The organism is Curtobacterium sp. S6, from assembly GCF_000710345.2.
Lineage (GTDB): Bacteria > Actinomycetota > Actinomycetes > Actinomycetales > Micrococcaceae > Rothia.
In genome coordinates this window covers 1-57,671 of record NZ_JHEL01000015.1, presented here as the reverse complement: position 1 = coordinate 57,671, position 57,671 = coordinate 1, and the positions used below count along the sequence as shown (strand labels likewise).

Below are 57,671 nucleotides of genomic sequence, written 5' to 3'. Positions count from 1 at the left end.
ATCGACCTCATCCGCACCGCCGCCGGCTACGGCGCCCTCGCCGCCAGCCGCACCCAGGTGACCGGCCTGATCAAGTCCGAGACCGGCCGCGTCATCGGCGCCAAGATCACGGATCTGCGAACACAGGAAGTCCGCGAGGTGCGCGCCAAGCACGTCATCAACGCGACCGGCGTGTGGACCGAGGAGACCGAGTCCCTGGCCGGCGAGGAGCGGGGCCTGGAGGTGCTCGCGTCCAAGGGCGTGCACATCGTCGTTCCCCGCGAACGCATCAATGCCCAGACCGGTATCTTCCTGCGGACCGAGAAGTCCGTTCTCTTCATCATCCCGTGGCAGCGTTACTGGGTCATCGGCACCACGGACACCCCGTACGACCAGGACGTCGCGCGTCCCGTCGCCACGGCCAAGGACATCGACTACATCCTCGATCACGCCAACGCGATCCTGGACAAGCCCCTGACCAGGGACGACATCATCTCCACCTACGCGGGCCTGCGGCCGTTGTTGCAGCCCGGCGTCAAGGGTGACGATTCGACGCAGTCGACCAAGGTCTCCCGTGAACACACCGTCGCCGAGGTCGTCCCCGGCATGTCCGCGATCGCGGGCGGCAAGCTGACGACCTACCGGATCATGGCCCGGGACGCCGTGGACTTCGCCCTCGGGTCGGTCGCCGGTGCGCGCCCGTCCGTGACCGAGGACATCCCATTGGTCGGGGCCCAGGGATACCACGCGGCCGTGGCACGCGCGGGCCAGATCGCCGAAGAATTCGGCTGGACCGCCGCACGCGTGGACAGCCTGCTGGATCGTTACGGTTCGGAGATCGACGACGTCATCGACCTCATTCGTGAGGACCCCGAGCTCGGCAAGCCGCTGACCCACGCGCCCATGTTCCTGCGAGCCGAGGTTCTGCTCGCGGTGCGCCACGAAGGCGCTCTTCACCTGGAAGACGTCCTGATGCGTCGCGTTCGCCTGGATTTGGAGCAGCGCGATCGTGGCCTCTCCAGCGCCGACGAGATCCTCGAGATCATGGCCGCCGAGCTGGGGTGGACCGCCGAGGACCGGAAACGGGAACTCGACAACTATGCCCAACGCGTCGAGAACATCGCCCGCGCCGAGGAACAGAATGACGATCGCGGCGCCTCCGAAACCGTGACCGCCGACCCCGAGATCATGCCCCGCAAGGTCTTGGGCGGAGAATAACCCCTCCGGGCGCCGGAGCGAGACGCCAACTGGTCTCGCTCCGGCGCTCAGCACCACCAATCACCACCCGCCGGGAAACTCCCGGTGATGAGATAGAGACAGGCACGATGACGTGCCGGAAAGTAGCAGCATGGCCGCTTCAGTTCTTGCCGCAGATCCCACGGGAATTCTCGGTATCGCACCCGATCTCATGAAGGACGGTGTGCCGACGACCCTGGGGATGTTCACCTCGGAGTTCGCCGGGACCCTGATCCTGGTCCTCCTTGGTTGCGGCGTCGTCGCCGGGCAGGTCCTCCCCCGCACCAAGAACCACGCCGGTGGGTGGCTCATGGTCGCCTTCGGCTGGGGCCTCGGCGTCTACGCCGGCGTCTACGCTGCCTACGCCACGGGCGGGCATCTCAACCCCGTGGTGACGCTGTCCTTCTGGGCCGCCCATAAGGACCTCGCGGAGGGCATCCCCGCGACCGCCGGTAACGTCTTCATCTACATACTGGCCCAGCTCATTGGCGCGATCCTCGGTGCGATCCTGGTCTTCCTGACGCACAAGAAGCACTTCGATCTCGAGGCGCCCGCGGCCGATAAGCTCGGAGTCTTTTCGACCGGTCCCGAGATCCGTTCCTACGGTTGGAACTTCCTGACCGAGATCTTCGCGACCTTCGTCCTCATCGCCTTCGTCCTGTTTTCCGACAAGACGCCCAGCGAAGTCGGCCCGCTCCCCGTGGCCCTCGTGGTTCTCGCCATCGGCATCTCGCTCGGCGGACCCACGGGCTACGCGATCAACCCGGCCCGCGACCTCGGCCCCCGCATCGCACACGCGATCCTCCCGATCCGCGGCAAGGGCTCGTCCGACTGGTCCTACGCCTGGGTTCCGGTCTTCGGCCCGATCGTCGGCGGCCTTCTCGCCGCACTCGTCGTCCCCCTCCTCGTGTCCCTCTAATGTCCCCGGCCGCAAAGATGCGACCATTCAGGAAAGGCACAAACCATGAACTCCACTAAGGATGAGACCAGGAACAACGCCCTGTTTTCCAAGACTATGAATACTGAAAAGAAATACATCCTCGCCATCGACCAGGGAACCACGAGCTCCCGGGCCATCCTCTTCGACAAGAAGGGCCAGATCAAGACGATCGGCCAGCACGAGCATCAGCAGATCTTCCCCAAGGCGGGCTGGGTCGAACACGACCCGGAAGAGATCTGGCGCAACGTGCGCAAGTCCGTCGCGGACGCATTCTCCGACGTGGAGGTCAACCACCACGACGTCGCCGCGGTCGGCATCACCAATCAGCGTGAAACCGCCGTGGTGTGGGATAAGAACACCGGCAAGCCGATCTACAACGCGATCGTTTGGCAGGATACCCGCACCCAGGCCATCTGTGACGAGCTCGCCGGCGACGAAGGGTACGACAAGTACCACGATCGCGTCGGCCTGTCCCTGAACACCTATTTTGCCGGCCCCAAGGTGAAGTGGATCCTCGACAACGTCGAGGGAGCCCGGGAGAAGGCGGACAACGGCGATCTCCTCTTCGGGACCACGGACTCGTGGGTCCTGTGGAACCTGACCGGCGGAACCGACGGCGGCGTCCACGTCACGGACGTCACCAACGCCTCGCGCACGATGTTGATGAACCTGCGGACCCTCCAGTGGGAAGAAGATATCGCCAAGGACTTCGGCATTCCGATGTCGATGCTCCCGGAGATCAAGTCTTCCGCCGAGGTGTACGGGTACGGGCGAGCACGGGGATTCCTCCGAGGCACCCCGATCGCCGGAATCCTGGGCGACCAGCAGGCGGCCACCTTCGGCCAGGCCTGCTTCGAGTCCGGGCAGTCGAAGAACACCTACGGCACCGGCAACTTCATGCTCATGAACACGGGCAAGGAACCCGTCTTTTCCGACAACGGCCTGTTGACCACTGTCGCGTACAAGATCGGCGAGGACGACACGGTCTACGCCCTCGAGGGCTCGATCGCCGTCTCGGGATCCCTGGTTCAGTGGCTACGGGACAACCTCGAGCTCATCCAGGACGCCTCCGAGACGGAAGCCTTGGCGACCTCGGTCGAAGACTCCGGCGGGACCTACTTTGTCCCCGCGTTCTCGGGCCTGTTCGCGCCGTACTGGCGCCCGGACGCCCGCGGCGTCTTGGTCGGCATGACGCGCTACGTCAAGAAGGCCCATATCGTCCGTGCCGCGCTCGAGGCGACCGCCTTCCAGACGCGCGAGGTGATCGACGCGATGAACGCCGATTCCGACGTCGATTTGACGGAGCTGCGGGTTGACGGGGGCATGACCGCCAACGAATTCCTCATGCAGTTCCAGGCCGACCTGTTGCAAGTTCCGGTGATCCGCCCCAAGGTCGTCGAGACGACCGCTCTCGGCGCCGCCTACGCCGCGGGCATCGCGGTCGGGTTCTGGGACGGCGAACAGGACGTCGTCGAGAACTGGCAAGAGGATAAGCGCTGGACCCCGAAGATGGAGGTCAAGGAGGTCGAACGCCAGTATCGCCTCTGGAAGAAGGCCGTCCAACGCACCCTCGATTGGGTCGACGAGGACACCCAGAGCTAAACCGCGTATCGATCGGTGGTGACGCGCCCGCCGGCCCCAGCCTCCCGCTCCCCGCCGGAGGCCGGGGCCGGCGGGCGTTTTTCATTGGACCGGTTGGCTCCTGGTTAGATGAGGGGCACCCCCGAAACATCGATCCCATCAGAGAAAGCAGGCCGACGATGAGCGACCCTCCCGCTGGGCTCTTCTCGGACGACGTCTTGTCCAGGGGCCCACAAGAGATCGTGCCGGGAGTCGTACACATCCCCGCCTGGCTCAGTGGTGAGCAGCAACGGTGGCTCGTGAAGCAGTGGAGTCAATGGGGCCGCGGGCCCATCCCTCCGCATTCTCCCCTCATCCACGGACATCCGATGTCGGTGCGCATGACCTCGTTGGGATGGCACTGGGACGACACGGGTCTGAAGAAGCAGGCGCGCGAATTTGGTGGCGCCTCTCCCCTCCCGGTCCCCGAGTGGGTCGTCCGCATGGGACGACGAGCGCTGAGCGACGGCCTGCGCCGGTCCATCGCTCCGGGGTGGCCGGGGTTCGAGGACCGAGAGCTTTTCCGGTGGGCCGAGACGTATACACCCGACGTCGCCCTCATCAACTACTACGACCCGGACGCCTCGATGGGAATGCATCAGGATAAGGACGAAGACTCCGCCGAACCGGTCGTGAGTCTCAGCGTCGGGGATACGGCGCTATTTCGCGTCGGCAATCCACAAACCAGGAACAAACCCTACCGAGACGTGCGCCTCGCGTCCGGCGACCTGATAATTTTCGGAGGACCCAGCCGGTACATGTTCCACGGTGTACCGAAGATTTTCCCGGGGACCGCCCCCGAGCATTCCCCCGTGGCTCGTGGACGGTTCAACATGACCTTGAGAATGACAGGACGACACTCATGAACGACGCTTCGGCACCGCGGGAAACCGCGAAACCTCCGGTCAGGACCCCTTGGGGGAACGGCAGCGCGATGATGCGCGATTACTATGACCACGAGTGGGGGCTGCCGGTCACGACCGAGGCCGGGCTGTACGAGCGTGTGTGCCTGGAGGGTTTCCAGGCGGGACTCTCGTGGGCGACCATCTTGTCCCGACGCGAGGCTTTTCGACAGGCGTTTGAGGGCTTCGACCCCGAGATCGTCGCCGGCTTCACCGACGAGGACGTCGAGAGGCTGGCCACCAACGCCGCGATCATCCGCAGCCGTGCCAAAATTCGCGCGGCCGTCGGGAATGCCCGGGCCACCCTCGCCCTGAGGGATCTCGACGATCCCCGGCTCGCCGGATGGTGCCTGCCCCTCACGGACGGAACGGTCCTGGAGATCGACCCCGGCCTTCCGTCCCTCATCTGGTCCTACGCTCCGTCCACGACTCCCGAGCCGGGTTCGATGGCCGACGTGCCGACCCAGTCGCCCGAGTCGCGGGCCCTGTGCAAGGAACTCAAGAGTCTCGGTTTCTCCTACGTTGGCCCGACGACCACCTATGCGCTCATGGAGGCGATCGGCATGGTCGATACGCACTGGGTCGAGAGCCACCAACGCGGCGCCTCCCGGATCTTTTCTCCGGAAGCGCGCCGCGCCGAGTTGATACCGCGATCCGGCAGCGCGAATCGCCTGACCGATGATTAGTCGGTGCCGAGGGTGATGTCTTCGGCTTCCTCGATCGCCGATTCCTGAGGCTTCTTCGCGACCAGGTGATGCCCGGCGCAGGCCAGGACCACGATCGCGATGACCAGGGTGCACACGGCCATCCAGTACGGAGCTCCGACGCCCACGGCGTCGGCTACGGGACCGGCCACGGCCGGGGCGATCGCGCCGCCGATGAACCGAACGCCCGAATACGTCGAGGACGCAATCGACCGGGGAAGGCTCGTGGCTTCCATGACGGTTTCCGTCAGTGCCGTATTCATCACGCCCTGGAACAGGCCAGCGATGACGATGAAGACGATCAGGGCGACAAGCGATGTATGGAAAGTTGCCGCCAAGACCATCGTGACCGCGAGCAGGCCGAGCATCGCGAAGAGCACGGGGCGCAGACCGAAGCTTCTGGTGAGCAGCGGGGCCAGGAAGACCGAAGCCACGGCCAGTGCCAGCCCCCAACCGAAGAACACGAAGCCCAGCTCATGCGCACCAAACTCCATGCCGCTCTTGGCCGCGGTGGCCTCGAGTGGGTACGGCGAGTAGGCCAAGAGCACGAAGAACGCGAAATTGTAGAACAGAGCGGTGAAGGCCAGGGCACGCAGGGCCGGGTCCTTGAGGGCAACGAATCCGGCCGTGAAGTTGTGCTTCTCGACCGGTTGTCCGGAGCCCTTCTGGGGTGAGCGAAGCAACGTGACGATCGCGATGAAGCCGACGGCCATGAGGGCCGCCGTGCCGAAGAACGGGCCGCGCCACGAGATCGATCCCAGGAGGCCCCCCACGAGCGGACCAACGGCCATGCCGATACCGAGCGCCGCTTCGTAGAGCATGATGGCCTGGGAGCTTCCGCCCGCGGCCGCACCCACGATGGCCGACAGGGCGGTCGAGATAAACAGCGCGTTGCCGAGCCCCCAACCCGCACGGAATCCGATGATCTCACCGACGGAGCCGGACGCGCCGGCCATCGTCGCGAAGACGATGATCAGGACCAACCCGATGAGCAGGGTTGTCTTGATGCCGATTCGACTCGAGACCCAACCCGTGAAGAACATCGCGATGCCGGTGATGAAGAGGTAGCTGGTGAACAGCAACATCGTCTGCCCGGCGGTGGCGTCGAGCTCCTGGCTGATGGCCGGAAGAATCGGATCCACGAGGCCGATACCCATGAACGAGACCATGCACGCGAAGGCGATGGCCCACACGGCAATGGGCTGTTTGAACATCGAGGGTTTGTCGGGCTGCGGCGGTTTTCCTGCCGATCCGGCCCGGGCGTCGACGACCGGGTGCGTTCCTGTGGGGGTACTGGTGGTCATGCGAGTCATTGCCTCCTGGCGAAGCCCGCAGCGAATGCCCGCGGCGCTTCATATTGCATAGCTATATTTTTGGAGAAAAAAATACCGTCGGAGCGAGGCCGCCCGGTGGGCAGCGCATGCGCGGGGATTGTCATGTCAAGCCCCGCGCACTCACCCCTACGGCTTCGAGTTGTCGAGCTCATTCGCGACGGAGTCGAAAATCGCGGCTGCTCGCCACAGGATTTCCCGCTCTTCATCCGTCAAGTGCGCAATGGCCGGCTGAATCTTCTGCGTGGCCTTCCGGCGGAAGTCGTTGAGAACTTTCTTACCCAAGACCGTCACCTCCATGAGCTGCGCCCGCCCGTCATAGGGATCGGGCTGGCGGCTCACGAGACCTTCCACCTCGAGCCTTTTCAGCACACCCGTCATCGTCGGTTGCGTGATGTGTTCCGCCGAGGCGAGGTCCCCGATTCGCATGGGACCGCTCATCGTCAGGTTGGACAGCACGCGCAAGACGATGGTCGATCGCTCCCGGCCGCTGTGACGGGACGCGGCGCGCACAAACCGGCTCGCCGAAACGATGAGGCCCGTTGCCCTCCGCGACTCACTCTGAGTGAGCTTCTCGGAAGCGGACGACGGACGCGGCAGGTGCGAAGCTGACATGCTCATCATGATACCCCAATTTATATAGCATTGCTAATTATTCCCAGGGGGAACCATCGGCCGCGGCCAGGTGAGGCCGAATGATCGTGTCCCAAATCCTCGCATTCGAGCCACGAAAAGCCCCCATGTGGCCGACCGAGGAAACCCCCAACTCACGTGGTGCGTACCGAAAATGTCTCCGGTCGGATCCGCGGTAGAACCCCAGCAGAGTTTTCAGCGCGGCCTTCGACATGACGATGTCATCCTCGAAGGAAATGGATGTGATGGGTACCGTGATAGCGGAATATCTCGGCGCCAACCACGGCCGTTCGCCCAATATATAACGCGGGTATGCGACCCAGCGGGTCCACTGGCTCATCACTCCAGGCGGCAGATTCCCGAAGAACCGCAATTTTCGCCCCGGATAATAGCCGCACACTCTTTGCGCCACCGGTCCGACCAGGAAAAACATCGCCGCACCGGGCACGGCGGTTTGCCACGGGGATTTCCACCCGGACCCCACACCCGTGGCGACAAAAATACTCTTTGTTACGCCGTGGTCTCCGGCAAGGCCCAAAAGCTGGCCGCCGAGACTATGCCCGATCCAGGTGACGGGCAGCCCGGGAAGCGCGTCGAGAATCCAGTCGATAACGACACGGCAATCCCGACCCCAGTCCATGATGTCCACGGGCGAATCTTTCAGCGCGCCGTCGTACGAATCCCCGTAGCCCGAATAGTCGAAGGTCACCGCCACGAATCCCCGGTCGACGAGCCATCGGGCAAAGGAGTTGTAATGCCTAGACCTCGTCGCGATGGCCGGAACCACCAGGGCCACGCCGCGGGCCGCCTCCGGCGACCCCCACACGCTGACCGCGAGGGGTAGGTCGTGCGATCCCCGCAACCACACCCTGCGAGGCTCGATCTTGGGCTCGCCGCGCTCTTCCCGGGGAGGCTCGACCATGTGACATGCTCCTTAGACGGCGACCGGCACGCCCGCGGGCGCGTCCATTCTGAGACCCACGTCTCAGCCTGATGGTTCACGATACCGGCAGTATCGAAAACATTCCACAGGCGAGGTCCCCGCCCGTCCCCGAGCAGAAGAGGTTTCTTGTGACCCGCACGTTCCGCCAAGTCGACGTCTTTGCCCCGGGCCCCCTGCCGGGCAATCCGGTGGCCGTCGTCCACGACGCCGAAGGGATGAGCGATTCCGATATGCTCTCCTTGGCCCGCTGGACGAACCTGTCCGAGACGACCTTTCTGCTCGGGCCCCGGTCCCCCGAGGCCGACTACAGGCTCCGCATCTTCACCCCGGCCGGAGAACTACCGTTTGCGGGGCACCCCACCCTGGGATCGGCCCATGCCTGGCTCGAGGAGGGCGGCGAGCCGCGGGACGCCGGGGCCCTCGTCCAAGAATGTGAGGCCGGCTTGATCACGCTCAGGCCGACGGGCGGGCGCCTGGCCTTCGCCGCTCCACCGCTGACCCGCTACGAAGACGCCGTCCCCGAGATCCGCCAGGCGGCCGTGAGGTGCCTGCGGATTTCTCCCGAGCGGGTGCGTAGCATCCGCTGGATCGACAATGGGCCCGGCTGGCTGGGCGTGCTGCTGCGCTCGGCACAGGATGTCCTGGACCTGGAACCCGATATGGCCGCGATCGATGAAAAAGGCTTAAAACTGGGCGTCGCAGGCTTCTTCGACGCCGAGGCGGCTCCGGCCGATATCGAGGTTCGGGCGTTCGTGGGATCCGGCGATGGTCCGGCCGAAGATCCGGTCACGGGAAGCCTCAATGCGGGCCTCGCGCAATGGCTCATGGAGCAGGGGCTGGCGCCGGATCGATACGTTGCGCGCCAAGGAACGCGCCTGGGACGAGGCGGTTTTGTCCACGTCGTCCGCGAGGCGGGCGAGACGTGGATCTCCGGGGCCACGCGAACCGTCGTCTCCGGGCACATTGATTGGTAGCCCGCCCGGAGGCGTGACGGGCCGATAGCCGGGCCGCCCACCCGCGTCAAGCACGGTGGGCGGCCCGGCTATGCGTCGCGTCGGCCCCGAGCCACACGACGCGCTTGCTTTACTTGCCCTCGGGGTCGATCCGCACGATCATCTTCCCCTTGTTGGCGCCTTCCATCATCGAGATGAATGCGTCAACGGCGTTGTCGAGCCCGTCGATGACGGTTTCGTCGTACTGGATACGGCCTTCGGCAAACCAGCCGCTCATGGCCTCGCGGAATTCGCCGGCGTATTGCATGTAGTCACCCACGATGAACCCCTTGAGCATCAGCGACTGCTTGACCATATTCGCCATGTTGTCCGGGCCGACCGGCTTGTCGGTGACGTTGTACTGGCTGATGGCCCCGCACAGGGCCGCCCGGCCGTGACGGTTCAGCACGTCCATCGCGGCCTCCAGGTGGTCACCGCCGACGTTGTCGAAGTAGACGTCCACACCGTTGGGTGCGGCGTCGGCCAGTTGCTCGCGGATCGGTGCCTTCTTGTAGTTGAGGGCGACGTCGTAACCGTACTTCTCCGTGAGCAGGGCGGTCTTCTCGTCGCTCCCGGCGGACCCGATGACCTGCGAGGCCCCGAGGAGCTTGGCGATCTGGCCCACCGCGGTACCGACGGCACCGGCGGCACCGGAGACGAACACGACGTCGCCTTCGGTCAGCCCGGCGACCTTGGTCAGGCCCATATACGCGGTCATGCCGGTCAGCCCGAGCATGCCGAGATATACCGAGAGCGGAGCTCCGGTGATCTCGGGGACCTCGCGGAACTCGTCCGCCTGGCCCTGGGCAAGATCCCGCCAACCCTGCTGGTGGAGGACGAACGCCCCTTCCTGCAGGTCGGGGCTCTTGGACTCGACGACCCGCCCGACAGCGCCGCCGGTCATGGTCTCGCCGACCTCGAACGGGGCGACGTAGCTCTTCGCCGCGGACATCCGCCCGCGCATGTAGGGGTCGACGGACATGAACAGGTTGCGCACCCGAACTTCGCCATCGGCGAGCTCGGGAAGATCGACCGTGACGGTCGAGAAATTCTCGTTCGTGGGCCAGCCGGTGGGCCTCGAAGCGAGCTGAATTTGCGTGCTGACATTGGTGGACATGATGCGGTTTCCTCTCGACGGATTTTCTCGAGCGACTATACTTCTTGACACCCCTATCCCCTACCCGAATACGCTCTCGATGAATCACACTCTGCAGGACCTCAGGGCCTCGTTACACCAGCTGGACGGTAATGGATACGGCGCCTATAAGCGCCTGAAGGGGACGTACGACGCCGGGTCCTTCGACCTGGTGATCGATCATGTCCAATCGGACCCGTATGCGCCGCCGTCGGCTCTTCGGGTGATCCTTCCGCTGCCGAAGACCTCGGTCCCCGCCGAGGCGGTGGACGGCCGGAGGCGATGCATCGCCGTCGCGGACTTTCTCGCCCGCGACATCACGGGGCTGCTGTGCGGATGTTCTTATCGGGGGCTCGGCATGACCAAGCCCGGCCAGGAAATTCTGGAGCGGACGAGCGTCGTCGTGACCCCTCGAACCATCGAGGTGCGGATGAGCGCGTCGCTTCCCGCGGCCGGCCGACGCATCAAGGGTCGGGCCGCCGCCCACGTCCTCACGGATGACCTTCCGGAGCTGGTTCAGCGCTCCGCGATGTTGGACGGGATGGATGTCCCGGCCCTCGAGGACCACGTGAACCAATACTTGGACCAGCGCGCCCTCCAAGATCAGCTCACCGAACGTGGGTTGGTCTCGTTCGTCGGGGACGGTTCCGTATTACCGCGCTCCTCCGGGGATTCCGATCTACCGCTGCGATCGGGCGTGCCGTTCCGGTCGCCGGAGGCCTTCCGAGAGACTTTCGACCTTCCCTCGGGTCGGCAGGTCACGGGCATGGGCGTCCGACAAGGAATTACGGTGATCGTCGGCGGCGGATATCACGGCAAATCGACCCTGCTTCGCGCGATGGAGCGCGGCGTATACCCCCACGTGGGTGGAGACGGACGGGAATGGGTGTTGACCGCGCCCGATGCCGTGTCCATCCGGGCCGAAGACGGCAGGTCGGTGGTGGGGGCCAACATTTCCCCGTTCATCTCGAACCTCCCCTCGGGGACCGACACCTCCCGATTCACCACGACCAACGCCTCGGGCTCGACCTCGCAGGCCGCCAACCTGGCCGAGGCCCTCGAGGTCGGCACCACGTTATTGCTCATCGACGAGGACACCTCGGCGACCAATTTCATGATCCGAGACCCCGCGATGCGAGCGCTCGTGCCGGCCGGCGCCGAGCCGATCACGCCCTTCGTCGAACGGGTCCGGCCCCTGGCCGAGGAAAAGAACATCTCCACCGTGCTGGTCGCGGGCGGCACGGGCGCGTTCTTCCGCGTCGCCGATCACGTCATCGCGATGGACACCTATGTCCCCTCGGACGTCACGGACCGCGCCCACGAGATCGCCGCGACATTCTCCACCGAATCCGAGACGACGCCGACCGCGGCAATTTTTGGCGAGGAGCATCGCCGGGTCCCCCATCACGACGCGCTATCTCCTTCGGACAAGAAGAAGCCGGCCCGCGGCCGGGGGCGCGAGTCGATTCAGCTCGGCCGTCAGGACATCGACCTCGCCTACCTCGCCCAGCTCGTGGATTCCTCCCAAACCCAGGCGATTGCGCTCTGCCTGGAGGCCATGGCCCGCAACCTCGATGGATCGCGCGACCTGGTCGAGGCCGCCGCCCAGGTCACGTCGCTGATCGACCGGGAGGGCCTCGACGCGTTGACCGGCAGGGGCAGTCCCCGCGGGGACCTGGCGCAACCCAGGATCCAGGAGGTCCACGCCGCCGTGAGCCGCTACCGGAAGCTCAAGCTTCGGTGACCGGCTCGAAAAGGTAGGGTCAGCTCCACTGTGGGAGGCCTGCCCGATCCGTACCGTGGGAGACATGGCACTCAAAAGATCACGTCACCAGAAAGTCATCGCCGGAGTCTGTGGAGGGATAGCCCAGGCTTTGGATTGGCCGCCCAACCGGGTCCGGCTGCTCTTCATCCTGTCGTTTTTGATTCCCGGCCCGCAGGCGATTTTCTACCTGCTCGCCTGGATCATCATCCCCAAGGAGGACCGCTTCTGAGCGACCCCGCTTCCACCCGCGACCTGACGGGCTCTCCGTGCGTGCCTACTAAACCTCGGCACGCACGCCGCCGGCTCGCACCACGGATCGGCGGGGACCCGATCCGGTGAGCCATCCGTCCGCGATCGAACGTCGCCAGGTCTGGGTATACCTGGCGGCCGCGGGGCTCGGTCTGGGGCTGGGCCGTCTGGCTCCCCCGGTCTCACCGGCGGCATCCGGCCTGGTGTGGCCGGCACTGGCCCTGCTCATGTACGCGACCTTCACGCAGATTTCCCCGACCTCTATTCGCGACGCGTGGACCGACCGGCGGTTCCACATCGCGGCATTGCTGGCCAATTTCGTGGTGGTTCCCGCGTTCGTCGCCCTTCTCCTGCGGTGGGCACCGGACGATCCCGCCGTCAGGCTGGGCATTCTCATCACGCTCGTGGCCCCGTGCACCGACTGGTTCATCACGTTCACCCACCTCGGACGCGGAAATGCGTCTCATGCCGCCTCCCTAGCGCCGCTGTCGATGATCGTCCAATTGCCCTTGATCCCTCTCTACGCCCGCCTCCTCGGGCCCGAAGGCACAACCCTGCGTCTTGGCCCCCGCGAAATCCTTCCGGCCGCCGGGGTGATCGTCCTGCCCCTCCTCGGTGCGTGGCTCATGCAGGCGAGGTTGCGCTCGAGGTCTTCGCGCGCCGTCGGCCCCTGGTCGGGCCCGGATATCGAGAGCCGCTGGAGAACGCGCTGGGCCTGGGTTCCGGTTCCCGCACTGGCGCTGGTGATCCTCCTGGTCATGACCGCGCACGTCAACGACGTCGCGCACGCCGCGGGCGTGATCCCCAGGGTCGGCGGCGTCTACGTTGCCTACCTGGCAGGGGCGCTCTTCATAGCGAAGGGGCTGAGCCTGATGTTCAGGCTCAGCCCCTCGGGCTCCCGGACCCTCGCGTTCAGCGTGGGAACCAGAAATTCATTTGTCGTGTTGCCGCTCGCCCTGTCCCTGCCCCAGGGGTGGGAGCTGACGGCGGTGGTCGTCGTGCTTCAGTCGCTGATCGAGCTGCTCGGTATGATCGCGTATCTCTGGATCGTCCCGCGGCTCGTCTTTCGCGACCGTCCGCCGAAGACCGCCTAGGCCTTGGCGCTCTGCACAGGCTCGAAGGTCGGCAATTGGCCGGTCTCTGGAACCTGAGTGCCTCGCAGCGAGGCCCCCTTGGTTTCCTTCATGAACAGCACCGCGATGAAGCCGACGAGGCACGCGCCCATCATGTAGAAGGCCGGGACCAGGTCGTTGCCCGTCGCCCCGATCAGGGCCTCGTTGACCATCGGCGAGGTCCCGCCAAAGATCATCGTCGAGACGTTGTACGCGATGGCGAATCCGGCGTACCGAACCGGCGCCGGGAACATCGCGGGGAACGTGGCCGAGATGGTGCTCAGCTGCGGAATGTACAGCAGGCCGAGGACCGCGAAGCCGAGGAGGGCAAACCAGAAGCCCTGCGCCATGAGCATGTACATCGGCACGGACAGGACGAAGAGCGCGATCAGCGAGACAAACCACATGGGTTTACGTCCGACCTTGTCCGAGAGGGCACCGCCGAAGGGCATGACCAGCATCATCGCGAACTGGGCGATGAACATGACCGTCAGCGTCGTAGAACTTTCCATGCCCACGGAACTCTCCAGGTAGGTCGGCATGTAGGTCAACAGCGTGTAGTTGACGACGTTGACCGCGACGACCAGTCCAAAGACGATGGCCATCTGTCCCTTGTGGTTCGCGAAGAGGTCCTTGAGACCGCCGCCCATCGAGCTTTCTTTCTGGTTGTCCTCGAGCTCCTCGAAGATCGGCGATTCCGACAGCTTCGAGCGCAGATACCAACCGATCAGGCCGAGGGGGCCGGCGACGAGGAACGGCAACCGCCATCCCCAGGCCATCATGGCCTCGTTGCCGAGGGTGAGCTCGCCGACGAGAACGATCAACGAGCCGAAGGCAAAGCCGGCGAGCGTTCCGAACTCCAAGAAGCTACCGTAAAATCCGCGTCGCTTATCGGGCGCGTATTCGGCCATGAAGGTCGCGGCGCCGCCGTACTCACCGCCGGAGGAAAATCCTTGAATCACTCGCAAGACCGCAAGGAGGATCGGCGCGAGCACACCCACCGTGTTGACGTCCGGCAGGACACCGATCAGGAACGTCGCGCCGGCCATGAGAACGATGGTCAGCGCGAGCACGCCCTTACGCCCCATCCTGTCGCCGATCGGACCCCAGACCATGCCTCCGATGGGACGCATGATGAACGACAGGGCCAGCAGGGACAGGGTCCAGAGCTGACCGTTCTCGCCGGGAAAGAAGTGCTGGGTGAGGTAGGCCGTGGACACCGCGTACAGACCGTAGTCGAACCACTCGGTGGCATTGCCGATGGCCGAGGCGCCGACCGCCTTCCGCACGGTCTTCAGGTCAGGCTCGATGGGTGCCGGCCCCGTGCCCGGCTCGGTCACGTTGGTGTGGCTTGCGTCGATGCGTCGTGGCGATTGATGTGCCATTCATTTTTCCGATGCTGTGGTTTCGCGGAAATCCGCTGTCGATAGGTCATTTCGACGGTAGATTGACGGTCTGTGACAGTCAACACGGATCCCGGCCCCTCGGCCCGGAACGCCGCGGCATAGACGGGAAGTAGGCTGATGAAAATTTTTTTGAAACGTGACCTCACATTCGGGATCCGCCCCGCGACTACCTCGTGATGAACACCAAGATTCCTTTTGAGCTGATCGTGCAGAGGCACGGCCCCACCGTGTGGCGGGTCTGTCGGGCCCTGCTCCGTTCCCCTCAGGACGCCGAGGACGCTTGGGCCGAGACCTTCGCGGCCGGCTTCAAGGCATGGCCCAACCTTCCGGGATCGACCAATGCGGAGGCCTGGCTCGTCACGGTCGCCCGTCGCAAGGCCATTGATGTGGCCCGCGGAAATACCCGTCGGGCCATTCCCGCGGAGGAACTCCCCGAGGCCGGAGAGCGCCTGAGCGCTTCCTCCCCCGAGGACCCGGAGGACGCCGCGGTGCGCCGCGACGACGTCGATCGCCTCTGGGACGCGGTGCACCGGTTGCCCGAGGGCCAGCGCCTCGCGGTGACCCATCACCATCTCGGTGGGTTCACCTACCGGGAGGTCGCGGAAATCATCGGTGGAAACGAAACCTCCGTGCGTCGAGCCGCGGCGGACGGAATGAAGAATTTGAGAAAAAATTCCCGGGAGATCACGGAGGGCGAATATCATGAATGACACGCATCAATTTCCGGAGGAGCTCTTCCCGATCAGGCCGGAGGAAATGCGTCAATTGCACGGACTATTGGAGAAAAAATTGGGCACCGACGAGATCGACATTTCCTACCGAACCGTGGATTCGCCGCTGGGCCCGCTGATGCTGGCCGCGAGCGCCGAGGGCGTGATCCGCCTGGCCTTTGACCGGGAGGGGTTCGATCGGGTCCTCGAGTCCTTGGCCGAGACCGTGAGCCCGAGGATCCTGGAGTCCGCGCGCCGGCTCGAGCAGCCGGCCCGTCAACTAGAGGAATACTTCGCCGGGGCGCGGCGTGAATTCACCCTTCGGCTCGACCGACGCCTGTCTCACGGCTTCCGGGGCACGGTGCAGCAGTATTTGCCGTCCATCGAGTTCGGGGCGACCCTCAGCTATAAGGAACTCGCCGAGCGCGTCGGAAACCCCCAGGCCGTGCGAGCCGTGGGTTCCGCGTGCGCGACGAATCCGCTTCCGATCGTGGTTCCTTGCCACCGGGTCCTCAGATCCGATGGCTCCCTGGGCGGATACCTCGGTGGCCTCGAGGCGAAGCGAGAGCTCTTGCGCCTGGAAGGTGCTCCCGTCCGCTGAAGACTCGAGGGAGCCCGCTGCGGCCCGCGGCCGGATGACGACGCCGGTTCACCGGCCGGCGACCACATCGAGAACGGCTTGTCCGTAACGCTCGCGCTTCTTCGCTCCGATGCCGCTAATGCCGGCGAGGTCGCCGTCCGTCACGGGGTGCTGCCGCGCAAGCTCGATGAGCGTCGCGTCGGGAAAGACCACGTAGGCCGGCACCTGCTGTTCCTTGGCCTCCGAGGTTCGCCAGGCTCGCAGGGCCTCGAACACGGCCTGCTGGGCCTCGTCGAGTTCGGCAGCGGCGACGCTCGTCGCCTTTTTGCCGCGCCGGCCCGTGGACCGTACCCTCCCGCGGTCCGGCATCGTGCGCAACATGACCTTCTCCTCTCCGCGGAGGATCGGGCCGGAAGCGGGGGCCAAAATCAGGGTGCCGTAGTCACCCACCGATTCCACGATGTTCCTGGCCAAGAGCTGGCGGGCCACGGCTCGCCACTCGGCCTCGCTGAGATCGTCGCCGATCCCCCACACGCTCAGATCCTGATGCCGCGCCTGATCGGATCGTTCATTGGCTTTGCCCCGGAGAATGGCGATGATCTGTCCGGCACCGAAACGCTGATCGCGTTCCCGGTCCAGCCTCACGATGGTGGACAACAATTTCTGCACCGGAACCGTCGCATCCCACGACGCGGGCGGGTTCAGGCAGGTGTCGCAGTTTCCGCACGGGGCGGACTCTTGCCCGAAGTAGCGCAGAATCTGAACGCGCCGGCAGTCCGTGGTCTCGCAGAGGGCGAGCATCGCATCGAGGTGGCCGCGTTGCGCCCGTTGATGCTCTTCGCTGCCCTCGGAATCCCCGATCATTCGGCGCAGTTGCACCACGTCCTGGAGCCCGTAGGCCAGCCACGCCGTCGCGGGCAGGCCGTCACGTCCGGCGCGCCCGGTTTCTTGGTAGTAGCCCTCCACGGATTTGGGGATGTCCAGGTGGGCGACGAAACGCACGTCCGGCTTGTCGATGCCCATCCCGAAGGCGATGGTCGCGACCACCACCACCGAGTCTTCCCGCAGAAATCGGCGTTGCCCCTCGGAGCGTTCGGCTTCGCTCAGACCGGCGTGATAGGCGACGGCGTCGACGCCTTGGTCTCGTAGCCACCGTGCCGTCTGATCGACCCGCTTCCGGGAAAGGCAGTAGACGATTCCGGCGTCGGAGTCGTGCTCGGTGCGGATCAGGTCGAGGAGCTGCTCACGCGCGTTGTTCTTTTCCGTGATGCGATATTGAATATTCGGTCGGTCGAAGCTCGACACAAAGTGGCGGGCGCCCTCCATGCGCAGGTTCTGGGTGAGCTCGCGATGGGTCGCCTCGGTCGCCGTGGCGGTGAGCGCGATGCGCGGCACGTCCGGGAAGCGCTCTGCGAGGACGCTGAGCCCGAGGTAGTCCTGGCGAAAGTCGTGGCCCCACTGAGAGACGCAATGGGCCTCGTCGATCGCGAAGAGGCCCACCTGGACCTCCTCGAGCAACCGTAGGGTCCGATTCTGGATCAGCCGCTCGGGTGCCATGTAGAGCAAATCGTAGTCCCCTGCCCGCAGCCCGGCCTCGATCTCGCGGGCCTCGTCCGGGGCCAACGTGGAGTTCAGGTACGCGGCCCTGATGCCGACGGCCGCGAGCGCTTCGACCTGATCCTGCATCAGGGCGATGAGGGGCGAGACGACGATCCCGGTTCCCGGGCGAACCACCGCGGGAATTTGATAGCACAGGGACTTGCCGCCGCCGGTGGGCATGAGCACCACGGCGTCGCCGCCTCCGACGACATGATCGATGATTTCTGCTTGGGAGCCTCGGAACTCGTCGTATCCGAAAGTGGTCCGAAGAACGTCGAGCGGCGAGGGTGAGGTTTCTGCTGTGGTGGTCACTCCCCCACGCTAGCGGTTTTTGGTCTCCTGCACCGCCACTGTGGATACCGCGGTTGGTGACCTGCCGGCCTCGGGTGAGCCGCGCTCAGGGTCCGTCTGGCGCGGCGAGCCCGAGCAGACCGCGAAGGGTCGCGGATTCCGGATACTCATGGCGGAAGGCCCCGAGGCGACGCAGTTCGGGGACGACCTCTTCGACGAAACGCCGGAACTGCGCCACATCGCTGACCTGCAGAATAAAACCGTCCACCGCGTTCTCCCGATGCCACGTGAGCATGGTCCGCGCTATCGATGCGGCCGATCCCGCCACGACCAACTGGGTCTGAGCCAGGAGGCCGTCGATCAGGGATTCGACGCTCGCGCCGCGACTCGCGCCCGCTGCGAGCGGTTCGGCGAGCCACGTTCCCTCGTGGGCCATGGCCCGCTCGATGTCTTCGTCCCGGATCGGCCCGCCGTCGGCGACGGGGCGGCCGATGGCGGCGGCCACGCGCTCGGCCATCCGATCCCAGGTCCCGTGCCGTTGCCAATAGGCCTTCAGCGCGGCGTCTTCGGCGCCGTCGTCCGTGACCAGGACGATCAAGCGCGCGAAGAGCCGAGGGTCCGGGCGGTTGGCGTCGGTCTGAGAACCGGCCTCGCGCAGGCGCGACCGGTAGTCAATCGATGCCGTGATGCTGGTCGGCATCGCGAAGACGGCATCGGCGGTCGCGGCGGCGAGCCGCAGGCCCTGGGGGGATTGACCGGCCTGGAAGATCACGGGCTCGCCCTGGGGAGAAGACTCGATATTGAGCGGCCCGGCCACATCGAAAAATTCTCCCCGGTGATCGAGCGCCCGGACGGTTGCGGCGTCCATGTATCGGCCCGTGCTCCGATCGCGCGGGAAGGAATCGGGTCGATGGGTGTGCCACAGCCCCCGGACCACCTCGATGGCTTCCTCCGCCCTGGCATAGCGCGTGTGGTGGTCGATCTGACCCGCCAAACCAAAATTCCTGGCCGCCTGGTCACTCAGCGAGGTCACGACGTTCCAGCCCGCCCGGCCCCGGCTGAGGTGGTCCAGGGAAAGCATCATCCGCGCGATGTTGTAGGGATGCTGGTACGTCGAGGAGACGGTTCCGACCAGCCCGATCTTCGACGTCAACGCCGCCAGATAGGACAAGAGGGTGAAGGGCTCGAAACGCGAGAGGTAGTGGGGCGGCCCCTTCGGGTCCGCGAATACCGCATCCGCGACGAAGAGAAGGTCGAAGGCGCCTTCCTCCGCGAGGCCGGCAATCTGCCGGTACCACTCGGGGTTGATTGAGGCGTCGACGGGTTCGTCCGGATTCATCCACGCGCGTTCGTCGTCCGGCGCGCCGGACGCGGTCGGCATGACCCCGAGGCGCAAGCGGCGTGAGGACAGAGCGGTTGCGTCGGCTTCGACGTCAGACATGACATTCCCCTGGTATTTAGAAACTCAACGGGCTGCCACCTCATCATGGCGGCAACCGCTTGCAAAAGCCATTCGGTAAGGCCGCGGGCCGGACCGGCCTTCGGCGCCGAACGGGCTACACCCGGGTTTTCTGGCTTTCCACGCGATCGAGGAACGTCATCAGATTATTCTCATCAAAGGTGATTCCGTCGGCGTAGTACGTGGGAACGGCGGTCAGTCCGTTGGATTTGGTTTCGTCGGAGACCGTATTGACCATGGGCCAGTACTTTTGGGAATCGAGATCCGCCTCGATGGACGCCCCGTGCTTGGCGGCGATCTCGGCGAGCTCGGAGTTGGACAGCCCTCCCTTGCCCTGGTGGGTAAAGATCTCGGCCTGCCAATCCAGGAATTCCGCGGGTGAAACCTGCTCCGCGACGGAATAGGCCGCCATCGCCGCCCGGGAGGAGTACTCGGTGCGGGTCTCCGGATCCATGAAGTTGACCGGACGAATCTCGAGAGTGACCTTGCCGTCCAGGACCTGCTGCTTGAGTCCGTTGCCGTAGGCCTGGGTGAGTCGCGCACAGTACAAACAGTTCAGGTCCTCCACGAGCGTGACCCGCACGGGCTTCCCGTTGCAGGAAGCCTCATGGGGGCACTCGACCCCGATCGGCAGGGTCGTGTCACGACCCCGTGATCGCGAGTTGGGGGACGTCGACGCCGTGGATGCCAGAAGGTTCTTCTGGTCACGGGTCGTCACACTGGACGAATTCAACTGGATGGAGTCCTTCGACAGCACGATTCCGCCGAATTCGTTGGCGCTTTTCGGCACCGGACCGGAGCTGGGAACATCTTTGGTTCCAAGGGAATTGACGACGTAGGCGACGCACCCGATCACCGCAACAACGAACAGGATGATGGCAATTTGCCAGCCTCGTCGACGAGCGGGGCTGACCGCTTGCTCCGCGACGAGCCGTTGGGCGTTCTTTCGGGCGGCGTTGTGATGCCGGTGTTGCTGGGTCATCGGAAAGCTCAATTCGTGGTTCTGAGAAGCGACCGGATGACATGACCGACGGGGAGTCTGACCGCATCCTGGGCCCGGCGAAGGAACAGGGGCCGACACCGAGTCATATTTATATCAAATATGAATCACCAAAAATCGGAGGTAGATCACATTTGAATGAATATTGGATCAAGGTCACATACTCGCCGGTATGGAGGACGCCCCCCTCCCCCTCTGGCCCCTCAAAACCTGCGGGAGATGAACCCTGGCACTCGCGCCACCACGGTCGGTAGCGTCTCCGGGAAACCACACCAGATCCTTCGGTCATAAAATACTCTCCGGGTTACCGGGTAGTATCGAATGGCTATGAAATCACGCCGGGGCGACCCTCCGGCCTGGTCCGCATTTGAGGATGCCCTCCTACCCCGTGAGGACGTATGGAATCTCAGAACAAGCCCACGACGCGCACCGTCTCGAGGCGCACCCTGGCCCGAGGAGCGGCCTGGAGCCTGCCCATCGTGGCCTCCGCCGCCGCGGTGCCCGCCTACGCCCTATCTCCCGGGTGCTTCCTACAGACGTGGGCCGCCACGATCTCGGGGGCGCCTGGGTCGCGGACCATGACCACCACGGTCACGAAAACCATCGGAACCACCGAAACCCTGACCGTTACCGTCAGCCAAAGTCGGAGGGCCGGCGTCGGGTCATATTACGACCCGGTCAATAACTTGACCCTTAAGGAGACGGCGCCGCAAGCGAAGAGCACCACTGATTTTGTGGGGGCGACCGCGGGCCAGCAGGTGGCTGCCACCTCCCTCGGCGCCGCACCCAAGGCCAGCCAGGACAACGCGTATACGATTCCGGGAGGTTCGACCAGCTCCGTTCTGACCCTCAATCAGGGCACCGACCAGGCAACCACGCCGGCCGTCGAGACCCTGACCTGGACCTTCACCGACTCAACGGGTAAGGCCGTCACACCGAAGAACGTGAGCTTCAATGTGTACGACGTGACACAAGTTTCCGGGGCCTCGCCCGAGAGCCAGAACTACACCGACCAGGTCACGTTCTCGGGCGCCACAATGACGGTCACCAGCCAAACCGGCCCCACCAAGGCGACCGTCGGTGCCAACAGCCTCACCGGCACGGTTCCATCAGCCTCCAGCGGGAGTTATGCGACGGTATCCCTCACCGGGTTCACGAATAATGGCTTTAGCTTGACCTACCGCAATTCGGGGACCCCCAGCCAGACCAGCGCCTCCGCCCCGGTTCCCCGGAATTCTCAGTACATAGGCCTCAGCGACCTGACGATCTGCTTCTAGCCCTTGAGCACAAAAAATCCCCGGGTTTCCACGATAAGCGTGAAAACCCGGGGATGTCCGTCGGGTTGACAGGATTTGAACCTGCGACCCCTTGACCCCCAGTCAAGTGCGCTACCAAGCTGCGCCACAACCCGAATTTTATGCCCGGTTCATCGCCGGGCACTCGAATCATCATACAGGATCGAACTCCCGAACGCACATCCGGCCCCGCCCCCTTGGGGCCGGTCCCGCCGGCCGGTCCGCAACGCGCCGTCGCCAGCGCGTCGCGGACCGGAGCGGCTCAGCGTCGTCGGCCGCCCTTGCCGTCCCGAGTCAGCGAGCGGCGTTCGCGCACGCGCATCGAGATTTCCAACGGGGTCCCCTCGAAGTCGAAGGTCTCGCGCAGGCGCCGAATGATGAACCGGCGGTATCCGGGGTCGAGGAATCCCGTGGTGAACAACACTAATTTCGGCGGTCGCGAGGAAACCTGCGTGCCGAAGAGAATTCGCGGCTGCTTGCCTCCGCGCACGGGGTGCGGGTGGGCGGCCACGATTTCGCCGAGGAACGCGTTGAGACGCCCGGTCGGGATCCGGGAATCCCAGGCCTCCAGGGAGTGGAGCAATGCCGGGACCATCTTGTCCTTGTGCCAGCCCGTCTTGGCCGAGATGTTGACCCTCGGTGCCCATGCCACGTGGGCCAAGTCCCGGTCGATCTCGCGCTCCAGCTCATCGCGACGATCCTCGTCCAGGGTGTCCCACTTGTTAAAGACCAGAACCATCGCACGGCCGGAGTCGATAGCCAGTTGGAGGATACGCACGTCCTGCTCGGACAGCGGCTCGGAGACGTCGAGCATCACCAAGGCGACCTCTGAACGTTCCAGGGCGGTCTGAGTCCGCAGGGACGCATAGAATTCGGCGCCCTTGGCCATGTGCTGGCGTCGGCGGATGCCGGCCGTATCCACGAACCGGAACGGATGCCCGCCCAACTCGATCAGCTCGTCCACGGGATCACGAGTGGTCCCGGCGATGTCGTTGACGACGGCCCGATCCTCGCCCGCGAGCTTATTCAGCAGGGATGACTTGCCGACGTTGGGTCGCCCGATGATGGCGACTCGCCTCGGGCCCTCGAACTGATCCGGCTCGGCATACTGCGAGTGCTCCGGCATGGCCTTAAGCAGTTCATCCAGCAGATCCGCGATACCGCGACCGTGGACGCCGGAGACCGGGTGGGGCTCCCCCATGCCCAAGGACCACAGGGCGGCGGCTTCGGGCTCCTGGTAGGAGTCGTCGATCTTGTTGGCGGCCAAAAGCAAAGGTTTATTGACCCGACGCAGCATCTGGACAATGGCCTCGTCCATATTCGTGATACCCACCAGGGCGTCGACGACCAGGATCACGACGTCCGCGTGGGCCACCGCGATCTCCGCCTGGGCGGCGACCTGCGCGTCGATCCCCTTCGCGTCGGACTCCCACCCGCCGGTGTCGACCAGCGTGAAGTTTTTGCCGTTCCATTCGGCCTTGTACGCCACGCGATCGCGGGTCACGCCGGGGGTGTCTTCGACCACGGCCTCGCGACGGCCGAGGATCCGGTTGATGATCGTGGACTTGCCGACATTCGGCCGTCCCACGATGGCGACCACCGGGTCGGGCTCGCCGGAAGACTCCTCCCCAATCTCGAAGCCCCAGTCGACCAGCAGAGCGCGGTCTTCCTCTTCCAGGTCGTACTCGTCGAGTCCGGCACGCAGAGCCTGGGCCCGCTGCTCGGCCTCGTCGTCGTCAAGGTTCGCGAGGTACTCGTCGACGTGGTCGTCGTCGCTCGCCCCGCCGAGGTACTTTTCCTCGTATTCGTTCATCTCAGTCATCGTGTGCGCTCTTGTCGTTCTCGTCGTCGTGGTGCGCCGCCGCGGTCTGACGAATCACGTCGATCACGGTGCGCACGGTCTGGTCGAAGTCCATGTCGGTCGAGTCCACCAGGGTGACTCCGTCCGCGGCTTCGGTGAAATTGGTGACCTTGGAATCCGCCGCGTCTCGTTGCGCGACCTCCAGGGTGAGGCGGTCTTCGGTCGCTTCGCCGCCGATCTGCCGGCCTCGCCTCTCCATGCGGGCCTTTTCGCTGGCCGTCAGGAGAATCCGCACCGAGGCGTCGGGGGCCACGACGGTCGTGATGTCGCGACCCTCCGCGACGATCCGCCGACCGTTGGCCACGATTTCCATGCGTTGCCGAGCGATCAGGGCATCTCGGGCCTTCTGGTTTTTGGCCACGGCGGAGACGTTCTCGGTGACGCGGGATTCGCGAATGGCGTCCTTGATGTCGATGCCGCCGACCATGACGGTCTCGACGATCGGGTCGGTGCCGATCTGGAGCTGGAAGGACGCGGCGGCGTCGGCCACCGCGGATTCGTCCGCCAGGTCCACCCCGGCCTCGAGGCACCACCACGCGAGCGCGCGGTACATCGCCCCGGTATCGAGGTAGGCCAGAGCGAGCCGGCTCGCGACCTCACGAGAGACGGAGGATTTGCCCGAACCGGACGGGCCGTCGATGGCCACCACCAGTTCTGACTTCCACGCCTCCGTCTGATCGCTGTCCTGAAACTGCGACGCCGCTGGTTCGGCCGGTACGGCCGCCTCTTCCAGGCGGTCCTCATTGTCTTGACTCACGGTGTCCTCCATCGGTTGTCATCGGTGCGCCGGTCGGCACAGTCATCGTCATTCGGCGATCTTCCAGCCGCGGTCGGTCAGCTCGTCCACGAGTCCCTCGCGCGCCGTGGGAATCACGGATATCTCGACCATACCCACCGGTTGCCCCTGAGAGTGTTCCATCCGCACATCCTCGAGGTTCACGCCGATCTCTTCGATCTCGGTCAGAAGTTTCGCGACCTGCCCCGGGGTGTCGTCGACGAGGACGGTCAGGGTCGCAAAGGCCTTCGGCGAGCCACCGTGCTTGCCCGGGATTCGCGCCACGCCGTCGTTGCCCTGAGTCATCAATTCGGCGATGTCGAGGCGGGCGCCGTCGGCGGTCGGATTCTCGAGCGTCGCGATGAGCCGGTTGATGTCGCGGCGCACGTCGTACAGGGTCTCGACGACGGGTCGCGCGTTCGCGGACAGGATCTGGACCCACAGGCCGGCGTCCGAGGCCGCGATGCGGGTCGTATCGCGCAAACCCTGACCCGCAAGGCTCAGGGACTCCAAGGGGGTGTCCCGCAGCCGCGAGGCCAGCAGCGACGACATGACCTGCGGAATGTGAGAGACCAGCGCAACGGTTTCGTCGTGCTCCTCCGCGTCCAGGTAGGTGACGTTGGCCCCCAAATCGCTCGCCAAGCCCCGGGCGATGCGCACGGTTTCCCGGGCGACGTCGTCGTGCTCGCAGATGACCCACGGACGCGAGGTGAAAAGCTCACCGCGCGCCGCGACCGGCCCGGATTTCTCCCGGCCCGACATGGGGTGCGTGCCGACGTATCGGCTCAGGTCCGCGCCGGTGGCCCGGACCGCCTCGAGGATCGGCTGTTTAACGGAGGCGATGTCCACCACGACGGCGCGCGGGTAGTCGGCGAGGGCCGTGACGATGGTGCGCGCCGCGACATCCGGAGGGGTCGCGACCACCACGAGTTGCGGGTCGATCTCCTCGCGGGCCGCATGCTCCCCTACCTCGTCGGCCAGGCGCGCGACCGAGCGACCGGCACCGATGTCCTCCGAGACGGCCTCGGTGGTCGGGGAAATATCCGAGACCCAGGTCTCCACGCCCTGAGCCGCCAGGCCCAGCCCGATGGAGGACCCCAGGAGCCCCGCCCCGATCACCAAGACCGGTCCGGAGACCGTGGCGCTGGAATGTTCCGCCACGGCTACATCCCCACCGAGGCGAGCAACGCACCGATCTCGACCTTGGACAGGTTCCGGACCGTGCCTTGCTTCTGCGAGCCGACGCGGACGGGACCCATCTCGATGCGGACGAGCTTCTCCACGGGGTGTCCGACCGCGTCAAAGAGGCGACGAACGATGCGGTTCTTGCCGGAGTGGATGGTGACCTCGACCAGCAGGTGGCCGGGGGTCGAATCCACGAGCCGGAAGTCGTCCACGCGAGCGACGCCGTCTTCCAGACGGATGCCCTTCTTCATCTCGTGCCCGACGCCGTGTTCCATCGGCCCGCGAACCTGGACGAGGTACTTCTTGGGAACCTCGTAGGAGGGGTGCGTCAGCCGATTGGCGAGTTCGCCGTCGTTGGTCAGCAGGAGCAGGCCTTCCGTGGCGACGTCGAGGCGACCGACGTGGAAGATCCGTTCCTTTTTCTGGGGGTTAAGGAAGTCCGAGATGCAGGGGCGCCCTTCGGGGTCCTCCATGGTCGCGATGACGCCTTCGGGCTTGTTGAACGCGTAGTAGACCTTGGAGTCATCGGTCTGGATGGTCACGCCATCGACCTGGATGTGGGACGTGCGCGGGTCCACCCGGACGCCGAGCTCGGTGATGATTTCGTCGTCGACCACGACGCGGCCTTCGCGGATCATCATTTCGCACACGCGCCGCGATGCCACTCCGGCCTGGGCCATGAGCTTCTGCAACCGCACGCCTTCGCGGTCGTAGACATCCAGATGATCCACCGGGGCGGCTCGGGGCCGGCGCGGACGGTGGGGGCCGCGGTACTCGTGCTCGGGACGGTACTCGCCGCGTTCCCGCGCGAAGATCTTCCCGGCCTGGCCCTTCTTCGGCTTGAACTTCTTGGCGTCGGACTTGTTGGCGCCCGACTTCACCGTGGGCTTTTTGCCGCGGCTATCGGCCCCGGGACGCCCCGGGCCCTTGGCTTTGGGATTCTTGAAATCTTTGGACGCACCACCGCGCGCAGAGGGTTTCCCCTGCGATCCTCGCGCGTTTCCGCGCGAAGAGCTGTTGCCGGTGTTCTGACGTCCCGTCGATCGATTGGCCATGTTCCTGTACTTTCGGTGGTGGTTATGCGGTTGTGCAAGGCCTCCTGCCCCGCGGGGTCCGGAAGGCCGTCGGCCCTAGAGCCTCTGCTCGTACTCCCCGATGTCTTCCACATCGGGCAGGTACGGAGAGATCTTGGGCAGATCGTCCAGGGTCTCTAGTCCCATCTTCTCGAGAAAGAGCGGAGTCGTCACGTACAAAATCGCACCGGATTCTCCCGGCTGATCGTCTTCGATGACGAGTCCCCTGGTTTTGAGTGTGCGCACGACGCCGTCCACGTTGACGCCGCGGATCGAGGAGACCCGGGCGCGCGATACGGGTTGGCGGTACGCAATCACTGCGAGGGTTTCCAAGGCGGCCTGAGACAGCTTGGAGGTTTGTCCCTCGAGGATGAATCGGGAGACCCACGGCGCGAATTCCGTGCGGGCGTAGAGGCGCCAGCCCCCGCCGACCCGACGCAGTTCCATGCCGCGAGGTTCCCGGGGAGGTCGTGGACCTCCGGGGGTTGCCGGGCCAGGCTCCCCAGGGGAGGTGTCCGCGGCATTCATCGCGAAATCTCTAGTATACCCGTCATAATCGCGTCGCAGGGAGTCCAGGGCCTTTTCGATGGTTGCCACCGGCACGAGCAACGCTTCGGCGAGCTCGTATTCGCTGACCGCGGACTCGGCCACCATGAGGATCGCCTCCACCGCGGAGGTCACCCCGCCCGGCACCAGGTCGACCGTCGCCGGCGACGGGGCTGAGGGCGTGTCAGGGGCGCGTTCGGCCTCGTGGTGCTGGTGAGTCATGCGTCTTCTTCTCCGGTGTAGTCGTCGCTGGCGAGGCGTTCGGCGCTCCACGTGGGGTCCTCACCCACCCAGCTGACCGTCAATTCTTCCAGCGGACCGTCTTGTGCGAACCCGACGACCCGGTCGCGGTACATCTCTAGAAGAGCGAGGAATCTCACGACGACGACCAGCATGTCTTTCGCGTCCGCGACCAAGCGGGTGAACGTCGCCGGCTCGCCTCCCATGATCGCCGCCGCGATGTTCTCGGCCTCGTCGCGCACCGTGACGCGCGCGCCGTGCAGGTGGTCCAGGCCGACCTCCTCGACGGTCTCGTCCTTCGGGAGCATCGCCTTCTCGGCGATCGCGGCGAGCTGCTCGGGCGTGACGGTCATGATGAGCTCGGGCAGGAGGTTGGCGAATTCGGGCTGAAGCCCGCCGGGGCGAGGGTGCCTGCTGCTCTCGGCCCGCATGGTCTCGGACATCACGTGGGCGACGTCCTTGAAGGCCTTGTATTGCAGCAGTCGGGCGAAGAGCAGGTCGCGGGCCTCGAGCATCGCGATGTCCTCGTCGTCTTCGACCTCTCCCGCCGGCAACAGGCGCGCCGCCTTGAGGTCGAGAAGGGTCGCTGCGATCACCAGAAATTCGCTGGCCTCGTCGAGGGCCTTTTCCAGGCCGGTGTCCCGCAGGGCGCGAACATAGGCGATGAACTCGTCCGTCACGGCCGCGAGCGCAACCTCCGTGATGTCCATTTCCCGCTGGGAGATCATGGACAGCAGGACCTCGAACGGGCCGGCGAAATTTTCCAGGGAGACCGCAAACCCCGATGCACCCGGCGCCGAGGTCTCGACGTCGCCGGGTGCGGGCTCGGGGTCCGTCGGAACCCGAGGGGGCGCGGGTCTCAGCGGGAGCCTCCGCGTTCGATGAGCTCCTTGGCGAGCTCGCGGTAGGCGACCGAGCCGGTGTGCGTCGGCGCGTAGCTCAGGATGGGTTCGGCCGAGACGGTCGCGTCCGGGAACTTCACGGTCCGCTTGATCACGGTATCGAAGACCTTGTCGCCGAAGGCATCGATGATGCGGGCCAAGACCTCCTTGGAGTGGAGGGTTCGCGAGTCGAACATCGTCGCCAACACGCCGTCGATGGTCAGGTCAGGGTTGAGCCGGTCCTGGACCTTCTCGATCGAGTCGACGAGCAGTGCCACCGCGCGTAGGGCGAAGAATTCGCAGATCAGGGGGATGACCACGCCGTCGGCCGCGGTGAGCGCGTTGACGGTCAGCAGGCCCAGGGAGGGCTGGCAGTCGATCAGGATGACGTCGTAGTCGTCCTTGACCTTCTTGAGGGAACTCGCCAACACCTGCTCGCGGGCCACCTCGTTGACGAGCTGGACCTCCGCGGCGGAGAGGTCGATATTGGCCGGCAACAGGTCCATGTTGTCGAATTCGGTGCGACGCACCGCGCTGTGGACGTCGACCTTTCGATCCATCATGACGTTGTAGATGGTGGTCTCCAGCTCGTGGGGATTGACCCCAAATCCTGCGGACAGGGCACCCTGCGGGTCGAAGTCGACCATGAGCACCCGTCGGCCCAGTTCGGCCAGGGCCGCACCCAGGTTGATGGTCGAGGTCGTCTTGCCGACGCCGCCCTTCTGGTTGACCATCGCGATCACGCGGGCCGGGCCGTGGGAGTCCAAGACGGCCGGTTCCGGGAACTGGCGGAGGGGACGTCCGGTGGGACCGAGATCTGCTTCGGAGTTCTGTGTACTCACGCGCACCTTTTTCACGTTTGTGGGCGGATAATGACTGAGGTTAACCCTACAGCGACGTGCCTTGGGCAACGGGTTAGAGCCCGCGTCGACCTTAACGCACCGCGCCCGCCCGGGCGTCGAAACGCTCGGGCGGGCGCGGGATGGGGCCGGAACGGGTGCCGCCGAAGGCTACCGTTCGTGGGACTGGGCGCCGACGGCTTGAGGCTCCTTGCCGACGGTCTCCTCCTGACCGTGCGCTTGGACTTCCCCACCCATGGTCGACTCGTCGAATTTCAGCTCGCCGTTGAGGACCCGGTGCACGCGCTGCATATCCACCTCGCGGGACCACTTGCCCATCAGAAGCGCGGCGACCGCGTTTCCGGTGAAGTTGGTCAGCGCACGCGCCTCGGACATGAAGCGGTCGATGCCGACGATCAGGCCGACGCCGTCGACGAGGTCGGGCCGGTGCGACTGGAGGCCTCCGGCCAGAGTCGCGATGCCCGCGCCCGACACGCCCGCGGCTCCCTTGGAAGCGATGATCATGAAGACCAACAGGGAGATCTGCTCGCCGAGCTGCAGCGGCTTGCCCATCGCGTCCGATACGAAGATCGAGGCCATGGTCAGGTAGATCGCGGTTCCGTCGAGGTTGAAGGAGTAGCCGGTGGGCACCACGATGCCCACCACGGGCTTGGACACGCCGACGTGTTCCATCTTGGCGATCAACCGGGGCAGGGCCGCCTCGGAGGACGAGGTCGAGAAGATCAGCAGGTACTCTCGCGCCAGGTACTTCATGAGCTTGAGAATGTTGACGCCCGTGAAGATCTTCAGGATCGCGCCGAGCACGATCACGATGAACAGGATGCACGTGATGTAGAAGCCGACCATGAGGATCGCCATCTGTCCCACCGCTTTGAGGCCGGTGGCCCCGACGACGGCCGCGATCGCGCCGAAAGCGCCGAGCGGAGCGATCCACATGATCATCAACAGCAGCCGGAACACGAGGGCCTGCATGTAGGTGATGAACTTCAGGATGGGTTTGCCGGCGTCGCCCATCCTCTGCAACGCAAAACCGACCAGGAGGGCCACCAACAGGGTCTGCAAGATGTTGCCCGAGGTCAGCGACGACAACAGCGATTTTGGAATGATGCTCAGCAGGAACCCGGTGGTGCCGCCTTCCGCGGTTCCCTCGGCGTCTTCGGGAAGCTTGTAGCCGGTGGGGTGATAGTTCAGGCCGTCGCCCGGGTGCAGGAGATTTCCGACCACCAAGCCGATGGCCAGCGCAAAGGTCGACATGATCAGGAAGTAGACGATGGCCATGCCGCCGACCTTGCCGACGGTTGCGGCTCGCGCGATCGAGCCAACACCGAGGACAATCGTGCAGAAGATGACCGGTGAGATCATCATTTTGATCAGCGCGATAAATCCGTCGCCGAGCGGTTTGAAGGACTTGCCGACGTCGGGCGCGATGAGCCCGACGAGTGCGCCGGCGACGACCGCGATGATGACGGAGACGTACAGCATGTGGGTGCCGTCTTTGTACCACGGCTTCTTCGCTGTGGACTGGGCCATGACGCTCCCCTTTCGGATGAGTGATTGATCGATACGACGGCAGCCCAAATACGCGGCCTCGTCGCGGGTATTCAAGAAGTATGGTGGGCTAGGCCACTTTTCCGGTATTTCTGTTCATAAAGTTCGTGAGGAGCACCACGTGCGGCCGCAACGTCAGCCTCGTCCGCCCAGGAGGCCCAGCGCCCGCCGCGGGCGGCTGTTAAGTCACCGCGGGCCCACCACCTGGGCGATCGCGCGCATTTTCCTGCTCCTGCAAATGGTCATCGTGTTGGTCGTCTGCGCGTCGGTGGGTGGGCTCATGCTGTGGCGGGCGCAATCGGCCGCCCAGGACCGCGCGAGCGCCATCACCCAGGCCGAAAGCGCCACGCTGGCCCACGACCCCTATGTCGTGGAGCAGCTCGCCTCGAAGGACCCGACCGCCGGGCTTCAGCCGTACATCAAAAACGTGCTGGCCGACTCGTCGGTCAGTTTCGTCACGATCATGTCGCCGGAGGGCATCCGATACACCCACCCGCAGGACGGCAATATCGGCGAGCACTACCTCGGCGATATTTCCCGGGCCCAACACGGAGAGACCATGACCGTGAAAGAGCGCGGGACCCTCGGCATGTCGATGCGCACGATCACCCCGGTGCGCGACCATAGCGGGAGAATCATCGGACTGGTCTCGACGGGCGTCACCGTCGACGAAATTTCCGGGACGGCCCGCTCCGGCCTGCCCGCGATCGGCCTGATCGCCGGGATCCTGCTGGCGACGACGACCCTGACGACGCTTCTGCTCTATCGCTACCTGCACCGGGCCACCCTGGGCTACAGCCAGGAGGACATCCTCCGCTCCGAGGCCACGCGATCGATGGCCGGCCTCTTGCGGACGCAGAATCACGAACACCGCAATCGCATGCACACCGTCGTGTCCCTGCTCGACCTCGGTAGGGTCGCCGAGGCCCGCCAGTTCGCCCGGGAGGACCTCGAGACGTCCGTCAGGGAATCTCCATCGTGGGGTGGCTACGAGCAGCTTCCCGCCGTGGCGGCCCTGCTGAGCGGGAAGGTCCACGAGGCCAAGGAACGCGGCGTCGAGCTCGCGGCCCGCATCGACGGCGATTGGAGCGGCGTTCCGCTCAGCGAGATCGAATTGGTCTCCGTGGTCAGCAACCTCGTGGACAACGCCGTCGATGCCATCTCGGGAAGCGACGGGGGCGGGGAGGTCGAGGCGGATCTCAGCGAGACGGACACCGGGTGGGAGATCGTCGTGGCCGACACCGGCCCCGGCCTGCCCGAAAACGAGCGCGTGGACATCTTCACGTGGGGGTTCACGACCAAGCCCGCCGGTCCCGAGGGCCGCGGGGTGGGCCTGGCCCTGGTGCGGGACACGCTGGTGCGGCACGGCGCGAGCATCCGGGCGATCAACGACGCCGGGGCCGTCTTCACCGTCACCATCCCCCGCCCCGAGAAAGGAGCCCTTCGATGACCCTGCGCGTGATCGTCGTCGACGACGAGCAAGTCACCGCGTCGGCCCACGCCGAGTACATTCGGACCCGGCCCGGATTCGACGTCATCGGCACCGCTTTCAACGCCCGGGGCGCGATCGAAGCGATCCGGACGTCCTTCGCGCGCCACGAGCCCGTGGACCTGTTGCTCCTGGACATTAACCTCCCGGATCGATCCGGCCACGAGGTCGCCAAATTCCTGCGCGCCGAGGGCCTGCCGGTGGATCTTCTGATGGTCACCGCCGACCGCCGCGCCGCGAGCCTGAGGACGGCTTCTCTCCACGGCGCCTTCGGCTACCTCGTCAAGCCTTTTCGCCTGGACGATCTGGGGCGAAAACTCTCATCCTACGCGCAGTATCGGCGCCGGTCGGGTGACGCCGGGGAACTGGACCAGTCCGACATCGACAAGCTGTTCCACCGCGCGGAGTCCACCCCGTCCGACCTTCCCAAGGGCCTGTCCGAAGACACCCTGAAGGATATGTCCCGCCTGCTGGGCGCCTCGGACGCCGCCTATTCGGCCCGCGAGATTTCGGAACACCTGGGGCTCTCCCGCGTGACCGCCCGGCGGTATCTCGAGTACCTTCACGAGGCCGGGCAGGTCGACCGTCGGGCCCGCCACGGGACCCCCGGCCGCCCCGAGCTGGAGTACTCCTGGCGCGGGTGACGGCGCCCCGCGTCACCGCGGCTGGAGGATCTCCCGGATGCCGTCCAACACGGCCGGATCCTCGATCGTCGAGGGGACCTTATAGTCCTCGCCATCGGCCATCTGCCGCATGGTCTTGCGCAGGATCTTTCCCGACCGCGTCTTGGGCAGCCCGTCGACGATCCGCACCTCCTTGAAATCCGCGACCGCGCCGATCTTTGAGCGCACCATATCGACCAAATCGCCGGTCAGGGTTTCCTCCGTGACCTCGGCCCCCTCCTTGAGCACCACATATCCGGATGGCCGCTGCCCCTTGAGATCATCGGCGACGCCGATCACGGCACACTCCGCCACGACCGGGTGCGCCGCGAGGACCTGCTCCATCGCCCCCGTCGAGAGCCGGTGGCCGGAAACGTTGATGACGTCGTCGGTGCGTCCCATGACGTAGACGTACCCGTCTTCGTCCAGGTAACCCGAGTCGCCCGTCGCGTAGTAGCCGTCGAAAGCCGACAAATACGACGATATGAAGCGCTCGTCATTGCCCCACAGCGTCGGCAACGTCCCGGGCGGCATGGGAAGCCTCAGGGCGATATTGCCCTCGACCCCGGCGTCGACCGGTACCCCGGCCGGATCCAGCACGACGACGTCGTACCCGGGAACCGGGACGCTCGGCGACCCCGACTTGATCTCGAGGGGTTCGAGTCCGCGAGGATTGGCGGCGATCGGCCAGCCGGTCTCGGTTTGCCACCAGTTATCGGCCACCGGAATTCCCAGAACGTCGCCGGCCCAGCGGAAGGTCTCGGGGTCCAAGCGCTCGCCGGCCACGAACAGGGTCTCGAGTGAGGAAAGATCGTACTCTCGGCTCAGGCCGCCGTCGGGGTCGGATTTTCGGATGGCCCGCAGCGCGGTCGGCGCGGTGAAGAGAACCTTGGCCCCGGAGGACTCAACGACCCGCCAGAAGGCGCCGGCATCCGGCGTGCCCACCGGCTTGCCCTCGTAAAGCACCGTGGTCGCGCCGGTCAACAGCGGCGCGTAGACGATGTAGGAATGTCCCACGACCCATCCGACATCGGAAGCGGTGAACATGACCTCCCCCGGGCCGACGTCATAGATGTTCTCCATGCTCCAGCGCAGCGCGACCGCGTGGGACCCGTTGTCCCGCACCACGCCCTTCGGGGCACCCGTGGTTCCGGAGGTGTACAGGATGTAGAGGGGATCCGTCGCGCGAACCGTTGCGCAACCGGCAGGCTCGACCCCGGCGGTCGCCTCATCCCAATCGACCCACACGGTGCCCAGCCCCTGCGCCGAGGTGCGCTCTTGGGCGTCGGCCAGGTGGGTCTCGAAGCCCTCGCGCTCGCGGGCAAAGACGGTCTCGACGGGATGCTCGGCGAGCGCAAGGGCCTCGGCGACCGCGGGCAGATACTCGATCCGGCGCCTGGGCTCGACTCCCCCACTGGTGGTGACGATCGCGGTCGGCGTGCAGTCATCGATGCGCGTCGCGAGCTCATGTGGCGCAAAGCCCCCGAAGACCACGGAATGCACCGCCCCGATGCGCGCGCACGCCAGCATGGCGACGATCGCGTCGGGAACCATGGGCAGATAAAGGAGCACGCGGTCCCCGCGTGAGACCCCGTGGGCCGCGAGCGCCCCGGCGAAGGTTCCCACGCGCTCTTGGAGTTCGGCGTAGGTGATCTCCACCTGGGTCTCGGTCACGGGTGAGTCGTAGCGGATGGCCGCCTGGTCGCCCCGACCGGCCTCGACGTGTCGGTCCACGGCATTGAAACAGGTGTTCAGCTCGCCGTCGGGGAACCACCGGTAGATCGGTGCGCGGGAGTCGTCCAGCGCGACGGTCGGCGCCGTGACCCAGTCGATGCCCCGAGCGGCCTCGAGCCAGAAATCCTCGGGCTGGTTGATGCTTCGGTCGAAGGTTTCTCGGTAGGTCGGTGCCATCTCGTGTCGTCCTCACGTGAGCGTCGTTGCGATTCGTCTCCCGCGGCCGCCATGGGCCGAGCGAGGTGGCACCCAACATAGTGTTTCACATCACAGCTTGCAAGGGATATGTATACATATTTGCGAGATTCGCCCAATAATCCCGATATTTTGCGAGTCAATTGCGCCTGCCCGCCTCAGTCTGTATACATAGAGCGTGAAGAGACCTCCGCCACCCCGGAGGAGTCGATGTGCCTCAGGAGGCAGCCATGAAGGCTTCGGACCGCGTCCACGTGGCCCTGCGCACCGAGATCATCGAGTGGCATCTCGCACCCGGCACAACCTTGAGCGAGGTCGAACAGGCCGAGCGACTGGGGGTCTCCCGAACGCCCGTGCGTGAGGCGTTTTCGCGCCTGATGGCCGAAGGGCTGGTCGAGCCCAGCCGCGGCCGCGGCGTCGTGGTGACCGCCGTATCCGTGGAGAACGTTCGCGCGCTCTTCGAACTACGCATCGCCCTCGATACCCAGGCCGCTGCCCTGGCGGCGGCCAAGGGGCCGGGTGAGGAATTTCTCCGGTTGGCCTCCCGCTTGGACGAGGCCGCCCAAGGCCTCTCCACCGACGACGCCGACCGCAGCGGCTACTACCGGCTCATCGACGACATGGACGCGCTGATCGACGCCGCCGCCCAGAACGCCTATCTCACCGCGGCCCAGCGCCAGCTGCGGGTTCACCTGGAACGGGTCCGAAAACTTTCCAAGGGCAACGACGATCGGCTCGTCGCCGCCGCCCACGAACACGCCCACATCGCCCGGGCCATCGCCGAGGGCGACGCCGAGCTCGCCCAAGCCGCGACCCGCGTCCACCTATCCCACGCGTTGAGGTCCATCCTGAACGCGGTTCCCCAGACCGAAGGCGAGCGCGAGAGCGCCGCCTGACCACCATCGCGGCCTCCCCGCAGAGGCCGAGAGAGGACATATCGTGACCACCACGCATCACGTTCGCGTCTACCGCAGCGAGGAAAACCTCGCCCGCGCAGACCAGCTGGCCTACAAGATCGCCTCCGTCGCTACCGATCCCGTGGGGGTTGACGCCGAGGTCGAAGACATGGTCATCAACCGCATCCTCGATAACGCCTCGGTCGCGATTGCGTCCCTGAACCGCGGTCCCATCGTCTCGGCCCGCGATCAGGCGCTGACGCATTCCCCGAGCACCAACGGCAGCGGATCCGCTATCTATGGCCTGGACGCCGCGACGACCAAGGTCTCCCCCGAGTGGGCCGCCTGGGCCAACGGCGTCGCCGTGCGCGAATTGGACTATCACGACACGTTCCTGTCGGCCGAGTATTCGCACCCGGGCGACAACATCCCCCCGATTCTGGCGGTGGCCCAGCACGCCGGCCGCACCGGGGCCGAGCTGATTCGCGGCATCGCGACCGGGTACGAGATTCAGATCGATCTGACCAAGGCGATCTGCCTGCACGAACACAAGATCGACCACGTCGCGCACCTGGGGCCCTCGGCCGCGGCGGGCATTGGCACGATGCTTGGGTTGGACACCGAAACGATTTTCCAGGCGGTCGGCCAGGCCCTACACACCACGACGGCGACGCGCCAGTCCCGCAAGGGCGAGATCTCCACGTGGAAGTCTCACGCCCCGGCTTTCGCCGGAAAAATGGCCGTCGAGGCCGTCGACAGGGCGATGCGCGGCCAGACCTCGCCGGTTCCGATCTACGAGGGTGAGGACGGCGTCATCGCCTGGATGCTCGACGGCCCGGAGGCTTCCTACGAGGTCCCCTTGCCGGAACCCGGCGAGGCCAAGCGCGCGATCCTGGATTCCTACACCAAGGAGCATTCGGCCGAATACCAGGCCCAGGCGTGGATCGATATGGCCCGCAAGCTCCACCGCGAGCGCCCCGAAATCGCCGACCCGGAGAACGTGGAATCAATCGTCCTGCACACCTCCCACCACACGCACTACGTGATCGGCTCCGGCGCCAAGGACCCCCAGAAGTACGAGCCCACCGCCTCCCGCGAAACCCTGGATCACTCGATCCCCTACATCTTCACCGTCGCGCTTCAGGACGGCGAGTGGGACCATAACCATTCCTACGATCCCTCCCGCGCCGGCCGCCGCGATACGGTCGCGCTCTGGCACAAGGTCACCACGGAGGAAGATCCGGAGTGGACCCGCCGCTATCACTCGCTGGACCCGCAGGAGAAGGCGTTCGGCGGCCGCGCGGAAATCACCCTGCGCGACGGAACCGTAATCACGGAAGAAATCGCCGTGGCCGATGCGCACCCGCTCGGCGCCCGGCCCTTCGCTCGCGAGCAGTACATCGGCAAGCTCCGCGCCCTGGCGGAAGGGTCCGTGGCCGACTCCGAGCTCGATCGCTTCATCCAGGCGGCCGAGAGCCTGTCGAGTCTGGAATCCGGAGACCTGGGTGCCCTCAATGTCACGGCGTCGATCGATCTGAAGACCGGCGCGAAAGGACTGTTCTAAATGTTGTACCCCTCGACGACCCCCGCCCAGAAGCGGCAGGACCTCCGGAAGCTCCTGAGCGACGGGCCCCGCAACGGCGGATCCATCAAGCAGTTCCCCGGTGCCTTCACACCCATCTCGGCCAAGCTCATCGAGGAGAAAGGCTTCGACGGCGTCTACATCTCCGGCGCGGTCCTGGCCAATGAGCTCGGCTTCCCCGATATCGGGCTGACCACGCTGACCGAGGTTGCCCAGCGCGCCGGGCAGATCGCCCGCGTGACCAACCTTCCGGCGATCGTCGATGCCGACACCGGTTTCGGCGAACCCATGAACGTCGCCCGCACGGTTCAGGAGCTCGAGGACGCCGGCCTGGCCGGTTGCCACATCGAGGACCAGTTCAACCCGAAGCGTTGCGGGCATCTCGACAACAAAAACATCGTGGACGAGGACACCGCGATCCAGCGCATCCGTGCGGCGGCCGAGGCCCGCAGGGACAAGAACTTCCTCATCATGGCCCGCACTGATCTGCGCGGCGTCGACGGTTTGGAGGCGGCGATTTCCCGGATGCGGGCCCTCGTGGACGCCGGGGCGGACGCGATTTTCCCCGAGGCCATGAAGGACCTCGGGGAGTTCGAGGCCGTGCGTGCGGCCGTCGACGTGCCGGTCCTGGCCAATATGACCGAGTTCGGCAAGTCGAAGCTCTACACAACCGATGAGCTCTCCGGGGCGGGCGTGGACCTGGTGATCTATCCCGTGACCCTGCTGCGTAGCTCGTTGGGTGCCATGGAGCGGGTCCTGGACGGGATCGAGGCCGACGGTACCCAAGAAGCGTCCGTGGATGACATGCTAACCAGAGCACGGCTGTACGAACTCGTGGACTACGAGGCGTACAACACCTTTGACACGGGCATCTTCAATTTCGAGGTCCCGGAGCGCTTCCAGTAAGTCCTTTCCCATCATCCGAGCGAGGATTCGAAGGAGAATCACATGACGACGAACAACGAAGACATCAAGAAGGGCCTGGCCGGCGTCGTCGCCGATACCACCGCCATCTCCAAGGTCAACCCCGACACCAACTCCCTGCTGTACCGCGGCTATCCTGTCCAGGAGCTGGCCGCGAAGTGCTCTTTCGAGGAGGTCGCCCTTCTGCTCTGGAACGGCGACCTGCCGGATCAGGACGAGCTGACGGAATTCCGAGACTTCGAATCGACGCACCGCGAACTGAGCCCGGAGCTCAAGGCCGTCATCGATGCCCTGCCCACGGATTGCCACCCCATGGACGTCTGCCGCACGGCCGTCTCGGTCCTGGGCGCGCAGGACCCCGAGTCGGAGGACGACTCGCCCGAAGCGAACCTGCTCAAGTCCAAGAAGCTGTTTGCGGCGATGCCGGCCGTGGTTGCCTACGATCAGCGCCGACGCCGCGGGGACGCCCTCATCGCCCCGAGGGAGGATCTCGACTACTGCGACAACTTCCTGTACATGACCTTCGGGGACGTCCCCGCCCCGGAGGTCAAGACGGCTTTCCAGGTCTCGATGGTCCTGTACGCCGAGCACTCCTTCAACTGCTCGACCTTCACGGCTCGGACCATCGCCTCCTCGCTGGCCGATATGCACTCGGCGATCACCGGCGCGATCGGCGCCCTGAAGGGACCGTTGCACGGCGGGGCCAACGAAGCGGTCATGAATACCTTCGACGAGATCGGTATCCGCAAGGACGAATCCGAGAAGGAGGCCGAGCACCGAGCGAAGGAGTGGATGGACCAGGCCCTGGCCGAGAAGAAGAAGGTTATGGGATTCGGACACCGCGTCTATAAGCACGGCGATTCCCGTGTTCCCACGATGCAGTCCGCGCTATTCGACATGATCAAGTACTTCGGCCGCGAGGAAATGCTCGGGTTGTACAACGGGTTGGCCAAGTCGATGGACGAGGCCAAGGGCATCAAGCCCAACCTCGACTACCCGGCCGGCCCGACGTACCACCTCATGGGCTTCGATACGCAGACGTTTACGCCCTTGTTCGTCGCCGCCCGCATGACGGGATGGACCGCCCACGTCATGGAGCAACTCGCCGATAACTCGCTGATCCGGCCGCTGTCGGCATATAACGGCCCGGACGAGCGCCACGTCAAGTAGGAGAAGAGACGGGGCCGGGGAGCGGTTCTTCCGCCTCCTGGCCCCAACTCTTTGCCATACTCGTTAGACTTGCATCACGCCTAGCGAGGAGGTCATGACCGCCCATGGTGACCCAGAAGATTGTCGCGACTCCCCCAAAAACGTCCATCTTTCTGACACTCACGATCCGCCCCGGTGCCGAGTCGGCGGTCCTTGCCCTGCTGCCGGGGATCTCGGGCAGGACACGATCGGTCGGTTTCCGGCACCCGGACCTGGACCTGCTGAACGTCGTCGGCATCGGCTCCGATGCCTGGGACCGTCTCTTCCCGCACGCCCCCAAGCCGAAGAATTTGCATCCCTTTCAGGAGTTGCACGGGCAACCCCACCGGGCGCCCTCGACCCCCGGGGATCTTCTCTTCCATATCCGCGGCCGAACCCCGGATATGTGCTTCGAGTTGGCCCGTCTCCTGATGGTCGACTTCGGGCCCCACGTCGACGTCGAGGACGAGGTCCACGCCTTTAAGTATTTCGATGAGCGAGACCTGCTCGGTTTCGTGGACGGGACCGAGAATCCCGAGGACCAGGACGCCTACGACGCGGTACTGGTCGACGACGACCCGCGCTTCGCCGCCGGCAGCTATGTTCACGTGCAAAAATACACCCACGACATGTCCGCGTGGGAGTCGATCAGCGTCGAAGAGCAAGAACGGGTCATCGGCCGGACCAAGTCGGACGACGTCGAATTCTCCGATGACGCCAAGCCCTCCAATTCCCACCTGGCCCTCAACGACGTGAGCGACGAAGACGGCAACGACCTGGACATCCTTCGCTACAACATGGCCTTCGGGGATTTCAGCAGCGGGGACATGGGCACGTATTTCATCGGCTACGCCAAAGATCCGGGCGTGACCGAACAGATGCTGGAGAACATGTTCCTCGGAGATCCCCCGGGAAATTACGACCGCATCCTGGACTTCTCGACCGCTCAGACCGGCGCGCTGTTCTTCGTGCCGAGCATCGATCTCCTCGACGAGATCGACGCCCTCGCCGAGGACTCCCCGGAGCCGGCCGACGAACCAGAGCCATCAGCGCCACTTGCCACCGACACCGAACCCGGCGACAACCCCCACGTGGGGTTCACCGTCGGGCCACTCCGAGACTGAACCACACCCCATCGTCCCGCGGCGTATCGCGGGGCTTCCGGCCGGGCATTCCCGGCACGCAAAGGAGAAGACATGACCATCAGCAATCTTCACCGCGAACTTGCCCCCGTCTCTCAGGCCGCATGGGCGGAGATCGAGGAAGAAGCCACACGGACCTTCACCCGAAACATCGCCGGCCGACGCGTCGTCGACATGCCAGAACCGCGGGGAACCGCCTTCTCGTCGCTTGCGACGGGGCACGTGAGCGACGGGCGAGAGATCGTCCCCGGCGCGCAGACGCGGAGCCGCGACGTCATTCCGGTCCTCGAGGTCAAGGTCCCGTTCACCGTGACGCGCCAGGCCGTCGACGACGTTCTGCGCGGTTCGGTCGACTCCGACTGGCAACCCGTCAAGGACGCGGCCACGACCATCGCGGCGGCCGAGGACACCGTGGTGTTCCACGGCTACGACCAGCTCGGCATGACGGGAATGGTCGATGCCAGCTCCAATGAGCCGATCGCGATCCCGGAGGAGGTCCGCGACCTACCGCGATCCGTCGCCCAAGCCCTGACGCGGCTTCGCCTCGCCGGGGTCGAGGGCCCGTACACGCTGGTGGTTTCCGCGGACCTCTACACCGCCATCTCCGAGACCACGGATCACGGGTATCCGATCCTCGAACACCTGCAGCGGGTACTCAAGGAGGACGGGAAGATCATCTGGGCGCCCGCGCTCAACGGCGCGCTGGTCGTCACGACTCGCGGCGGCGATTTCGAACTGCACCTGGGCGTTGACCTGTCCATCGGGTACGACTCCCACGACGCGCAGAACGTGTACCTGTACCTCCAGGAGTCCTTCGCGTTCCGGGTCGCCTCGGACGAGGCCTCGGTTCCGCTGACCTCCTAGCTCGGCGGCCCGATCAGCCGGTCGCGCGCGGGTGGCTCGTGAGGAACACTTCCCGAAGGGTGTCGGCGGTGACGCGCGTGTAAATCTGCGTGGTCGTCAACGAGGAGTGCCCGAGCAACTCCTGCACCACGCGTATGTCCGCGCCGCCCTCCACGAGGTGCGTCGCAAAGGAATGCCGAAGAGTGTGCGGTGAGAGTTCGTCGGTCACATTGGCCCGGGCCGCGGCCTTCTTGAGGATCAACCACGCCCCCTGACGGGTCAGGCGGCCGCCCCTGGCGTTGAGAAATAGCGCCGGCGTGGCGGTCCCTTTTGCGGCGAACAGCGGGCGCGCCCTGACCAGATAGGCGCCCACCGCGTCGACGGCGTAGGACCCGACGGGCACGATCCGCTGCTTGCCGCCCTTGCCCTCGAGACGGGCCGCGCCGCCGAATCCCTCGGCCTCCCCCGCATCGCTCGTGCCTCCGGCGAATTCGGCGGACAGATCGTCTCGGTCGATCCCCACGGCCTCGGAGATGCGGGCCCCGGTCGAGTACAAAAATTCGAGCAGGGCAGCGTCGCGGAGGCCCGCCGGGGTTTCCCGATCCGGGGCCTCGAGGATGCGCGTCACGGTATCCACCGGAAGGGCCTTCGGCAGCCGCTCCCCCGCGCTGGGCGGCGTGACCGTTGCCGCGGGGTCGTCCTCGGTCACGCCTTCGAGGACCCAAAATTTGTGAAGGCCCCTCGCGGAGACGACGCCGCGAGCCACGCTGCGGGTCGACAGGCCGCATCCGCCGTCGGCCACGGGCCGTGCCATGTGCTGGACGTAATCTCGCACGTCGTCGGTGGTGATTCCCGCTGGTTCCCGGATGCCGCGTTCTTCGGTCAGGAAGCCCAGGTAGCGCCCGAGGTCCCTTCGGTAGGAGGCCAACGTATTGCTCGACAGCCCGCGTTCGACCGTCAGGTGCTGCATATAGCGACGGACGGGGCGTCCGAACCCGTCCGGCAACTGCGCGTCATTCACCGGCCGAACCGCGGAATACGGGGTGAGCGGGCCACGGCTCCCGCGGGTCTCGGAGATCGCGGTGATCGCGTTGGACGCTGGCGAAGGCCGCCAGGATCGCGATGTTGGCCGAGGGCGAGTGCATCTCGGAGGACAGCACCGCCGCGACCGCTTGCTCCAGGGGGACCCACCGCGTCACGATTTCGGCCTCTTCGCCTTCGCGGACCGTACGGTCTTCGGCAGCTACCTCCCCGATGTCACGGGCCAAAAAGATGCGGTTGGCTTCGGTCGAGCATCCCGGAGAATTGTTGAACTCGGCGAGGGTGTGCCACGTGGTCGCGGTGAGGTCGGTTTCCTCCGCCAGCTCCCGTTGCGCCGCCTGCAGGGGCGACTCCCCCTCGACATCAAGAAGGCCCGCGGGGATCTCCCACATGTTCATTCCGACCGGCTGGCGGTACTGGTTGATCAGGAGGATCTCGTTCTGATCGTTCAGGGCGGCGATGGCGACCGCGCCCGGATGGCGCATGTAGTCGCGCTTCAGGACCTCGCCCGAGCCGTCGTCCGACAGCCGCACGCTGTCACGCACGACGTCGAAGATCGCGCCCTCGAAGAGGGTTTCGCTGGCCACCAGGTCCCGCGGGTTGACGCGATCCTGGGGCAGTCCCTCCGAGGTGACGTGGGGATTCGGCGTAGCTGAGTCGTGATCCGTCATGCCCCCAGGGTACACAGGGGCCACCGGCAGAAGGGTCGGCCTGGGCTGACTCGCAAGGGTCCCACCTCGCCCACCGTGCATGCCTTGCGACGAGAAACAATCCCTTCATTCTTGCGCCCACAATATATCAGCAATAGTTGATATATAGACCTGATCAGGGAAGATGTTGAATCGATTTCAGGAATCATGCGACGAAGCGCCCCTCAGGGCCACACATTTCTCATTTGTTGTAGACACCACGCCTGGCCTGTCCTATCTTAAGGTCATCGCGACGGATCTCCGAGAAAGGAACATCATGAAACGATCACTCGCGACCATCTTCACCTGTTGCGCCCTCACATTCGGGGCCATGTCTGGAGCCTACGCCTAGCACTACGCCAGTGGCGGCCTCTGGAACTACGGCGTCGACAGGCATCACGTCTGGTCACACTATCTTCATCAAACTCGATGCCACGGCGCCACTGCGGAGGGCAAATGGAGAGCCTATTCCGGAGATCAGAGGCGCGGAGTTATAGCCAAAGCAGAGGCGCCGTCTCGTCCTTGGGTTGCAGACAAAGCATACTATAACCATTGTTAGGTCAGATTTTGTTTCCCCGCGAGTAAAACCCGCGGGGAAACCCCAAATACTTACACCATGACAAAACGAATAATCGTTATTTTGTATAGCATCGTGCCACTGATCGGCGGAATATTTTCATTCTCCGTGATCATGGATTTTGAATCCGACACCCCTCTACGAGGAAATGATGTTCTCTGGATCAGGAGCGGGTCGGAGCAGTCGTCTTTCTCCGATGCCGCCGGACGACAATTCTCGGAGAAACTTCACCGAGAAATCGAGTCCAGGTCGCTGAATATTGCTTTGGTGACGCCCCTTGAGGAAAACCCTGATGGTGGGAATCACCTGGATTTCCTCCTGACAAATACCGGAGATCCCTCTGCTGCGTGGGCCACCCAGGACTATTCGTCCTTCAACCCGAGGTACCACGTCGCCGTCGGTCGGCTTGCCCCTGACCGAGCAGACCCACGAGGGATTTATCTGGTCTTCGGCGACCAACAACGGATCCGAGGGCTCGCCGATTCGCTGGCCCAGCCCGGCCTCACCATCACCCAATATCAGCTCCTGGCGCCATCCAATCTGTGGCGCGTCTACGGTTCCAGTTCACTGTTGATCGCGTGGGTCGCCACGGTCGTCACGGTGTCCTTTGCCTCGGGGACGGCCGCCGTCGTCGGCTCTCGCCGGTACGCCCGGAAGCGCCTCTACGGGTGGTCCAGGTCGAGAACTCTTATCACCGAGACCCGCCGCATCGTTGCGGTTGTGGGCGCGTCGACGGTCGCGATGCTGATCGCGGCGGCCCTGTGCCTCTGGCCCTTCAACGGACTGGCCTCATTTGGAATCTTCGCCGCTCTGGCCGTGGGGATAACGCTCGTGACGGCCATTCCGATGACTCTGGCGCATTTAGCGTCCATCGTGGCCCTGTACTGCGTGCCGATTTCGGACGGACTCAAAGGCCGCCTACCGGTGCGATTCGCATTTTCGAGCCTGATCGCCGTCAAGGTCGTAGGTTTGGCGCTCCTCATGAGCACTCTCGCGTATGTTCCCTCCGTGGGCGCTTTGGCTCAGCAATACCTTCGCTCGACCTCGGAATGGAATCGCATCCCGGAAGCCGCATTCGTTAGTCTCAGGGCCGAGGCCGGGACCCAGGAGATGATGCATGGTGTTTCCCCCTGGGTCCTCGAGGAACTACGCGCGGGAAATATTATCCTCAGCCATGCCGAGACCGTGACGGACGTGATCGAGGACCTGGACCATATCGACCCGATGTCCTTCATCGGCACACCGGTCATGTATGTCAACGACACCTACCTTGCACAATTCTCCGATCAGCTTCCCGAGGTCGTGGCGTGGAGACAAAAGACCCACCCGGCGCTGAATCACGCACACGTTTTCGTCCCCGACGGCGTCGAGCTGACCTCCCAGCAATTAGAAAACATTATCCCCCATGACGTCCCCGAGGAGTTCGCGTCGACGACGGAACGTCATGCGTACTCTCCTCCGGGGGACGTCTTCAGGTTGGGAGATTCCCATCTTGACGATGCCGAATACGTGCGCGACCCGATCGTCGTATTTCTCCCCGACCGGCTCCTGGAACAGACCGGCCAGATGATGACGGCGTGGGCCACCAGCAACGGCGTGGCCGTGAAGGATCAGTCCGCTGCGGAATCGCGCTTGAGGGACTCGGATGCGGACCACTTTGTCCTGCCCCTCGCTCGAGGCCGCGAGGTCCACGCCGCCCATCGCGCGAAAAATTTGTCGGAACTGCGCATGACGAGTTATACGACCGGGATCTACATATTGGTCCTGGGCTTTGCGGTGCTGGCCTTCGCGCTCGTCTTCAGCCGAGAAAACGGGCAGAAAATCTTCCGACGCGTGGTGCACGGCTGGCCGAAGCTTCGCGGCGCACGGCTGGGTCTGATCGCCACCGGGCTGGTCGGGGCGATCGGCGTGGCGATCGTGTTCCACGGGCTGGTAGCCGTCACCCAACACGCTCAAGACCGGCTACTCGACACCGCCACCTACAGTTCTCAGATTCGGTGGTTTGCGGTGGCCGGTTTTGGGGCCCTCGCCGCATTCGTCATTTTCTCTGTGGTGGCCCTCTCCCGGGCCGCCCGCCGGGAAATCAAGGAAAGGAGCCGCACACCATGACGGCATATCTCACGCTGACCGACGCGTCCGTCGTCATTCATGGACAGGCCATCTGGTCGGGGCTCAACCTTGCGCTTGAACAGGGTGAACTGGTCGGGCTGACCGGCCCGTCCGGCTCCGGGAAAACCACCCTGTTGAACTGCCTGGGCGGGTTGATGAAATTTACCGGCGGAACCCTCACCGTCGACGGGACGACGCTGCACCCGGCACCCGAATGCGCGCGGCGAAAATTCCGCCGGGACCACCTGGGCTATCTATTCCAGAACTACGCCCTCGTGGACGCGGATTCCGTGGAGAGCAACATTCTCGACCCGTTGAGAATCGTTCCTCGACGCTCGCGCCCGTCTCGAGCCGATGTCTCCGAGGCGCTGGACAGGGTCGGGCTGGCGGGCCGGGAACGGGAGAAGGTCTATCGACTTTCCGGGGGTGAGCAGCAACGCGTGGCCCTTGCCGCTCTTCTCGTCAAGAGGCCTCGGCTGGTCCTTGCCGACGAACCCACCGGAGCCCTCGACGCGGCGAACGGGCGCATGGTCATGGAAGTCCTCCGCACCCTCACCGACCGTGGCTCCGCCGCCCTGGTCGCGACGCATAATGCGGACGTCGCGGCGGCCTGTGACCGCGTTCTCGACCTTTCGCCCTTCCGCGCCTGCGAGCGTTCTTCGGTCTAATCGGTCAGCCGCGCCATGAGGACCCCGGGCGGCGACTTAACGGGATCGGCCCGGCCACCTGAGCGGGTGGCCGGGCCGATGCGTCGGAGGCGGGATCTCTCCGGGACTACTTCCTGGCGTCGAGCGCCGCTGCCACCAGGCCGCGGAACAGCGGGTGCGAGCGCGTGGGGCGGGACAGCAGCTCGGGGTGCGCCTGAGTCGACACGTAGTACGGGTGCTCGGAGGCCGGCAGCTCGACGAATTCGACGAGGCGGCCATCCGGGCTGGTCCCCGAGATCACGAGCCCGGCCTTCTCGAGGTCCTCACGGTAAGCGTTGTTGACCTCGTAACGGTGGCGGTGACGCTCCTCGACCTCGGTCGAACCGTAGGCGCCGGCGACGACGGATCCCTGCGCCAGCTTGGCCTGGTACAGGCCCAGCCGCATGGTTCCGCCCAGGTCGCCCGCTCCCTCGACGAACTTCTTCTGCTCTTCCATCGTGGCGATGATCGGGCTCGACGTTTCCGGGTCGAATTCCGTGGAGGAGGCATCCCCGATGCCCGCGACGTTACGCGCGAATTCCATGACCATGCACTGCAGGCCCAAGCACAGACCCAAAGTGGGGATCTTGTGCTCCCGGGCGTACTTCAAGGCCCCGAGTTTTCCGTCCAGGCCGCGGATGCCGAAGCCTCCGGGGACGCAGATCGCGTCGACGCCGTCGAGCTGATGTGCGGCGCCTTCCGGCTCGGCGCAGAGGTCCGAGGCGATCCATTTGATCGTCACCTTGGCGTCATTGGCGAAACCACCGGCGCGCAAGGCTTCCGAGACGGACAGGTAGGCGTCGGGCAGATCGATGTACTTGCCGACCAGGCCGATCGTGACCTCGTGCGTCGGTTCGTGAACCACCTGAAGGAGCTTATTCCACTCGTCGAAGTCGGCTTCCTGATAGTCCAGACCCAAATAGTCCAGGACGTAGGCATCCAGGCCCTGGTTAAAGAGGGTCTTCGGGATGTCGTAGATGCTGGGGGCGTCCGGGCAGGAAATGACCGCTTCGGTGTCGACGTCGCAGGCCCCACCGACCTTGGCCTTCAGGGACTCCGGGATCTCCTGGACGCACCGAAGAACCAACGCGTCCGGGATGATGCCCAACCCGCGCAGGGCGGCCACCGAGTGCTGGGTCGGCTTGGTTTTGAGCTCCCCCGAGGGGCCGATGTAGGGGATCAGGGAAACGTGCAGGAAAAACACGTTTTTCCGACCGACGTCGCGGCGCACCTGGCGGGCCGCCTCGAGGAACGGCTGGGACTCGATGTCGCCGACGGTGCCGCCGATCTCAGTGATGATGATGTCCGGGGCATCGGCCGTTCCGGTGGCGCGATGGCGCATGCGGGACTTGATCTCGTCCGTGATGTGCGGGATCACCTGGACGGTGTCGCCGAGGTATTCGCCGCGGCGCTCCTTGGCGATCACGGATGAGTACACCTGCCCCGTCGTCACGTTCGCGGAGGCGTCAAGGTTCTCGTCCAGAAAGCGCTCGTAGTGACCGATGTCGAGATCGGTCTCGGCGCCGTCGTCCGTGACGAAGACTTCACCGTGCTGGAAGGGGTTCATTGTGCCCGGATCAACGTTGAGATACGGATCGAGCTTCTGCATCGTCACGGAGAGCCCGCGAGAACGCAGAATGCGACCGAGGCTGGATGCCGTCAGGCCTTTACCGAGAGAGGACGCGACACCGCCCGTCACGAAGATCTGACGAGTCACTTTTTCGTCGCTTTGAGAAGTTGCCGAGGATGTCTGCTTATCGTTCACCACGGAATTCAAGCCTATCACGAGGGGATTTCCGACGTACCGAGGGGATTCGGCTCGACGGCTGACGTTTGCCGGTCATAGTTGACCTGCGGATTGGAGAAGTTCTTTGGCGTGAGCCCGCGCGGCCTCGGAGTCTTCGTGACCCGCGAGCATTCGAGCCAACTCAACGATACGGCCTTCCGAGTCCAGCACGTTGACCTGGCTGACGGTGGAATCCGAGGATTTGAGCACGAGAACGTGTCGATCCGCATAGGCGGCGACCTGCGGGAGGTGCGTCACCACCAAGACCTGCACGTGTTGGGCCAAATGGGCCAGCCGCTTGCCGATCTCGACCGCGGCCTTACCTCCGACGCCGGAGTCGACCTCGTCGAAGATGAATGTCGGCACCGGATCCACCTCGGCGAGGACCACCTCCAGAGCAAGCATCACGCGCGATAGCTCGCCGCCGGAGGCTCCCTTGCCTAGAGGCCGAGGATCCGCGCCGTCGTGAGGTGACAGCTTGAACGAGACCGTGTCCTTGCCGTCGGGGCCGAACTTCTCCGCCTCGGTGACCTCCACGACGAGGGCCGCGTTGGGCATGGCGAGGGCCTTGAGCTCCCCGGAGACGGACTTCGCGAGCTTCTTGGCCGCGGCGCGTCGCAGGTCCATCAGGACCATGGATTGACTCTGCATTTCCTTGCGCAGCGTCCGGAGTTTCTCCTCGAGGGCCTCCGAGCGGGCGGGGTCGTCCGTCAGCTGTTCCAGGCGCGCCCTGTTGAGCTCGGCCCATTCGAGGACTTCCGGGATATCGGCCCCGTATTTGCGTGTCAGTTTCTTCAGCGCGGCACGACGGGATTCGACCTCCGAGAGCCTCCCCTGCCCCTCTGCGTTGAGATCCGACAGGTACCCGGAGAGTTCTTCCCCAATGTCAGTGGCCTGAATCATCAATTCACGGACCCGTTGGGCGAGGGCCGCCAGGGCGGCGTCGTCGTCGGCTTCCTGGGCCAGCGCGCGGTGGGCGGAATCGAGGAGGACCGAGACCGTGGTGGCCTCGAGGTCGGATTCGCCGCCGCCGATTAAGGCCGACTGAGCGAGACCGGCGGCCGTTCTGAGCTGCTCGACGTTGGTCAGCCGCGCCGATTCCGCGTCGAGCTTCTCTTCCTCACCGGGCTGAGGTTTGACCGAGTCGATTTCTTTGAGGGCCTGCCCCAGGCTTTGAGCCTCGAATGCGCGCGCCCGGGCGTTCTCCCTGACCTCGCGCAGCTCCCGGGCGGCACGCCGGTATTCCTCGTAATTCGCCCTGTACTTGCGGAGCTCGGTCGCGAGCTTTTTGCCTGCGTAGGCGTCGAGGGCCGTCCTTTGGGCTTCCGAAGAGCGAAGCCTCAATTGATCCGATTGGCCGTGCACGGCCACCAACGACTCGCCGACCCTGGATAGCACACCGATGGGAGCGGCGGCGCCGCCCACCGTGGCGCGAGAACGCCCCGTTGCATTCACTGTCCTCGACACGATGAGTTCTTGGGGAAGCTCCTCGGAGTAATCGTCCGCCTCGATCCGGTGGGCCTCTCCCCCGGCGTCCTCGGTCAGTGCCAGCGCCGCGTGGCCTTCGGGCAGACGCACGACTGCCTGAGACAACGCGGATCGAGCCCCCGACCGAACCGCGGCCGCATCGGATCGCGCGCCGAGCAACATGCCCAGCGCGGTGACGACCATCGTCTTGCCGGCGCCGGTCTCGCCCGTCAGGACGGACAGGCCCGGGCCCAGCGGGAGCGTGGCGTCGGTGATGACACCGAGGTCCCGGATATGGATTTCTTCGATCATGGGTTCTCCACTCCCTCGCCCACGGGCTCTGTGCGGTCGGCGCCCTGCCCGCGGTCGACCGGCCCACGCCACCCGCGCGTCGGCAGGTCGAATTTGCGTACCAGGCGCTCCGAGAACGGGGCCGGATGAATACGGGCGAGGCGGACGGGTTTATCCGAACGCTTGACCTCGATCCGGGAGCCGGGAGGCAACTGCGTGGTCCGCCGCCCATCGCACCAGAGAACACCGTCATGGCCGTTGGTCGGAAGTATCTCCACCGCCATGGTGGAGGTGGGCGCCGTCACCAAGGGACGCGCGAAGAGGGCGTGGGCGCTGAGCGGAACCATGAGCATGGCCTCGACCTCCGGCCACACGATCGGCCCGCCACCGGAAAAGGCGTAGGCCGTGGATCCGGTCGGCGTGGCCATCACGACGCCGTCACACCCGAAAGTGCTGAGCGGTCGTCCGTCCACTTCCATCACGACTTCGATCATTTTTTCCCGATTGCCTTTTTCCACGGACACCTCGTTCAAGGCCCAGGTGTGCGTCAGCGCCCTCCCCGAGTTCCACACCAGCACGTCGATGGCCATGCGCTCTTCGACCGTGTACGAGCGATTGACGATGTGGTCGACGGTTTCGTCCAGGTCGCTACGTTCCGATTCCGCCAGGAAGCCGACGTGGCCCAGGTTGACCCCGATCAGGGGGATATTGGTGTGACGGATAATCTCCGCGGCCCGCAGGATGGATCCGTCGCCGCCGAGCACGACCCCCAGTTCGATGTCGTCCAACGGCACGTTTTCGTTAATGACCTGAACACCGACGGTCTCGGCCTCCGTGCCGCGCAGAATTTCGAGGTCCGCGCGACTCATCACGGGGGTGAGGCCCGCCTGGTGAAGGCGCACGCACGCTTGCGTCGCCGCGGCCGTGGCCTCGGCGCGCCCGGTGTGCGCGAAGAGAAGTATCTTGCGGCTCATGCTCTGCTTGCCTTCCGACGTGGGCGGTCCTGACTCCAGGCCTGTTCCGTAGTTCTACATTAGGCGAGTGGACTGACACTTTAAGACTCCTAGCGGGGCTCGGCGCTACCGAGCTTTTCTCGCTCACCCCCGGAAGCGTCGGTCGCGGGTTTGCGCAAATGCAGGAAGTGTTCGCGGTTGCCATTCTGGCCCGGCAGCCCCGAGGGCTGTTCGCCGACAATCTCGAGTCCCGCGGCCCGAGAGGCCACGCGGACGCCTTCGATCGCGGCCTCACGATCCGCGTCGTCGCGCACCACGCCGCCCTTGCCAAGCCTCGACCGTCCGACCTCGAACTGCGGCTTGACCATGAGGATCAGTGACCCTCCGGCCCGGGTGACCCGGGACAGCGGCTCCACGACGAGCCTCAACGAGATGAAGGACAGGTCCCCGACCACCAGGTCCACCGGTCCCCCGATGACTTCGCAGGTCAGGTCCCTGACATTGAGCCCTTCGATCGCCGTGACACGAGCGTCGCCGCGGATCCGGGAATCGAGCTGACCGTGGCCGACATCGACGGCCGTAACCTGGGCCGCTCCGGACTCCAGCAGGACTTGTGTAAACCCACCGGTGGACGCGCCGGCGTCCAGACAGCGCAATCCGTCGGCCCTGATATCCGGGAAGGCCCGAAGGGCTCCGGCCAATTTATGCCCGGCGCGGCTGACGTATTCGGGCGTTTCGGGCTCGGACACGCCCACGTGGTCCTCGGCCTCGACCGGCCGCGACGGTTTGCTCACGACTCGACCGTTCAAGGACACCCGCCCGGCCTCGATTGCTTTGGCCGCCAAGGTCCGAGAGGCAGCGTATCCATGCTCGACCAACCACCTGTCGATCCTCACGCGGTGTCGCTCCCATGATCCTCACCCGGTGCCGCCGATTCCTGCGACGGGACCAGCCCCGAGGGCAGCGCCGACGGGTCCCGGTCGAGCAACGCGCGAAGCTGGGAGTGCAAATTGTCGTAGATCTCCGCGTGCTCCGCCACGGGGGCGGTCTCCAGCCGATCCAGCAGGCCGTTGAGAACCTCCTCGGTGCCGGCCCGCCCGAAGGCCTCCAGGTCGGCGGAAAGCGCGTCGCGTCGTTCCCGGGCCTCGTGGTCCGTTCCCTCAACGTCGGGACCGAAGGTCTCCTCCTCGCCCGGGGTACTCATCCGCGGATCATCCTCGCGGAGGTCGCTTCCTCGGTCTCCGGATGTGCGGCCCACCACGCCGCGGCGGCCGTCCTACCGATGAGGGTCTCCGTCGCGGATTCGTGGGCGTCGATCCTCACGCGATCCTCCTGGACCGTCGCGGTCACCAGATCCGGAATCACCGCCGTGACCTGACCGTCGACCTCATCCAGACGCGGTTGGTCATACGGGTCGAAAAGCTCTCGGAGATTCCCGACGACGTACGTCGGGCGCTCGTCCGTCCGGGCATTGACGATGTCCGCCCAGGTCTGGACTCCTGTCATGACGGCGATGCTCGGCAATTGCGCGTTGTTGGCGCCCAGAATATCGGTATCCAGCCGGTCACCCACGACCACCGGATCCGAGACCCCGAGGCGCGCCATGATGGTCCGGAAGATGGCGGCCCCCGGCTTGCCCGCGATTTCGGGCGCTCGGCCGGTGGCCGCGGCGACCGCGTTGACGAGCGTGCCGTTTCCCGGTGCTATGCCCCGTTCCTTGGGGATGGTCAGATCGGTGTTCGAGACGATCCAACGAATCGATGGATTCGCCAAGGTATATGAAGCTTCCGCGAGGTCTTGCCAGCCGAGGCCCGGATCGAAGCCCTGCAGAACCGCTCGGGGGCTCTCGTCGAAACCGACGACGCGAAGCCCCACCTCCCGCGCGCACTCGGCCAGGGCCTGCGACCCGCAAATCGCCACCGGGGCTCCGGCGCCGAGCTGATCGGCGGCAAGCCGAGCGGCCGATTGGGCGGCACTGACCACGTGGTCAGCGTCCACGGACAGCCCCAGCGAAGACAGATGGTCGGCGACGGTCTGGACCGACCGTGACGCGTTATTGGTCACGTAGGCCACCGCGACACCGGTCTCGGACGCCTTGTTCAAAGACTCGACGGCGCCGTCGATCGGGTCGGGCCCCGCATAGACGACCCCGTCGAGGTCGGACAGGATCGCGTCATAGCTCGAGATCAGGGCGTTCATGAAGGGACTAGTCTTCCTCTCGCCCGGGTTCCATCGTGGAGTCCCGGTCGGTCTCCGGGTCTGCGTCGGGGCCGACGCTAGCCTCGTCGTTGGCCTCGTCAGGAGAAGCAATCTGCTCGGTGGCCTGCTGCGAGGGTGTCAGTTCCTCGTGCTCGGTTTCCGAGAGCTCGTCGGTCGGCTGAGGCTCAGGGATCTCACGCTGTTCGATCATGGCTTCTTCGAGGTCAACCCCACCTTCCGCCTCGTTCGCTGCGGGGGCTTCCTCGGGCAGGACCTCGATCTCGTAGATCTCGGGCTCTTCGAACTGTCCCTGGCCGAGCGCGGCCTCGGCGACGACCGACAGCCGAGCCCACGACGCGGCCTCTTTGGCCTGTCCCATCTCTTCCAGGACGTCAGCGTAGGCGCTGAACAGCCGTGGGCTGTACGAGAAGGCCTTCTGCCGGTTCAGCTCCGGGATTTCCAGGGACTTCTTGGCCTGGGCCAAGTCGGACTTATCGCGGTGAATGCCCGAGACCACCATGGCCAATTCAGCCTTCTCCGCCCCACGCAGGTCGGCCAATTCCGGGTCGCTGGCGGTTTCCAGGGCCTTGTCGATGCGGCCCAACGCACGCTCGCAATCGACGATCAGGGCGATGTGTTCGTGGGAACCGGTCATCCGGCGGTGGGTGCGCAGCTCGCGCAGGGCCACGTCGAATTGCTCGGCGACGTAGGCGGCGATCGCGGCGGCCTCACGCACCGCGGCCACCCGGCCGCCCCGACGCACCGCGGCCTGCGCGTGCTCGAGGGCGAACTCGGGATCGACCTCCAGGTATTGGCTGGCCATCACGAGGTGCTTGGCTACGACGTCGGCATTGTCCTTTTCGAGGACCCTCAGCTCGCTGAGAACCGACCGATCGAGTTCGCGCCCGGTCACCTCTTCATCGATCTCGGGGGCCTTCGGCCGGGAGGGTCGATAACCGTCACGGTTGGGTCGCTGATCGCGGTGGTCACGACCGAAACGGCCCGCGGGATCCTGGTCGTTGCGACGCGGGTCCCGGTCGTTCCTGTCATAGGGCTTCCGATCGTTGTAGCGGCGGTCGCGGTCTCGCCCGCGATTATTCGCCTCACGCTCGTCTCGTCGTCCCGGGCCCCCGCTTCGGCCGGGCCCGCCGCTGCGGCCGGGTCCTCCGCTGCGTCCGGGGCCGCCTTGGCCCGGTCGGCGGTTCTGATGGCGGTCGTCCCCGCGCCTCGAATGCCTGCGATCGTCCTCAGCCAAGCTGGTTCTCCTCTATGTACGTAGTACGTGGACCCGGCCAATGTCGCCGTGCCCACGCGGTCCTTCTGGAAAGTTTACGCACGTTGCTTCGACTTCGGGACACCGGATGGCCCCGGACGGTCATGATGTCCGACTCGTCACCTACCGAAAGGCGTTCTGCCCCGTGAGTTTCTGCCCGAGGATCAGCGTGTGCACTTCGTCGGTACCCTCGTAGGTGCGCACCGACTCCAAATTGTTGGCGTGCCTGAGGGGCGAGTAATCGCCGTTGATACCGTTGCCACCAAAAATGGTTCGGGCCTCACGACAAATCTGGATGGCCGATCGGGCATTGTTGAGCTTTCCCACGGAAATCATGTGATTTTCGAGCGTGCCCTCGTCCTTAGCCCTCCCGAGACGAAGTGCCACCAGCTGTCCCTTATTCAGTTCCAGGGCCATATCCACGAGTTTCTTTTGGGTGAGCTGATATGAACTGAGAGGCTTGCCGAATTGGAGTCGTTCATCGGCGTAGCTCATCGCGGCTTCCAGGGCGTCCCTGGCCGAACCCATGGAGCCCCACACGATGCCGTATCGGGCCTCGGAGAGGCACGCGAAAGGACCCCTCAGACCGGGATTCTTCGGCAACAAGGCGTCGTCGGGCAGACGCACATCCGTCATTTCGACCGTGCACTGCAGCGAGGCCCGCATCGAGAGCTTCTGGGTGATGGGCGTGGCCTCGAAGCCCGGGGTGCTGGTGGGAACGATGAATCCGCGCACGACATCGCCCTCGCGCCCGTCGTCCTCCATTCCCAGGTCTTCCCTGGAGGCCTTCGCCCAGATGATGGCGACGCCGGCGATACTCGCCAGACCGATCCATCGTTTGCTTCCGTTCAGGATCCATTCCCCTCCGACCTTGCGCGCGCGGGTCTCCATGGCCGAAGGATCGGAACCCGCGGACGGTTCCGTCAGGCCGAAACAGCCGATCACCTCACCGGAAGCCATCTTCGGGAGCCACTCTTGCTTCTGCGATTCCGAACCGTTCTTGTAGATGGCGGACATCGCCAAGGAGCCCTGCACGGACACGACCGTGCGCAGGCCGGCGTCTCCTGCTTCCATCTCCTGCATGGCGAGGCCGTAGTCGACGGCGCTCCGACCGGCGCATCCGTATCCCTGCAGATGCATGCCGAACAGACCGAGCTCCGCCATTTCCGGGAGCAATTCCGTGGGCAAGACGGCGTTGTCGAACCACTCGGCAATATTCGGGCGAATCCGCCGGGCCACAAACTCGGCGACGCGGTCCCTCACCGCAAGCTCGTCGTCGGTAAATTGAGCCTCGATATTGAGCAGGTCGCTGGGGTGATTCGACATGGTTGATCCTAACTGTGGGCGGTACACGGTGAGCTGCTATCGATGATCCGGGGAGGCTTGGTCACGGGCGGCAAGCCACGTCAGGACGGCCTCCCGATCCTCGTCGAGCCTCGGCGGAGCCTTGTCATAGCTCGTGCGGCTCCGGCTAAATTCGATGGGGTCCTTGATGGTCGGAACGGCAGAAGGGCCTGTGCCGGCCTCAACCACCGGCGACAGCCCGAGTTCCTCGGCAAAGCGAACACCTCCTTGGACATCCAGAATGGGCGAGCACGGCAATCCTGCGTCCCTGAGACGCGTGAACCACTCGTCGCTGCCCGCATGCGATAGGCGGTCCTGAATGAGCTCACGCAATCTATCGCGATGCGCGTTTCTGCCGCGCATCGTCGAAAAGTCTGGGTCATCGGCCCATTCCGGGGCCCCCAATTCGGCGGATAAGATCCGAAATTGTGCATCGTTGCCGACACAAATCACCAGAATTCCGTCACCGGTGGAAAACGGCCCGTAGGGGAAGAGGCTCGGGTGGTCGTTACCCATGCGATGAGGTACCACGCCCCCGGCGACGTAGCCTGATGTCTGGTTCACGAGCCCCGAAAGAGCGGAGGACATCAGGTTCACATCGACGCGTTGCCCCAGGCCGGAGGCCTCCCTGTCACGAAGAGCCGCCAGAATGCCGAGTGCGGCGTGCAACCCCGTCACGACGTCGAACAGCGCCACGCCCATGCGCTGCGGCGGGCCATCCGGGGAACCCGTCAGGTTCATCATTCCGGAGGCGGCCTGCGCCAAAAGGTCATAACCGGGCAATGCGGTCGCACCGTGAGGACCGAATCCCGTGATGCTCGCGTGAATCAGTCGGGGCCATCGCCGCTCGACGGAAGCAGCGTCCAGTCCGAACTGAGCCAGCCCGCCCGGCTTATAGTTCTCGATGAAAACATCCGCGGCGCCGATAATGCCGTACGCGGTCCGCAAGTCGTCCGCATCCTTGAGATCCAGCCGGATAGCGTGCTTGCCACGATTCACGGAGAGAAAATACGTGCTCTCGCCGTCGTAGTCCGGAGGCTGCCACTGCCGGGTGTCGTCCCCAGCGGGCCCTTCGACCTTGATGACGGTCGCACCCATATCGGCCAGCAGCATCGTGCAGTACGGGCCGGCCAGAACACGCGAAAAATCGGCCACGATCACGCCAGACAACGCCCCCGACGTCCCTAAGCGCCCATCACCCTCGTCAGCCATGAAGCCTCTCCCGAATACGTTGTGTCCTGGACCACAAAACCACTTCGGGAGCGTGACTTCAAATCGGGATGACCGACGCCGGGGCGGGCCAGTAACGTTGTCGCGCGAGGCCGCCCGGACAATAAAAAAGGTGCTGATCGGAAGCCATCCGAACGACCACACGGCCATTCCGGACGACTTCCGACCAGCACCTCATTCCCGCTCTTAAAGCGGGTTAAACAGGTGTGGTGTGGGGGTCACAACCCCCACACCACACACTCACAAAAATATTTTCGGCGGCGACCTACTCTCCCACACACCTACCGGGTGCAGTACCATCAGCGCTAAGAGCCTTAACTACCGGGTTCGGAATGAGACCGGGTGTACCCCTCTTGCCATAACCACCGAAAAACCAACTACCACCACCACACACAACAAACGTGTGCAACAGGGAAACCTACATCAAACAACAAACCCCTCAAATAAGGGTTGTTATCCCAAAACCATACAGTGAACGCGACACACCAACATGCCCTACAAACCCTTGCAACAACTATTGT

50 protein-coding genes, 1 tRNA gene, 1 rRNA gene and 1 pseudogene (1 of these 53 running past the window's edge) are annotated in these 57,671 nt (G+C 64.9%); 23 read left to right on the top strand and 30 right to left on the bottom strand.

What is annotated here, in order from left to right; all coding sequences use genetic code 11:
* From CURSPS6_RS02550 to CURSPS6_RS02530, 5 genes are all read left to right on the top strand, one after another.
* Window positions 1–1,197, top strand: the 3' portion of a protein-coding gene (locus CURSPS6_RS02550) for a glycerol-3-phosphate dehydrogenase/oxidase (RefSeq protein ID WP_030013906.1). The gene continues 555 nt to the left of window position 1, outside the view; the window shows 1,197 of its 1,752 coding nt (coding positions 556–1,752); the start codon falls outside the window, past its left edge; its stop codon occupies window positions 1,195–1,197.
* A 190-nt stretch (window positions 1,198–1,387) separates the two neighbouring features.
* A complete protein-coding gene (locus CURSPS6_RS02545; protein WP_030013904.1) occupies window positions 1,388–2,134 on the top strand; it encodes an MIP/aquaporin family protein in 747 nt (248 codons plus the stop codon).
* Between the two features lie 96 nt (window positions 2,135–2,230).
* Entirely contained in the window at window positions 2,231–3,757 is a 1,527-nt protein-coding gene (gene glpK, locus CURSPS6_RS02540; protein WP_030013902.1) for a glycerol kinase GlpK, read from the top strand.
* Window positions 3,758–3,915: 158 nt separating this feature from the next.
* Window positions 3,916–4,641 (top strand): alpha-ketoglutarate-dependent dioxygenase AlkB family protein, encoded by a 726-nt coding sequence (locus tag CURSPS6_RS02535; protein WP_035810134.1) that lies wholly within the window; start codon window positions 3,916–3,918, stop codon window positions 4,639–4,641.
* A complete protein-coding gene (locus CURSPS6_RS02530) occupies window positions 4,638–5,363 on the top strand; it encodes a DNA-3-methyladenine glycosylase I (protein WP_082469982.1) in 726 nt (241 codons plus the stop codon). Before CURSPS6_RS02535 ends, CURSPS6_RS02530 begins: the two co-directional genes overlap by 4 nt.
* Here the strand turns inward: CURSPS6_RS02530 and CURSPS6_RS02525 are convergent.
* The 3 genes from CURSPS6_RS02525 to CURSPS6_RS02515 all read right to left on the bottom strand — a co-directional run bounded on the left by CURSPS6_RS02525 (window position 5,360) and on the right by CURSPS6_RS02515 (window position 8,267).
* Window positions 5,360–6,685 carry an MFS transporter gene (locus CURSPS6_RS02525; RefSeq protein ID WP_082469980.1) on the bottom strand — a complete coding sequence of 442 codons (1,326 nt, stop codon included), beginning with the start codon at window positions 6,683–6,685 and terminating at the stop codon, window positions 5,360–5,362. The two genes, CURSPS6_RS02530 and CURSPS6_RS02525, sit on opposite strands and share 4 nt — an antisense overlap.
* 156 nt (window positions 6,686–6,841) lie before the next feature.
* Complete coding sequence (locus CURSPS6_RS02520) at window positions 6,842–7,327, bottom strand: MarR family winged helix-turn-helix transcriptional regulator (RefSeq protein WP_160319768.1); 486 nt, start codon at window positions 7,325–7,327, stop codon at window positions 6,842–6,844.
* A 37-nt stretch (window positions 7,328–7,364) separates the two neighbouring features.
* On the bottom strand, window positions 7,365–8,267 hold the full coding sequence (locus CURSPS6_RS02515; protein WP_051687554.1) for an alpha/beta fold hydrolase: 903 nt from the start codon (window positions 8,265–8,267) through the stop codon (window positions 7,365–7,367).
* A 149-nt stretch (window positions 8,268–8,416) separates the two neighbouring features.
* Here CURSPS6_RS02515 and CURSPS6_RS02510 point away from each other — a divergent pair, with 149 nt between their 5' ends.
* The gene (locus CURSPS6_RS02510; protein ID WP_030013894.1) at window positions 8,417–9,262 is read left to right on the top strand and encodes a PhzF family phenazine biosynthesis protein; all 846 of its coding nucleotides are present in this window, start codon (window positions 8,417–8,419) and stop codon (window positions 9,260–9,262) included.
* Between the two features lie 109 nt (window positions 9,263–9,371).
* On the opposite strand, the gene CURSPS6_RS02505 is transcribed toward CURSPS6_RS02510, so the two are convergent.
* Window positions 9,372–10,397, bottom strand: coding sequence for an NADP-dependent oxidoreductase (locus tag CURSPS6_RS02505; RefSeq protein ID WP_030013893.1), 1,026 nt, complete (start codon window positions 10,395–10,397; stop codon window positions 9,372–9,374).
* 79 nt (window positions 10,398–10,476) lie between these two features.
* Between CURSPS6_RS02505 and CURSPS6_RS02500 the strand changes: the two genes are divergently transcribed.
* From CURSPS6_RS02500 to CURSPS6_RS02490, 3 genes are all read left to right on the top strand, one after another.
* Window positions 10,477–12,159: an ABC-ATPase domain-containing protein gene (locus CURSPS6_RS02500; protein WP_030013892.1), complete on the top strand. Its 1,683-nt coding sequence runs from the start codon at window positions 10,477–10,479 to the stop codon at window positions 12,157–12,159.
* Between the two features lie 64 nt (window positions 12,160–12,223).
* Window positions 12,224–12,409 (top strand): PspC domain-containing protein, encoded by a 186-nt coding sequence (locus tag CURSPS6_RS02495; protein WP_030013891.1) that lies wholly within the window; start codon window positions 12,224–12,226, stop codon window positions 12,407–12,409.
* A gap of 106 nt (window positions 12,410–12,515) precedes the next feature.
* A complete protein-coding gene (locus tag CURSPS6_RS02490) occupies window positions 12,516–13,523 on the top strand; it encodes an arsenic resistance protein (RefSeq protein ID WP_030013890.1) in 1,008 nt (335 codons plus the stop codon).
* Here CURSPS6_RS02490 and CURSPS6_RS02485 read toward each other — a convergent pair.
* Window positions 13,520–14,926, bottom strand: a complete 1,407-nt coding sequence (locus CURSPS6_RS02485; RefSeq protein ID WP_051687553.1) for an MFS transporter — start codon at window positions 14,924–14,926, stop codon at window positions 13,520–13,522. The two genes, CURSPS6_RS02490 and CURSPS6_RS02485, sit on opposite strands and share 4 nt — an antisense overlap.
* Window positions 14,927–15,123: 197 nt before the next feature.
* Between CURSPS6_RS02485 and CURSPS6_RS02480 the strand changes: the two genes are divergently transcribed.
* A complete protein-coding gene (locus CURSPS6_RS02480; RefSeq protein WP_030013887.1) occupies window positions 15,124–15,657 on the top strand; it encodes an RNA polymerase sigma factor in 534 nt (177 codons plus the stop codon).
* Entirely contained in the window at window positions 15,650–16,258 is a 609-nt protein-coding gene (locus CURSPS6_RS02475) for a methylated-DNA--[protein]-cysteine S-methyltransferase (protein ID WP_030013886.1), read from the top strand. The genes CURSPS6_RS02480 and CURSPS6_RS02475 overlap by 8 nt, the downstream gene beginning before the upstream one ends.
* A 48-nt stretch (window positions 16,259–16,306) precedes the next feature.
* Here the strand turns inward: CURSPS6_RS02475 and recQ are convergent, their stop codons facing one another.
* The 3 genes from recQ to CURSPS6_RS02460 all read right to left on the bottom strand — a co-directional run bounded on the left by recQ (window position 16,307) and on the right by CURSPS6_RS02460 (window position 20,568).
* Window positions 16,307–18,148: a DNA helicase RecQ gene (recQ, locus tag CURSPS6_RS02470; RefSeq protein WP_030013885.1), complete on the bottom strand. Its 1,842-nt coding sequence runs from the start codon at window positions 18,146–18,148 to the stop codon at window positions 16,307–16,309.
* 85 nt (window positions 18,149–18,233) lie between these two features.
* On the bottom strand, window positions 18,234–19,568 hold the full coding sequence (locus CURSPS6_RS02465) for an NtaA/DmoA family FMN-dependent monooxygenase (protein WP_051687552.1): 1,335 nt from the start codon (window positions 19,566–19,568) through the stop codon (window positions 18,234–18,236).
* Window positions 19,569–19,683: 115 nt separating this feature from the next.
* Window positions 19,684–20,568, bottom strand: a complete 885-nt coding sequence (locus tag CURSPS6_RS02460) for a DsbA family protein (protein ID WP_030013882.1) — start codon at window positions 20,566–20,568, stop codon at window positions 19,684–19,686.
* A 416-nt stretch (window positions 20,569–20,984) separates the two neighbouring features.
* On the opposite strand from CURSPS6_RS02460, the gene CURSPS6_RS02455 reads away from it, so the two are divergent.
* The gene (locus tag CURSPS6_RS02455; protein WP_030013881.1) at window positions 20,985–21,863 is read left to right on the top strand and encodes a hypothetical protein; all 879 of its coding nucleotides are present in this window, start codon (window positions 20,985–20,987) and stop codon (window positions 21,861–21,863) included.
* Window positions 21,864–21,923: 60 nt separating this feature from the next.
* Here CURSPS6_RS02455 and CURSPS6_RS02450 read toward each other — a convergent pair.
* The 9 genes from CURSPS6_RS02450 to CURSPS6_RS02410 form a co-directional block, all read right to left on the bottom strand.
* A tRNA-Pro gene (locus tag CURSPS6_RS02450) sits at window positions 21,924–21,997 on the bottom strand.
* Window positions 21,998–22,143: 146 nt separating this feature from the next.
* The gene (der, locus tag CURSPS6_RS02445) at window positions 22,144–23,703 is read right to left on the bottom strand and encodes a ribosome biogenesis GTPase Der (protein ID WP_030013880.1); all 1,560 of its coding nucleotides are present in this window, start codon (window positions 23,701–23,703) and stop codon (window positions 22,144–22,146) included.
* Entirely contained in the window at window positions 23,696–24,394 is a 699-nt protein-coding gene (gene cmk / locus CURSPS6_RS02440; RefSeq protein WP_051687802.1) for a (d)CMP kinase, read from the bottom strand. The genes der and cmk overlap by 8 nt, the downstream gene beginning before the upstream one ends.
* 153 nt (window positions 24,395–24,547) lie before the next feature.
* Window positions 24,548–25,678 carry a prephenate dehydrogenase gene (locus CURSPS6_RS02435; RefSeq protein WP_030013877.1) on the bottom strand — a complete coding sequence of 377 codons (1,131 nt, stop codon included), beginning with the start codon at window positions 25,676–25,678 and terminating at the stop codon, window positions 24,548–24,550.
* A gap of 2 nt (window positions 25,679–25,680) precedes the next feature.
* Window positions 25,681–26,757, bottom strand: coding sequence for a pseudouridine synthase (locus CURSPS6_RS02430; RefSeq protein WP_030013875.1), 1,077 nt, complete (start codon window positions 26,755–26,757; stop codon window positions 25,681–25,683).
* A 75-nt stretch (window positions 26,758–26,832) separates the two neighbouring features.
* Window positions 26,833–27,543 carry an SMC-Scp complex subunit ScpB gene (gene scpB, locus CURSPS6_RS02425; protein WP_030013874.1) on the bottom strand — a complete coding sequence of 237 codons (711 nt, stop codon included), beginning with the start codon at window positions 27,541–27,543 and terminating at the stop codon, window positions 26,833–26,835.
* Window positions 27,540–28,289 (bottom strand): segregation and condensation protein A, encoded by a 750-nt coding sequence (locus CURSPS6_RS02420; protein ID WP_082469972.1) that lies wholly within the window; start codon window positions 28,287–28,289, stop codon window positions 27,540–27,542. Before CURSPS6_RS02420 ends, scpB begins: the two co-directional genes overlap by 4 nt.
* A gap of 131 nt (window positions 28,290–28,420) precedes the next feature.
* A complete protein-coding gene (locus CURSPS6_RS02415; protein WP_235503660.1) occupies window positions 28,421–29,284 on the bottom strand; it encodes a ParA family protein in 864 nt (287 codons plus the stop codon).
* A gap of 168 nt (window positions 29,285–29,452) precedes the next feature.
* On the bottom strand, window positions 29,453–30,832 hold the full coding sequence (locus CURSPS6_RS02410; protein WP_051687550.1) for a cation:dicarboxylate symporter family transporter: 1,380 nt from the start codon (window positions 30,830–30,832) through the stop codon (window positions 29,453–29,455).
* A gap of 139 nt (window positions 30,833–30,971) precedes the next feature.
* Between CURSPS6_RS02410 and CURSPS6_RS02405 the strand changes: the two genes are divergently transcribed.
* Together CURSPS6_RS02405 and CURSPS6_RS02400 are read left to right on the top strand one after the other, a co-directional pair.
* Window positions 30,972–32,300, top strand: coding sequence for a sensor histidine kinase (locus tag CURSPS6_RS02405; protein ID WP_152978036.1), 1,329 nt, complete (start codon window positions 30,972–30,974; stop codon window positions 32,298–32,300).
* Window positions 32,297–32,983: a response regulator gene (locus tag CURSPS6_RS02400; RefSeq protein ID WP_030013866.1), complete on the top strand. Its 687-nt coding sequence runs from the start codon at window positions 32,297–32,299 to the stop codon at window positions 32,981–32,983. The genes CURSPS6_RS02405 and CURSPS6_RS02400 overlap by 4 nt, the downstream gene beginning before the upstream one ends.
* A 12-nt stretch (window positions 32,984–32,995) precedes the next feature.
* Here CURSPS6_RS02400 and CURSPS6_RS02395 read toward each other — a convergent pair whose 3' ends face one another.
* Window positions 32,996–34,912, bottom strand: coding sequence for an AMP-binding protein (locus CURSPS6_RS02395; protein ID WP_030013865.1), 1,917 nt, complete (start codon window positions 34,910–34,912; stop codon window positions 32,996–32,998).
* Between the two features lie 248 nt (window positions 34,913–35,160).
* Between CURSPS6_RS02395 and CURSPS6_RS02390 the strand changes: the two genes are divergently transcribed.
* The 6 genes from CURSPS6_RS02390 to CURSPS6_RS02365 all read left to right on the top strand — a co-directional run bounded on the left by CURSPS6_RS02390 (window position 35,161) and on the right by CURSPS6_RS02365 (window position 41,526).
* Window positions 35,161–35,826 carry a GntR family transcriptional regulator gene (locus CURSPS6_RS02390; RefSeq protein WP_030013864.1) on the top strand — a complete coding sequence of 222 codons (666 nt, stop codon included), beginning with the start codon at window positions 35,161–35,163 and terminating at the stop codon, window positions 35,824–35,826.
* A gap of 43 nt (window positions 35,827–35,869) precedes the next feature.
* Window positions 35,870–37,390, top strand: coding sequence for an MmgE/PrpD family protein (locus CURSPS6_RS02385; protein WP_030013862.1), 1,521 nt, complete (start codon window positions 35,870–35,872; stop codon window positions 37,388–37,390).
* The gene (prpB, locus tag CURSPS6_RS02380; RefSeq protein ID WP_030013860.1) at window positions 37,391–38,314 is read left to right on the top strand and encodes a methylisocitrate lyase; all 924 of its coding nucleotides are present in this window, start codon (window positions 37,391–37,393) and stop codon (window positions 38,312–38,314) included.
* 42 nt (window positions 38,315–38,356) lie between these two features.
* A complete protein-coding gene (locus tag CURSPS6_RS02375; RefSeq protein WP_030013859.1) occupies window positions 38,357–39,502 on the top strand; it encodes a bifunctional 2-methylcitrate synthase/citrate synthase in 1,146 nt (381 codons plus the stop codon).
* A 104-nt stretch (window positions 39,503–39,606) separates the two neighbouring features.
* On the top strand, window positions 39,607–40,644 hold the full coding sequence (locus tag CURSPS6_RS02370; protein WP_051687548.1) for a Dyp-type peroxidase: 1,038 nt from the start codon (window positions 39,607–39,609) through the stop codon (window positions 40,642–40,644).
* Window positions 40,645–40,716: 72 nt separating this feature from the next.
* Window positions 40,717–41,526 carry a family 1 encapsulin nanocompartment shell protein gene (locus tag CURSPS6_RS02365; protein ID WP_035810129.1) on the top strand — a complete coding sequence of 270 codons (810 nt, stop codon included), beginning with the start codon at window positions 40,717–40,719 and terminating at the stop codon, window positions 41,524–41,526.
* Window positions 41,527–41,539: 13 nt separating this feature from the next.
* Here CURSPS6_RS02365 and CURSPS6_RS02360 read toward each other — a convergent pair whose 3' ends face one another.
* On the bottom strand, window positions 41,540–42,526 hold the full coding sequence (locus tag CURSPS6_RS02360; protein ID WP_030013855.1) for a tyrosine recombinase: 987 nt from the start codon (window positions 42,524–42,526) through the stop codon (window positions 41,540–41,542).
* Window positions 42,519–43,217 carry an NUDIX domain-containing protein gene (locus CURSPS6_RS02355; RefSeq protein WP_082469970.1) on the bottom strand — a complete coding sequence of 233 codons (699 nt, stop codon included), beginning with the start codon at window positions 43,215–43,217 and terminating at the stop codon, window positions 42,519–42,521. Before CURSPS6_RS02355 ends, CURSPS6_RS02360 begins: the two co-directional genes overlap by 8 nt.
* 391 nt (window positions 43,218–43,608) lie before the next feature.
* Between CURSPS6_RS02355 and CURSPS6_RS12930 the strand changes: the two are divergent.
* The 3 genes and pseudogenes from CURSPS6_RS12930 to CURSPS6_RS02345 form a co-directional block, all read left to right on the top strand.
* Window positions 43,609–43,794, top strand: a pseudogene (locus CURSPS6_RS12930) (lactococcin 972 family bacteriocin); the annotation flags it as partial.
* A gap of 132 nt (window positions 43,795–43,926) precedes the next feature.
* The gene (locus tag CURSPS6_RS02350) at window positions 43,927–45,921 is read left to right on the top strand and encodes a hypothetical protein (RefSeq protein WP_152978035.1); all 1,995 of its coding nucleotides are present in this window, start codon (window positions 43,927–43,929) and stop codon (window positions 45,919–45,921) included.
* Entirely contained in the window at window positions 45,918–46,589 is a 672-nt protein-coding gene (locus tag CURSPS6_RS02345) for an ABC transporter ATP-binding protein (protein WP_035810127.1), read from the top strand. Before CURSPS6_RS02350 ends, CURSPS6_RS02345 begins: the two co-directional genes overlap by 4 nt.
* Window positions 46,590–46,695: 106 nt before the next feature.
* Here the strand turns inward: CURSPS6_RS02345 and CURSPS6_RS02340 are convergent, their stop codons facing one another.
* The 10 genes from CURSPS6_RS02340 to rrf form a co-directional block, all read right to left on the bottom strand.
* Window positions 46,696–48,393, bottom strand: a complete 1,698-nt coding sequence (locus CURSPS6_RS02340; RefSeq protein WP_030013848.1) for a CTP synthase — start codon at window positions 48,391–48,393, stop codon at window positions 46,696–46,698.
* 54 nt (window positions 48,394–48,447) lie between these two features.
* Complete coding sequence (recN, locus tag CURSPS6_RS02335; RefSeq protein WP_030013846.1) at window positions 48,448–50,172, bottom strand: DNA repair protein RecN; 1,725 nt, start codon at window positions 50,170–50,172, stop codon at window positions 48,448–48,450.
* Window positions 50,169–51,125 carry an NAD kinase gene (locus CURSPS6_RS02330; protein ID WP_051687546.1) on the bottom strand — a complete coding sequence of 319 codons (957 nt, stop codon included), beginning with the start codon at window positions 51,123–51,125 and terminating at the stop codon, window positions 50,169–50,171. The genes recN and CURSPS6_RS02330 overlap by 4 nt, the downstream gene beginning before the upstream one ends.
* An 89-nt stretch (window positions 51,126–51,214) precedes the next feature.
* On the bottom strand, window positions 51,215–52,000 hold the full coding sequence (locus CURSPS6_RS02325; protein WP_051687545.1) for a TlyA family RNA methyltransferase: 786 nt from the start codon (window positions 51,998–52,000) through the stop codon (window positions 51,215–51,217).
* The gene (locus CURSPS6_RS02320; protein ID WP_030013842.1) at window positions 51,997–52,308 is read right to left on the bottom strand and encodes a hypothetical protein; all 312 of its coding nucleotides are present in this window, start codon (window positions 52,306–52,308) and stop codon (window positions 51,997–51,999) included. The genes CURSPS6_RS02325 and CURSPS6_RS02320 overlap by 4 nt, the downstream gene beginning before the upstream one ends.
* Window positions 52,305–53,303, bottom strand: a complete 999-nt coding sequence (locus CURSPS6_RS02315; protein WP_035810125.1) for an HAD-IIA family hydrolase — start codon at window positions 53,301–53,303, stop codon at window positions 52,305–52,307. Before CURSPS6_RS02315 ends, CURSPS6_RS02320 begins: the two co-directional genes overlap by 4 nt.
* 7 nt (window positions 53,304–53,310) lie before the next feature.
* A complete protein-coding gene (locus CURSPS6_RS02310) occupies window positions 53,311–54,558 on the bottom strand; it encodes a hypothetical protein (RefSeq protein ID WP_051687544.1) in 1,248 nt (415 codons plus the stop codon).
* A gap of 141 nt (window positions 54,559–54,699) precedes the next feature.
* Complete coding sequence (locus tag CURSPS6_RS02300) at window positions 54,700–55,902, bottom strand: acyl-CoA dehydrogenase family protein (protein WP_030013838.1); 1,203 nt, start codon at window positions 55,900–55,902, stop codon at window positions 54,700–54,702.
* Between the two features lie 36 nt (window positions 55,903–55,938).
* Window positions 55,939–57,132 (bottom strand): CaiB/BaiF CoA transferase family protein, encoded by a 1,194-nt coding sequence (locus CURSPS6_RS02295; RefSeq protein WP_030013837.1) that lies wholly within the window; start codon window positions 57,130–57,132, stop codon window positions 55,939–55,941.
* A 270-nt stretch (window positions 57,133–57,402) separates the two neighbouring features.
* A 5S ribosomal RNA gene (gene rrf / locus CURSPS6_RS02290) occupies window positions 57,403–57,520 on the bottom strand.
* Between the last annotated feature and the right edge of the window lie 151 nt (window positions 57,521–57,671).

Coding starts and splice junctions, on each gene's coding strand:
- CURSPS6_RS02545 (WP_030013904.1), top strand. CDS start 1,388: ATGAAGGACGGTGTGCCGACGACCCTGGGGATGTTCACCTCGGAGTTC.
- glpK (WP_030013902.1), top strand. CDS start 2,231: ATGAATACTGAAAAGAAATACATCCTCGCCATCGACCAGGGAACCACG.
- CURSPS6_RS02535 (WP_035810134.1), top strand. CDS start 3,916: ATGAGCGACCCTCCCGCTGGGCTCTTCTCGGACGACGTCTTGTCCAGG.
- CURSPS6_RS02530 (WP_082469982.1), top strand. CDS start 4,638: ATGAACGACGCTTCGGCACCGCGGGAAACCGCGAAACCTCCGGTCAGG.
- CURSPS6_RS02525 (WP_082469980.1), bottom strand. CDS start 6,685: ATGACCACCAGTACCCCCACAGGAACGCACCCGGTCGTCGACGCCCGG.
- CURSPS6_RS02520 (WP_160319768.1), bottom strand. CDS start 7,327: ATGTCAGCTTCGCACCTGCCGCGTCCGTCGTCCGCTTCCGAGAAGCTC.
- CURSPS6_RS02515 (WP_051687554.1), bottom strand. CDS start 8,267: ATGGTCGAGCCTCCCCGGGAAGAGCGCGGCGAGCCCAAGATCGAGCCT.
- CURSPS6_RS02505 (WP_030013893.1), bottom strand. CDS start 10,397: ATGTCCACCAATGTCAGCACGCAAATTCAGCTCGCTTCGAGGCCCACC.
- CURSPS6_RS02500 (WP_030013892.1), top strand. CDS start 10,477: ATGAATCACACTCTGCAGGACCTCAGGGCCTCGTTACACCAGCTGGAC.
- CURSPS6_RS02495 (WP_030013891.1), top strand. CDS start 12,224: ATGGCACTCAAAAGATCACGTCACCAGAAAGTCATCGCCGGAGTCTGT.
- CURSPS6_RS02485 (WP_051687553.1), bottom strand. CDS start 14,926: ATGGCACATCAATCGCCACGACGCATCGACGCAAGCCACACCAACGTG.
- CURSPS6_RS02480 (WP_030013887.1), top strand. CDS start 15,124: ATGAACACCAAGATTCCTTTTGAGCTGATCGTGCAGAGGCACGGCCCC.
- CURSPS6_RS02475 (WP_030013886.1), top strand. CDS start 15,650: ATGAATGACACGCATCAATTTCCGGAGGAGCTCTTCCCGATCAGGCCG.
- CURSPS6_RS02465 (WP_051687552.1), bottom strand. CDS start 19,568: ATGTCTGACGTCGAAGCCGACGCAACCGCTCTGTCCTCACGCCGCTTG.
- CURSPS6_RS02460 (WP_030013882.1), bottom strand. CDS start 20,568: ATGACCCAGCAACACCGGCATCACAACGCCGCCCGAAAGAACGCCCAA.
- CURSPS6_RS02455 (WP_030013881.1), top strand. CDS start 20,985: ATGGAATCTCAGAACAAGCCCACGACGCGCACCGTCTCGAGGCGCACC.
- der (WP_030013880.1), bottom strand. CDS start 23,703: ATGACTGAGATGAACGAATACGAGGAAAAGTACCTCGGCGGGGCGAGC.
- CURSPS6_RS02430 (WP_030013875.1), bottom strand. CDS start 26,757: ATGGCCAATCGATCGACGGGACGTCAGAACACCGGCAACAGCTCTTCG.
- scpB (WP_030013874.1), bottom strand. CDS start 27,543: ATGACTCACCAGCACCACGAGGCCGAACGCGCCCCTGACACGCCCTCA.
- CURSPS6_RS02420 (WP_082469972.1), bottom strand. CDS start 28,289: ATGATCTCCCAGCGGGAAATGGACATCACGGAGGTTGCGCTCGCGGCC.
- CURSPS6_RS02410 (WP_051687550.1), bottom strand. CDS start 30,832: ATGGCCCAGTCCACAGCGAAGAAGCCGTGGTACAAAGACGGCACCCAC.
- CURSPS6_RS02400 (WP_030013866.1), top strand. CDS start 32,297: ATGACCCTGCGCGTGATCGTCGTCGACGACGAGCAAGTCACCGCGTCG.
- CURSPS6_RS02395 (WP_030013865.1), bottom strand. CDS start 34,912: ATGGCACCGACCTACCGAGAAACCTTCGACCGAAGCATCAACCAGCCC.
- CURSPS6_RS02390 (WP_030013864.1), top strand. CDS start 35,161: ATGAAGGCTTCGGACCGCGTCCACGTGGCCCTGCGCACCGAGATCATC.
- prpB (WP_030013860.1), top strand. CDS start 37,391: ATGTTGTACCCCTCGACGACCCCCGCCCAGAAGCGGCAGGACCTCCGG.
- CURSPS6_RS02375 (WP_030013859.1), top strand. CDS start 38,357: ATGACGACGAACAACGAAGACATCAAGAAGGGCCTGGCCGGCGTCGTC.
- CURSPS6_RS02370 (WP_051687548.1), top strand. CDS start 39,607: ATGGTGACCCAGAAGATTGTCGCGACTCCCCCAAAAACGTCCATCTTT.
- CURSPS6_RS02365 (WP_035810129.1), top strand. CDS start 40,717: ATGACCATCAGCAATCTTCACCGCGAACTTGCCCCCGTCTCTCAGGCC.
- CURSPS6_RS02355 (WP_082469970.1), bottom strand. CDS start 43,217: ATGACGGATCACGACTCAGCTACGCCGAATCCCCACGTCACCTCGGAG.
- CURSPS6_RS02350 (WP_152978035.1), top strand. CDS start 43,927: ATGGATTTTGAATCCGACACCCCTCTACGAGGAAATGATGTTCTCTGG.
- CURSPS6_RS02345 (WP_035810127.1), top strand. CDS start 45,918: ATGACGGCATATCTCACGCTGACCGACGCGTCCGTCGTCATTCATGGA.
- recN (WP_030013846.1), bottom strand. CDS start 50,172: ATGATCGAAGAAATCCATATCCGGGACCTCGGTGTCATCACCGACGCC.
- CURSPS6_RS02330 (WP_051687546.1), bottom strand. CDS start 51,125: ATGAGCCGCAAGATACTTCTCTTCGCGCACACCGGGCGCGCCGAGGCC.
- CURSPS6_RS02320 (WP_030013842.1), bottom strand. CDS start 52,308: ATGAGTACCCCGGGCGAGGAGGAGACCTTCGGTCCCGACGTTGAGGGA.
- CURSPS6_RS02315 (WP_035810125.1), bottom strand. CDS start 53,303: ATGAACGCCCTGATCTCGAGCTATGACGCGATCCTGTCCGACCTCGAC.
- CURSPS6_RS02300 (WP_030013838.1), bottom strand. CDS start 55,902: ATGTCGAATCACCCCAGCGACCTGCTCAATATCGAGGCTCAATTTACC.
- CURSPS6_RS02295 (WP_030013837.1), bottom strand. CDS start 57,132: ATGGCTGACGAGGGTGATGGGCGCTTAGGGACGTCGGGGGCGTTGTCT.